59 protein-coding genes and 1 tRNA gene (2 of these 60 only partly in view) are annotated in these 56,009 nt (G+C 61.6%); 37 read left to right on the top strand and 23 right to left on the bottom strand.

Features of this window, described 5'->3' with window-relative positions:
- On the bottom strand, positions 1–90 hold the start of the coding sequence (locus tag PAF12_RS01430; protein ID WP_271108244.1) for a uroporphyrinogen-III synthase. 549 nt of this gene lie to the left of the window's left edge; 90 of the gene's 639 nt are visible here — the first part of the coding sequence; it begins with the start codon at positions 88–90; its stop codon lies off the left edge, out of view.
- 85 nt (positions 91–175) lie between these two features.
- Here PAF12_RS01430 and tsaD point away from each other — a divergent pair, with 85 nt between their 5' ends.
- The 6 genes from tsaD to PAF12_RS01400 are packed head-to-tail and all read left to right on the top strand — an operon-like array spanning position 176 to position 3,588.
- A complete protein-coding gene (gene tsaD, locus PAF12_RS01425) occupies positions 176–1,240 on the top strand; it encodes a tRNA (adenosine(37)-N6)-threonylcarbamoyltransferase complex transferase subunit TsaD (protein ID WP_271108243.1) in 1,065 nt (354 codons plus the stop codon).
- Positions 1,237–1,542, top strand: a complete 306-nt coding sequence (locus tag PAF12_RS01420) for a hypothetical protein (RefSeq protein ID WP_271108242.1) — start codon at positions 1,237–1,239, stop codon at positions 1,540–1,542. Before tsaD ends, PAF12_RS01420 begins: the two co-directional genes overlap by 4 nt.
- Complete coding sequence (locus PAF12_RS01415) at positions 1,539–2,471, top strand: NAD(P)H-dependent glycerol-3-phosphate dehydrogenase (protein WP_271108241.1); 933 nt, start codon at positions 1,539–1,541, stop codon at positions 2,469–2,471. The genes PAF12_RS01420 and PAF12_RS01415 overlap by 4 nt, the downstream gene beginning before the upstream one ends.
- On the top strand, positions 2,468–2,743 hold the full coding sequence (locus tag PAF12_RS01410; RefSeq protein WP_271108240.1) for a YciI family protein: 276 nt from the start codon (positions 2,468–2,470) through the stop codon (positions 2,741–2,743). Before PAF12_RS01415 ends, PAF12_RS01410 begins: the two co-directional genes overlap by 4 nt.
- Complete coding sequence (locus PAF12_RS01405) at positions 2,743–3,159, top strand: EVE domain-containing protein (RefSeq protein WP_271108239.1); 417 nt, start codon at positions 2,743–2,745, stop codon at positions 3,157–3,159. The genes PAF12_RS01410 and PAF12_RS01405 overlap by 1 nt, the downstream gene beginning before the upstream one ends.
- Before the next feature lie 36 nt (positions 3,160–3,195).
- Positions 3,196–3,588: a DUF1761 domain-containing protein gene (locus PAF12_RS01400; RefSeq protein WP_271108238.1), complete on the top strand. Its 393-nt coding sequence runs from the start codon at positions 3,196–3,198 to the stop codon at positions 3,586–3,588.
- Positions 3,589–3,590: 2 nt separating this feature from the next.
- On the opposite strand, the gene PAF12_RS01395 is transcribed toward PAF12_RS01400, so the two are convergent.
- Positions 3,591–4,262 carry an HAD-IA family hydrolase gene (locus PAF12_RS01395; protein ID WP_271108237.1) on the bottom strand — a complete coding sequence of 224 codons (672 nt, stop codon included), beginning with the start codon at positions 4,260–4,262 and terminating at the stop codon, positions 3,591–3,593.
- A 108-nt stretch (positions 4,263–4,370) separates the two neighbouring features.
- Here PAF12_RS01395 and glmU point away from each other — a divergent pair, with 108 nt between their 5' ends.
- The 3 genes from glmU (at position 4,371) to PAF12_RS01380 (ending at position 8,824) form a co-directional block, all read left to right on the top strand.
- Complete coding sequence (gene glmU, locus PAF12_RS01390; protein WP_271108236.1) at positions 4,371–5,735, top strand: bifunctional UDP-N-acetylglucosamine diphosphorylase/glucosamine-1-phosphate N-acetyltransferase GlmU; 1,365 nt, start codon at positions 4,371–4,373, stop codon at positions 5,733–5,735.
- Complete coding sequence (gene glmS / locus PAF12_RS01385) at positions 5,735–7,552, top strand: glutamine--fructose-6-phosphate transaminase (isomerizing) (protein ID WP_271108235.1); 1,818 nt, start codon at positions 5,735–5,737, stop codon at positions 7,550–7,552. Before glmU ends, glmS begins: the two co-directional genes overlap by 1 nt.
- A 105-nt stretch (positions 7,553–7,657) precedes the next feature.
- Complete coding sequence (locus PAF12_RS01380; protein ID WP_271108234.1) at positions 7,658–8,824, top strand: M20 aminoacylase family protein; 1,167 nt, start codon at positions 7,658–7,660, stop codon at positions 8,822–8,824.
- Between the two features lie 15 nt (positions 8,825–8,839).
- Here PAF12_RS01380 and moaA read toward each other — a convergent pair whose 3' ends face one another.
- Positions 8,840–9,844 carry a GTP 3',8-cyclase MoaA gene (gene moaA / locus PAF12_RS01375; RefSeq protein WP_271108233.1) on the bottom strand — a complete coding sequence of 335 codons (1,005 nt, stop codon included), beginning with the start codon at positions 9,842–9,844 and terminating at the stop codon, positions 8,840–8,842.
- Between the two features lie 99 nt (positions 9,845–9,943).
- Here moaA and PAF12_RS01370 point away from each other — a divergent pair, with 99 nt between their 5' ends.
- The 18 genes from PAF12_RS01370 (at position 9,944) to PAF12_RS01285 (ending at position 25,842) form a co-directional block, all read left to right on the top strand.
- On the top strand, positions 9,944–10,495 hold the full coding sequence (locus tag PAF12_RS01370) for a hypothetical protein (RefSeq protein ID WP_271108232.1): 552 nt from the start codon (positions 9,944–9,946) through the stop codon (positions 10,493–10,495).
- 352 nt (positions 10,496–10,847) lie between these two features.
- Positions 10,848–11,426 carry a hypothetical protein gene (locus PAF12_RS01365; RefSeq protein ID WP_271108231.1) on the top strand — a complete coding sequence of 193 codons (579 nt, stop codon included), beginning with the start codon at positions 10,848–10,850 and terminating at the stop codon, positions 11,424–11,426.
- Between the two features lie 37 nt (positions 11,427–11,463).
- The gene (locus PAF12_RS01360) at positions 11,464–12,441 is read left to right on the top strand and encodes a hypothetical protein (RefSeq protein ID WP_271108230.1); all 978 of its coding nucleotides are present in this window, start codon (positions 11,464–11,466) and stop codon (positions 12,439–12,441) included.
- A complete protein-coding gene (locus PAF12_RS01355) occupies positions 12,438–13,553 on the top strand; it encodes a carboxylesterase (RefSeq protein ID WP_271108229.1) in 1,116 nt (371 codons plus the stop codon). The genes PAF12_RS01360 and PAF12_RS01355 overlap by 4 nt, the downstream gene beginning before the upstream one ends.
- Before the next feature lie 244 nt (positions 13,554–13,797).
- Positions 13,798–15,894 (top strand): calcium-binding protein, encoded by a 2,097-nt coding sequence (locus PAF12_RS01350; protein WP_271108228.1) that lies wholly within the window; start codon positions 13,798–13,800, stop codon positions 15,892–15,894.
- A gap of 400 nt (positions 15,895–16,294) precedes the next feature.
- Positions 16,295–17,527 (top strand): site-specific integrase, encoded by a 1,233-nt coding sequence (locus PAF12_RS01345; protein ID WP_271108227.1) that lies wholly within the window; start codon positions 16,295–16,297, stop codon positions 17,525–17,527.
- Positions 17,527–17,952: a hypothetical protein gene (locus PAF12_RS01340; RefSeq protein ID WP_271108226.1), complete on the top strand. Its 426-nt coding sequence runs from the start codon at positions 17,527–17,529 to the stop codon at positions 17,950–17,952. The genes PAF12_RS01345 and PAF12_RS01340 overlap by 1 nt, the downstream gene beginning before the upstream one ends.
- A 91-nt stretch (positions 17,953–18,043) precedes the next feature.
- On the top strand, positions 18,044–18,235 hold the full coding sequence (locus PAF12_RS01335; RefSeq protein ID WP_271108225.1) for an AlpA family transcriptional regulator: 192 nt from the start codon (positions 18,044–18,046) through the stop codon (positions 18,233–18,235).
- Complete coding sequence (locus PAF12_RS01330) at positions 18,232–18,630, top strand: hypothetical protein (protein WP_271108224.1); 399 nt, start codon at positions 18,232–18,234, stop codon at positions 18,628–18,630. The genes PAF12_RS01335 and PAF12_RS01330 overlap by 4 nt, the downstream gene beginning before the upstream one ends.
- Positions 18,627–18,830, top strand: a complete 204-nt coding sequence (locus PAF12_RS01325) for a hypothetical protein (RefSeq protein ID WP_271108223.1) — start codon at positions 18,627–18,629, stop codon at positions 18,828–18,830. Before PAF12_RS01330 ends, PAF12_RS01325 begins: the two co-directional genes overlap by 4 nt.
- A complete protein-coding gene (locus tag PAF12_RS01320; protein ID WP_271108222.1) occupies positions 18,827–19,969 on the top strand; it encodes an AAA family ATPase in 1,143 nt (380 codons plus the stop codon). Before PAF12_RS01325 ends, PAF12_RS01320 begins: the two co-directional genes overlap by 4 nt.
- A 250-nt stretch (positions 19,970–20,219) precedes the next feature.
- Entirely contained in the window at positions 20,220–21,752 is a 1,533-nt protein-coding gene (locus PAF12_RS01315; protein WP_271108221.1) for a terminase large subunit, read from the top strand.
- Entirely contained in the window at positions 21,743–22,063 is a 321-nt protein-coding gene (locus PAF12_RS01310; RefSeq protein ID WP_271108220.1) for an HNH endonuclease, read from the top strand. Before PAF12_RS01315 ends, PAF12_RS01310 begins: the two co-directional genes overlap by 10 nt.
- An 8-nt stretch (positions 22,064–22,071) precedes the next feature.
- The gene (locus PAF12_RS01305; RefSeq protein WP_271108219.1) at positions 22,072–23,307 is read left to right on the top strand and encodes a phage major capsid protein; all 1,236 of its coding nucleotides are present in this window, start codon (positions 22,072–22,074) and stop codon (positions 23,305–23,307) included.
- Positions 23,307–23,933, top strand: coding sequence for an HK97 family phage prohead protease (locus PAF12_RS01300; protein ID WP_271108218.1), 627 nt, complete (start codon positions 23,307–23,309; stop codon positions 23,931–23,933). The genes PAF12_RS01305 and PAF12_RS01300 overlap by 1 nt, the downstream gene beginning before the upstream one ends.
- Positions 23,933–24,514, top strand: coding sequence for a hypothetical protein (locus PAF12_RS01295; RefSeq protein WP_271108217.1), 582 nt, complete (start codon positions 23,933–23,935; stop codon positions 24,512–24,514). Before PAF12_RS01300 ends, PAF12_RS01295 begins: the two co-directional genes overlap by 1 nt.
- Before the next feature lie 8 nt (positions 24,515–24,522).
- Complete coding sequence (locus tag PAF12_RS01290) at positions 24,523–25,590, top strand: hypothetical protein (RefSeq protein WP_368045154.1); 1,068 nt, start codon at positions 24,523–24,525, stop codon at positions 25,588–25,590.
- Positions 25,591–25,635: 45 nt separating this feature from the next.
- Positions 25,636–25,842, top strand: coding sequence for a YodC family protein (locus PAF12_RS01285; RefSeq protein WP_271108215.1), 207 nt, complete (start codon positions 25,636–25,638; stop codon positions 25,840–25,842).
- Positions 25,843–26,059: 217 nt separating this feature from the next.
- Here PAF12_RS01285 and PAF12_RS01280 read toward each other — a convergent pair whose 3' ends face one another.
- Both PAF12_RS01280 and PAF12_RS01275 read right to left on the bottom strand, forming a co-directional pair.
- Positions 26,060–26,494, bottom strand: a complete 435-nt coding sequence (locus PAF12_RS01280; RefSeq protein ID WP_271108214.1) for a hypothetical protein — start codon at positions 26,492–26,494, stop codon at positions 26,060–26,062.
- A 428-nt stretch (positions 26,495–26,922) separates the two neighbouring features.
- Positions 26,923–26,998 (bottom strand) — tRNA-Thr (locus PAF12_RS01275).
- Between the two features lie 124 nt (positions 26,999–27,122).
- Here PAF12_RS01275 and PAF12_RS01270 point away from each other — a divergent pair.
- Positions 27,123–27,992, top strand: coding sequence for a hypothetical protein (locus PAF12_RS01270; RefSeq protein ID WP_271108213.1), 870 nt, complete (start codon positions 27,123–27,125; stop codon positions 27,990–27,992).
- A 23-nt stretch (positions 27,993–28,015) separates the two neighbouring features.
- Here PAF12_RS01270 and PAF12_RS01265 read toward each other — a convergent pair whose 3' ends face one another.
- The gene (locus tag PAF12_RS01265) at positions 28,016–28,267 is read right to left on the bottom strand and encodes a DUF2312 domain-containing protein (RefSeq protein WP_271108212.1); all 252 of its coding nucleotides are present in this window, start codon (positions 28,265–28,267) and stop codon (positions 28,016–28,018) included.
- 86 nt (positions 28,268–28,353) lie between these two features.
- Between PAF12_RS01265 and PAF12_RS01260 the strand changes: the two genes are divergently transcribed.
- Entirely contained in the window at positions 28,354–28,581 is a 228-nt protein-coding gene (locus PAF12_RS01260) for a hypothetical protein (protein ID WP_271108211.1), read from the top strand.
- 9 nt (positions 28,582–28,590) lie between these two features.
- On the opposite strand, the gene mnmH is transcribed toward PAF12_RS01260, so the two are convergent.
- Entirely contained in the window at positions 28,591–29,643 is a 1,053-nt protein-coding gene (gene mnmH / locus PAF12_RS01255) for a tRNA 2-selenouridine(34) synthase MnmH (protein ID WP_271108210.1), read from the bottom strand.
- A 15-nt stretch (positions 29,644–29,658) separates the two neighbouring features.
- Positions 29,659–30,207, bottom strand: coding sequence for a L,D-transpeptidase (locus PAF12_RS01250; protein ID WP_271108209.1), 549 nt, complete (start codon positions 30,205–30,207; stop codon positions 29,659–29,661).
- A gap of 413 nt (positions 30,208–30,620) precedes the next feature.
- Here PAF12_RS01250 and PAF12_RS01245 point away from each other — a divergent pair, with 413 nt between their 5' ends.
- Both PAF12_RS01245 and PAF12_RS01240 read left to right on the top strand, forming a co-directional pair.
- Entirely contained in the window at positions 30,621–33,062 is a 2,442-nt protein-coding gene (locus PAF12_RS01245; protein ID WP_271108208.1) for a heavy metal translocating P-type ATPase, read from the top strand.
- Positions 33,063–33,066: 4 nt separating this feature from the next.
- On the top strand, positions 33,067–34,359 hold the full coding sequence (locus tag PAF12_RS01240) for a capsule biosynthesis protein (protein ID WP_271108207.1): 1,293 nt from the start codon (positions 33,067–33,069) through the stop codon (positions 34,357–34,359).
- 49 nt (positions 34,360–34,408) lie between these two features.
- On the opposite strand, the gene PAF12_RS01235 is transcribed toward PAF12_RS01240, so the two are convergent.
- Genes PAF12_RS01235 through PAF12_RS01220 form a run of 4 tightly spaced genes read right to left on the bottom strand, consistent with a single transcriptional unit; the run spans position 34,409 to position 37,819 of the window.
- Complete coding sequence (locus PAF12_RS01235; RefSeq protein ID WP_271108206.1) at positions 34,409–35,083, bottom strand: ABC transporter ATP-binding protein; 675 nt, start codon at positions 35,081–35,083, stop codon at positions 34,409–34,411.
- Positions 35,080–36,252 carry a hypothetical protein gene (locus tag PAF12_RS01230; RefSeq protein WP_271108205.1) on the bottom strand — a complete coding sequence of 391 codons (1,173 nt, stop codon included), beginning with the start codon at positions 36,250–36,252 and terminating at the stop codon, positions 35,080–35,082. Before PAF12_RS01230 ends, PAF12_RS01235 begins: the two co-directional genes overlap by 4 nt.
- A 5-nt stretch (positions 36,253–36,257) precedes the next feature.
- Complete coding sequence (locus PAF12_RS01225; RefSeq protein WP_271108204.1) at positions 36,258–37,082, bottom strand: ABC transporter permease; 825 nt, start codon at positions 37,080–37,082, stop codon at positions 36,258–36,260.
- Positions 37,082–37,819: a glycosyltransferase gene (locus PAF12_RS01220; protein WP_271108203.1), complete on the bottom strand. Its 738-nt coding sequence runs from the start codon at positions 37,817–37,819 to the stop codon at positions 37,082–37,084. Before PAF12_RS01220 ends, PAF12_RS01225 begins: the two co-directional genes overlap by 1 nt.
- Positions 37,820–38,247: 428 nt before the next feature.
- Here PAF12_RS01220 and PAF12_RS01215 point away from each other — a divergent pair, with 428 nt between their 5' ends.
- Both PAF12_RS01215 and PAF12_RS01210 read left to right on the top strand, forming a co-directional pair.
- Positions 38,248–41,523: a glycosyltransferase gene (locus tag PAF12_RS01215; protein ID WP_271108202.1), complete on the top strand. Its 3,276-nt coding sequence runs from the start codon at positions 38,248–38,250 to the stop codon at positions 41,521–41,523.
- Positions 41,520–42,299 (top strand): sulfotransferase family 2 domain-containing protein, encoded by a 780-nt coding sequence (locus PAF12_RS01210; protein WP_271108201.1) that lies wholly within the window; start codon positions 41,520–41,522, stop codon positions 42,297–42,299. The genes PAF12_RS01215 and PAF12_RS01210 overlap by 4 nt, the downstream gene beginning before the upstream one ends.
- Before the next feature lie 158 nt (positions 42,300–42,457).
- Here PAF12_RS01210 and PAF12_RS01205 read toward each other — a convergent pair whose 3' ends face one another.
- The 7 genes from PAF12_RS01205 to PAF12_RS01175 all read right to left on the bottom strand — a co-directional run bounded on the left by PAF12_RS01205 (position 42,458) and on the right by PAF12_RS01175 (position 48,864).
- Positions 42,458–43,708, bottom strand: coding sequence for an IS256 family transposase (locus tag PAF12_RS01205; protein ID WP_017469024.1), 1,251 nt, complete (start codon positions 43,706–43,708; stop codon positions 42,458–42,460).
- Positions 43,709–43,780: 72 nt separating this feature from the next.
- The gene (locus PAF12_RS01200) at positions 43,781–44,875 is read right to left on the bottom strand and encodes a DUF1501 domain-containing protein (protein WP_271108200.1); all 1,095 of its coding nucleotides are present in this window, start codon (positions 44,873–44,875) and stop codon (positions 43,781–43,783) included.
- Positions 44,876–44,879: 4 nt separating this feature from the next.
- A complete protein-coding gene (locus PAF12_RS01195) occupies positions 44,880–46,250 on the bottom strand; it encodes a DUF1800 family protein (RefSeq protein ID WP_271108199.1) in 1,371 nt (456 codons plus the stop codon).
- Between the two features lie 103 nt (positions 46,251–46,353).
- Positions 46,354–46,869, bottom strand: a complete 516-nt coding sequence (locus PAF12_RS01190) for a copper chaperone PCu(A)C (RefSeq protein WP_271108198.1) — start codon at positions 46,867–46,869, stop codon at positions 46,354–46,356.
- 43 nt (positions 46,870–46,912) lie between these two features.
- Positions 46,913–47,251: a hypothetical protein gene (locus PAF12_RS01185; RefSeq protein ID WP_271108197.1), complete on the bottom strand. Its 339-nt coding sequence runs from the start codon at positions 47,249–47,251 to the stop codon at positions 46,913–46,915.
- 117 nt (positions 47,252–47,368) lie between these two features.
- Positions 47,369–47,671 (bottom strand): 50S ribosomal protein L28, encoded by a 303-nt coding sequence (rpmB, locus tag PAF12_RS01180; protein ID WP_271108196.1) that lies wholly within the window; start codon positions 47,669–47,671, stop codon positions 47,369–47,371.
- A gap of 125 nt (positions 47,672–47,796) precedes the next feature.
- The gene (locus PAF12_RS01175) at positions 47,797–48,864 is read right to left on the bottom strand and encodes a bifunctional transcriptional activator/DNA repair enzyme AdaA (protein WP_271108195.1); all 1,068 of its coding nucleotides are present in this window, start codon (positions 48,862–48,864) and stop codon (positions 47,797–47,799) included.
- A gap of 198 nt (positions 48,865–49,062) precedes the next feature.
- Between PAF12_RS01175 and PAF12_RS01170 the strand changes: the two genes are divergently transcribed.
- The 3 genes from PAF12_RS01170 (at position 49,063) to PAF12_RS01160 (ending at position 51,575) form a co-directional block, all read left to right on the top strand.
- Positions 49,063–49,416 carry a thioredoxin family protein gene (locus PAF12_RS01170; RefSeq protein WP_271108194.1) on the top strand — a complete coding sequence of 118 codons (354 nt, stop codon included), beginning with the start codon at positions 49,063–49,065 and terminating at the stop codon, positions 49,414–49,416.
- A gap of 71 nt (positions 49,417–49,487) precedes the next feature.
- Positions 49,488–50,780 carry a serine--tRNA ligase gene (serS, locus tag PAF12_RS01165; protein WP_271108193.1) on the top strand — a complete coding sequence of 431 codons (1,293 nt, stop codon included), beginning with the start codon at positions 49,488–49,490 and terminating at the stop codon, positions 50,778–50,780.
- Between the two features lie 63 nt (positions 50,781–50,843).
- Positions 50,844–51,575 carry a hypothetical protein gene (locus PAF12_RS01160; protein ID WP_271108192.1) on the top strand — a complete coding sequence of 244 codons (732 nt, stop codon included), beginning with the start codon at positions 50,844–50,846 and terminating at the stop codon, positions 51,573–51,575.
- Here PAF12_RS01160 and der read toward each other — a convergent pair whose 3' ends face one another.
- The 3 genes from der to PAF12_RS01145 are packed head-to-tail and all read right to left on the bottom strand — an operon-like array spanning position 51,576 to position 55,112.
- The gene (gene der / locus PAF12_RS01155; protein WP_271108191.1) at positions 51,576–53,057 is read right to left on the bottom strand and encodes a ribosome biogenesis GTPase Der; all 1,482 of its coding nucleotides are present in this window, start codon (positions 53,055–53,057) and stop codon (positions 51,576–51,578) included.
- Positions 53,054–54,385 (bottom strand): PQQ-binding-like beta-propeller repeat protein, encoded by a 1,332-nt coding sequence (locus PAF12_RS01150; RefSeq protein WP_271108190.1) that lies wholly within the window; start codon positions 54,383–54,385, stop codon positions 53,054–53,056. Before PAF12_RS01150 ends, der begins: the two co-directional genes overlap by 4 nt.
- 13 nt (positions 54,386–54,398) lie before the next feature.
- Positions 54,399–55,112, bottom strand: a complete 714-nt coding sequence (locus PAF12_RS01145; RefSeq protein ID WP_271108189.1) for a tetratricopeptide repeat protein — start codon at positions 55,110–55,112, stop codon at positions 54,399–54,401.
- Between the two features lie 132 nt (positions 55,113–55,244).
- Here PAF12_RS01145 and PAF12_RS01140 point away from each other — a divergent pair, with 132 nt between their 5' ends.
- Entirely contained in the window at positions 55,245–55,856 is a 612-nt protein-coding gene (locus PAF12_RS01140; protein WP_368045153.1) for a hypothetical protein, read from the top strand.
- A gap of 6 nt (positions 55,857–55,862) precedes the next feature.
- On the opposite strand, the gene PAF12_RS01135 is transcribed toward PAF12_RS01140, so the two are convergent.
- Positions 55,863–56,009, bottom strand: partial view of a MarR family winged helix-turn-helix transcriptional regulator gene (locus PAF12_RS01135; protein ID WP_271108188.1) — the 3' portion only. 321 nt of this gene lie beyond the right edge of the window; only the last 147 of its 468 coding nucleotides appear in the window; its start codon lies off the right edge, out of view — the gene reads right to left on this strand; its stop codon occupies positions 55,863–55,865.

Raw genomic sequence — 56,009 nt, 5'->3', positions numbered from 1 at the left:
GGAGATCACGCATTCGGTCCCCGGCAGCAGATCCGCGATCTCGCGCGACTGCGGTTCGGGGCGGGTGAGAAGACAAATTGGGGCGCTCATTGCGGCTCCGCGATCCGGGGGCTATCTGGATAGCTAAATGGATAAAGGGCCGGATGACCAGTTCCGCGCGGCAAAGGACCACAGAATGACGCTCACCTTCCTCGGCATCGAAAGCAGCTGCGACGATACGGCGGCGGCAGTCGTGTGCGGGGACCGGCGCATTCTGTCATCCGTCGTTGCGGGCCAGACGGCACTTCATGCGGATTACGGCGGCGTGGTGCCGGAGATCGCGGCGCGCGCACATGCCGAAAAGCTGGATCTCTGCGTGGAGGCCGCGCTTGGCGAATCCGGGCTGACGCTGCGCGATATTGACGGGATTGCCGTCACAGCCGGTCCGGGGCTGATCGGCGGGGTGATGTCGGGTGTCATGCTGGCCAAGGGACTCGCTGCCGGCGCGGGCCTGCCGCTGGTCGGCGTCAACCATCTGGCGGGCCACGCGCTGACGCCGCGCCTGACCGACGGGATCGGGTATCCCTATCTGATGCTGCTCGTCTCTGGCGGGCATTGTCAATTTTTGCGGGTGGACGGGCCGGACGGGTTCACACGGCTCGGCGGCACCATCGACGACGCACCGGGAGAGGCCTTCGACAAGGTCGCCAAGCTTCTGGGACTGCCCCAGCCCGGCGGCCCTGCGGTCGAGGCGGAGGCGCGGGATGGTGATCCCAAGCGCTTTACCCTCCCCCGCCCGCTGCTGGACCGCGCCGGTTGCGATATGTCGTTTTCCGGGCTGAAAACGGCGGTCCTTCGTGCGCGCGACGATCTGGTCGCTACGCAGGGGGGGCTGACGCATCAGGATCGCGCCGATCTTTGCGCCGGGTTTCAGGCCGCTGTCGCTGACGTGCTGGCAGAAAAGACTCGCCGCGCTCTGTCGGCTCAGCCGGTTCCGGTTCTGGCGGTTGCGGGCGGGGTGGCGGCGAATGGCGCGATCCGGGCGGCTCTGGAGGCCGTGGCGGCGGAGGCGGGCGCGCGTTTTCTGGCGCCACCGTTAAAGCTGTGTACCGACAACGCCGCGATGATCGCGTGGGCGGGGATCGAGGCGTTCCGGCTGGGCCAACGCGACGGCATGGATCTGGCCGCCCGCCCCCGCTGGCCGCTGGATCAGAAGGCCACGCCAATGCTGGGCGCAGGAAAACGGGGTGCCAAGGCATGACGCCGGAAGCAAAAATCCTCGTCATCAATGCGACCATCGTGCTGATCGCATATCTGGGTATCTACCCGTCTATGCCGCAAAAGACCGGCAAGGCCATGGCCCGCAGCGATGCGGTTCTGACCGCGTTGTCGCTTCTGACCGCAGGCACGTTATTCGCGGGCAAGGGCGTGAGTTTCAGCCTGATCCTGTTCAATACCAACTGGTTCGTGTTCAGCTCCGTTACGTTTCTGCTGATCGAAACGCCTTTCCTGATCCGGTTCTGCCGCCGCCACGATATTGACCTGTTTGGAGGTGACGAATGACATCCATCATCGGCGCAGGCGCGTTCGGCTCTGCTCTCGCCGTGGCACTGTCATCGGCTGAGACGGTCACGCTCTGGGCGCGGCGGCTGCCTGAGGGGCGGGAGATGCCGCGCCTTCCGGGGGTGATCCTGCCCGACAGCATCATCCTGACCGATGATCTGGACGCGGCGTTGAGCGATACGGTGATCCTCGCCCTGCCCGCGCAGGCGCTTGGCGGGTTTCTGGATCAGCATGGCGCGGCGCTGGACGGTCGCACGCTGATAAACACGGCGAAGGGGATTGATCTGTCGAGCGGCAAATCGCCCACGACGCTGATCGCGGCCCATTGCCCGAATGCGCGTATCGCCACCCTGACCGGCCCCAGCTTCGCCGCCGATATTGCGCGCGGTCTGCCGACGGCGCTGACGCTGGCCTGCGCGGACAGCGATGTCGAGGCGCTGCAACATGCGCTCTCCAGACCGGCATTGCGGCTCTACCGGACCGATGATCTGCGTGGGGCGGAGCTGGGCGGAGCATTGAAAAATGTCGTCGCCATCGCAGCGGGCGTGGCAATTGGCGCAGGTTTCGGCGATAGCGCGCGTGCCGCCCTGATCACACGGGGTTTCGCCGAGATGACACGGCTCGCCGTCGATCTTGGCGCGCGGGCGGAAACGCTGGCCGGGCTTTCGGGATTGGGCGATCTGGTCCTGACCGCCACCTCCGAGCAGTCGCGGAATTTCCGTTATGGCAAGGCGCTCGGCGCGGCGCAGGAATTCGACGGCTCGATCACGGTGGAGGGGGCCAAGACCGCGCAAGCCGTCAGCCGGATTGCCGCCGAACGCCATATCCCGATGCCGATTGCCGATGCTGTCGCCGCGCTTGCCCAAGGGCGGGCCAGCGTGGCAGAAACCGTTCTGGAACTGTTGCGCCGCCCGCTGAAGGAGGAATGATGCCGCTTTACGCCGTGATCTGCAAAGACAAGGAGGGCGCGCTGCCCGTCCGGCAGGAAAACCGCCCCGCCCATCTCGACTATATCAACGAAACCGGCATCGTCTTCATGGCCGGCCCGCTGCTGGAGGACGGTCAGATGGCCGGATCGCTGGTCATTCTGGACGCCCCCGATCTGGCCGCAGCCAAGGCATGGGCCGCAGCCGACCCCTACGCCAAGGCCGGGCTGTTCGAGAGCGTCAGCATCACCGAGTGGAAAAAGGTGATCGGCTGATGGCGTATTGGCTGTTCAAATCCGAACCGAACGTGTTCGGCTGGGACGACCTCGTCGCCAAGGGCGAGACGGGCGAGGAATGGGACGGGGTGCGCAATTATCAGGCGCGCAACAATATGCGCGAGATGAAGAAGGGCGATCTCGGCGTTCTGTATCACTCCAATATCGGCAAGGAATGCGTCGGTATTGTCGAGGTGGTGGCAGAGGCACATCCCGATTCGACCACAGACGACGCCCGCTGGGAATGCGTCGACATCAAGGCGGTGAAACCGCTGGCCAAGTTTGTTACACTGGACCAAGCCAAGGAAGAGCCTCGGCTGAAGGATATGGTGCTGGTCAATAACTCCCGCCTCTCGGTCCAGCCGGTCAGCGATGCGGAATGGGCCGTGCTGATGGAACTGGGGGGCATGGCGTAGTCAGCGACCACTGTGATCGTCAAAGGTAACGTGTAAATGGATTTGTTCATTATTATTGCTGCCGCTGTGGTTGCGTGGGTTGCGGGTGCGCTTTGGTATATGATGCTGTCCGGGCCCTGGGTCCGGGTCTCGGGCATTCAGGTGGATAATACCGGCAAACCGGTGAACAAATCGCCGCTGCCTTATCTGGTGTCCGGCATCGCGATGGTGGTTGTCGCCGCAGCAATGAACTGGCTGTTCGGGCTGGCTGATGTGGATACGCTGCTTGGCGGGGCGGGCACTGGTTTCGTCATCGGCGCGCTGATCGTGACGCCCTGGGTTCTGATCGACAATTCCTATGTCAGCCGCCCGCTGATGCTGACCGTGATCGACGGCGGATATGCGACGCTTGCCTGTACGCTGATCGGGACAATCCTCGGCGCGACCTGAGATCAGCCCAGCCAGTCGCGGGCCAGCGCCGGCAGATCGTCGAAATGGGCCAGCATGGCATCCGGCTTCAGCCGTGAGATGCCCTGCCCCTCCGGCCCGAAAGCGACCAGAGCGACCCTGACCCCGGCAGCGGCGGCGGTTTTCACGTCAGTCACCGTATCGCCCAGCAGAAAAGACCGCGCCACATCGCCGCCTGCCCGGTGAACCGCCTCACGATAAGGCGAAGGGTCGGGCTTCCGCACCGGCAGCGTATCCGCACCGATCAGGGCAGAAAACGCATCGCGAATACCAAGCTCGCGCAGCAGCTTCTCTGCCAGCCCCTCCGGCTTGTTGGTGCAGACGGTCAGGATATGGCCGTGATCTGCCAGCGCGGTCAGGGCATCCTCGACACCCGGATAAAGCCTTGTATGCACGGCGATTGCATTTTCATATGCGTCAAGCAGCAGCGGGAAATCCTCGTCCTCGGCACCCGGCGGGATCAGCATCGCCGCACTCGCCCGCGCATACCCTGTACGCAGCATCGCCCGACCGCCCGCAAACGCCACCGGCGCATCCGCGACAGGATCCAGACCGTTCAGGCCGCGCCGCGACAGAACCGCATTTGCCGAGGCGATCAGGTCACCAGCCGTATCTGCCAGTGTTCCGTCGAGGTCGAATACAACAGTACCGCGCATTATGTCCCTTTCGTAAAATTTAGTGATGCCACGAAAGCTTGCGGCACGGGTTTGGTAAGGGGTAAACCGCCAGCAAAGAAACAGCAAATAATCGGGCGGGACGCGACATTGCCAGACCAGCCAAATCATGACGTTGCCGTAATCATCCTTGCGGCCGGACAGGGCAGCCGGATGAAATCCGATCTGCCAAAGGTGCTGCACAAGGTCGGCGCGGTGCCGATGGTCGGCCACGCGCTCGCCGCCGCGCGAAGCCTCGACCCGGCCCGGACCATTGTCGTAGCCGGCCATGGCGCGGAGCTGGTGATGCAGGCGGTCGGCAAACTGGACCCGGACGTACAGATTGCCCATCAGGCAGAGCAGCTTGGCACCGGCCACGCCGTCGCACAGGCGCTGCCCATGCTCAGCGATTTCAACGGCAAGGTGATCGTGCTCTACGGCGATACACCGTTCATCAGCGAAGACACGCTGGCGCAGATGATCGCGCATACCGCCGATGTCGTGGTGCTGGGCTTCGAGGCTGCCGATCCCGGTCGATACGGCCGTCTGGTCACGGACGAAAATGGCGATCTGGCGCGGATCGTGGAATTCAAGGATGCCGATGAGGCAACCCGCGCCATCCGCCTGTGCAACTCCGGCGTCATGGCAGCCAGCGCCGGGCTGCTGCGTGAGTTTATCGGTGCGCTCGGCAATGATAACGCATCGGGGGAATATTACCTGACCGACATTCCCGGCCTCGCCCGCGCTGCGGGTCATCGGGCGGCGGTTGTGACCTGCGACGAGGCCGAAACGCTTGGCGTGAACAGCCGCGTGGAACTCGCGCAGGCGGAGGCGATCTTTCAGGCGCGCCGACGGGCGGAGATGCTGGCGGACGGGATCACGCTGACCGCGCCCGACACCGTCTGGTTCGCATTGGACACCCATGTAGGCCGCGACGCCGTCATCGGCCCGAACGTCATCTTCGGACCCGGAGTGACCATCGAAAGCGGTGCCGAAGTGCTCGGCTTCTGTCATCTGGAAGGCTGCCACATCTCAAGCGGCGCGACGGTCGGGCCGTTCGCCCGCCTGCGTCCGGGCGCAGAGCTTGGCGGCAACGTCCATGTCGGCAACTTCGTGGAGGTCAAGAACAGCGTCCTCGACGAGGGGGTGAAGGTCGGTCATCTGACCTATCTTGGCGACGCGCATATCGGTGAGCACAGCAATATCGGCGCGGGCACGATCACCTGCAACTATGACGGCGTGATGAAGCATCGCACGGAGATCGGGGCAAATGCCTTTATCGGCTCCGACACGATGCTGGTCGCGCCGGTGAGTGTCGGGGATGGCGCAATGACCGGCTCCGGCTCCGTCATCACGATGGATGTGCCCGCCGATGCGCTCGGCCTCGGACGGGCGCGGCAGGCGAACAAGCCGGGACTGGCGAAGCGGATCATGCAGGCGCTTCGTGAGCAGAAAAAGAGCAGGGGAAAACACTGATGTGCGGCATTATCGGAATTCTCGGCAACCATCAGGTCGCGCCGCAACTGGTCGAGGCCCTGAAGCGGCTGGAATATCGCGGCTATGACAGTGCCGGGGTGGCGACGATTGACGCGGACGGCACGCTGGACCGGCGCCGCGCGGTCGGCAAGCTCATCAACCTGTCCGACCGGCTGGTGAATGAACCGCTGTCGGGGCAATCCGGGATCGGCCATACCCGCTGGGCCACCCACGGCGCCGCGACGGAGGGCAATGCACACCCGCACCGGCACGGCAAGGTCGCGGTCGTCCATAACGGCATTATCGAGAATTTCCGGGAATTGCGCGAAGAGCTGAGCGCCTGCGGTTTCGCGCCCGAGACGGAGACCGATACCGAAACCGTCGCCCTGCTGACCGCGCGCCATCTGGCGGAAGGCATGTCCCCGGTGGAGGCGGCGCGCGCGACGCTCGCCCGGCTGCACGGAGCATTTGCGCTCGCGTTTCTGTTCGACGGCGAAGGCGATCTGATGATTGCCGCGCGCAAGGGCAGCCCGCTGGCCATCGGTCATGGCGAGGGGGAGATGTTTGTCGGCTCCGACGCAATCGCGCTCGCCCCGTTTACCGACAGGATCACCTATCTTGAAGATGGCGATCACGCCGTCCTGACCCGGCAATCGGTCGAGATCTACGACGCGTCAGGCAATCTCGCCAACCGCGATGCGGCAAAGATCGATGTCGGCGCAACGGCCATCGACAAGGGCGGCTACCGGCATTTCATGGCCAAGGAAATCGCCCAACAGCCTTCGGTTCTGGGCGATGTGCTGAACCACTACATAAAGGATGGCCGCATCGTTCTGCCCGATGAGGTCAATTTCGCGGGTGTCGACCGGCTGACACTGGTCGGTTGCGGCACGGCCTATCTGGCCGGTTTCGTTGCGAAATACTGGTTCGAGAAGCTGGCGGGCCTTCCCTGCGATCTCGATGTCGCCTCCGAGTTCCGGTATCGCGAGCCGCCGCTTTCGGCGAAAAGCTGGGGCGTGTTCATCAGCCAGTCCGGCGAAACCGCCGACACGCTAGCGGCGCTGCATTATTCGCGCGAGAAGGTCGCCAAGACCATCGGCGTGGTCAATGTCGGCACCTCCGCCATCGCCCGCGACACCGACATCGCCCTGCCGACGCTGGCCGGGATCGAGGTTTGCGTGGCGTCGTCGAAAGCCTTCACCTGCCAGCTTGCGGTTCTGGCCGTGCTGGCGCTGAAGGCGGCGAAGGACCGTGGCGTCATCGACGATGCGGGGCTGGCCGCGCATCTGGGCGATCTGCGCTCCATCCCGGCGCTGGTGAATCAGGCGCTTGGCACGGCGGATGAATGCGAGCGGTTGGCGGGCTGGTTGTCGGAAACCGATGATGTGCTGTTCCTGGGGCGCGGTCCGCTCTATCCCGTCGCCCTCGAAGGTGCGCTCAAATTGAAAGAGCTGAGCTATATTCATGCGGAAGGCTATGCCTCGGGCGAGTTGAAACACGGACCGATTGCACTCATCGACCAGCATATGCCCGTGGTCGTCGTCGCTCCGCGCGATGCTCTGTTCGAAAAGACCATCTCCAATATGCAGGAGGTCATGGCCCGGCACGGTCAGGTGCTTCTGGTCTCCGACGCCGCAGGGATCGAGGAAAGCGGCGACGGGATCCGTGCGGGTCTGACCATGCCCAGCGGGGGCGGCATCTTCCAGCCCATCGTATATGCGGTGCCGATGCAGTATCTGGCCTACTACACGGCGGTCGCCAAAGGCACGGATGTCGATCAGCCGCGCAACCTCGCCAAATCGGTGACGGTGGAATAGCGCCCCCGTCCCGGCGGCGCATCGTCCGAATTCACGCCGGACAACCGTCACAGCGGTTGCTTTGTCCTCCCGACCGCGCCAATGCTGTCGGGAAAGGAGAACCCCATGCCGATCAAGAACCGCTTTGCCGAGATGCTGCCGGAGATCACAGCGTGGCGGCATGATTTCCACGCCCATCCCGAACTGGATTATGACGTTCACCGGACTGCGGGCCGGGTGGTGGAATTGCTGAAGGAATTCGGCGTGGATGAGATCACCGAGGGCGTCGGCAAAACCGGGGTCGTCGCGGTCATTCGGGGCCGCAAGACCGGCAGCGGCAGGGTCATCGGGCTGCGCGCCGACATGGACGCGCTGCCGATTGAGGAGAGAACCGGCGTCGACTACGCCTCGAAAACGCCGGGGAAGATGCATGCCTGCGGCCATGACGGTCATACCTCCATGCTGCTCGGGGCGGCGAAATATCTGGCGGAGACGCGGAATTTCGACGGCACTGCCGTGCTGATCTTTCAACCTGCCGAGGAAGGCGGCGGCGGCGGTCGCGCAATGATCGAGGACGGGCTGGCGGATCGGTGGAATATTCAGGAATTCTACGGCATGCATAATATGCCCGGCATCCCGGTCGGCCAATTCGCGATCCGCGAGGGCAGCATCATGGCGGCGGCGGATGAATTCCAGATCATCGTCACCGGCAAGGGCGGGCATGCCGCGAAGCCGAATGACTGCATCGACAGCCTGCTGGTCGCCTCGCAGATCATCGTCGCGATGCAATCCATCGTCGCGCGCAATGTCGATCCGCTGAAAAGCGGCGTCGTCTCCTGCTGCGTGGTGGAGACGGACTCGACCGCCCATAACGTCATCCCGCAGGTGGTGAAGATCCGTGGCACGGCGCGCAGTCTGGACCCGGCAGTCCGCAACATGCAGGCGGAAGCCATTCAGCGGATCGCTGAAAATACGGCGGCCGCTTTCGGCGCGCGCGCAGAGGTTGATTATCGCTTTGGCTATCCGGTCACGGTCAACAATGCCGATGCGACACAGCATGCGATTGAAGTCGCGCAACGTGTTGCAGGGAAGGTCGATACCGATTGCCCGCCGATGATGGCCGGGGAGGATTTCAGCTATATGCTGAACACCCGCCCCGGTGCTTATATCTTCCTTGGCAATGGCGACACGGCGATGCTGCACCACCCGGAGTTCAATTTCAGCGACGAGGCGATCCCCTTCGGCGCGAGCTGGCTTGCGGAGATGATCGAGACACGGATGCCCGCCGGATAGGCTGGCGGGCGGCGTTCAGCCGCCCGTGTGGCTCATATGCCGGGTCATTTGTCCGGCAATGCTCTGTCGGGAATAGTCGAAATCATGGCCTTTCGGCTTGCGGGCGATCGCGGCCCGGATCGCATCCGTCAGCAGCGCATCATCCGGCGAAGCGCGCAGCGGCGCGCGCAGATCAGCCCGATCCTCCTGTCCGAGGCACATGAACAACTCGCCGGTGCAGGTAACGCGGACCCGGTTGCAGCTTTCACAGAAATTATGCGTGAGCGGGGTGATGAAGCCGATCTTCTGATCGCTCTGTGCAACCCGGACATAGCGCGCCGGCCCGCCCGTCCGTTCGGCCAGATCGATCAGCGTGTAGCGTTCCGCCAGCCGCGCGCGCAGATCCGATAGCGGCCAGTATTGATCCAGCCGATCCTCGCCGCCGATATCGCCCATAGGCATGACCTCGATAAAGGTCAGGTCATGCCCCTCTGCCGCGCACCAATCAGTGAGCGTGAAAAGCTCATCTTCGTTGAACCCCTTCAGGGCGACGGCATTGATCTTGACCCGCAGCCCTGCAGCCTTCGCAGCCGCAATCCCCTCCATCACCTGCGGCAATCGGCCCCAGCGTGTGATCTCGGCAAATTTGGCCTCGTCGAGCGTATCAAGCGAGACATTCACGCGCCGCACCCCGATCGCCGCCAGATCAGCGGCAAACCGCCCAAGCTGGCTGCCATTGGTGGTCAGTGTCAACTCATCCAGCCCGTCCCCCAGATGGCGCGAAATGGAGCGGAAGAAATGCATGATGTCGCGCCGGACCAGAGGTTCGCCCCCGGTGATCCGCAGCTTACGCACGCCAAGGCCAATGAACGCCGTGCAAAGACGGTCCAACTCCTCCAGCGACAGCAGGTCGCGCTTGGGGAGGAACTGCATATGCTCGGCCATGCAATAGGTGCAGCGAAAATCGCAGCGATCCGTCACCGACACCCGCAAATAGGTGATCGGGCGGGCAAAAGGGTCAATGAGCGGCGCGGTTTGCATATGTTGAAGTTAATGAGAGGCGGGCATTCCTTCAAGCGCAAGCATTGCACGTCCCGTTGACCCCGGCTAGCTTGCCCGAGATCGGAATTGGAGCCGCATATGAACAGAAACATAGCCGCCATGCTGTGTCTGTCCGCCTTTGGACTGAGTGCCTGCGGCAAGGGCGCGGACAGCATCGTGTCCCGAAGCGAGGCTGAGGCGCTGCAAAGCGGCGAAGCGGTCACCGTGACCGCAACCACAGCCCCTGCTGGCGCTTACGTTGAACCTGCATCCACACCCGTCACCGTGACCACACAGACCCAGTCCGCCGGGGCGATGCTAACCGGCGGCGGACAAAGTGTCGCAGCACTCGACACGACTTCCGCTGAGGAGAAAGCCGCCGCGACCGCACCGGCGACCGGCGGGGGACGGCTGGGCACGACGGTCGCCTCGCTCGGCGATGCGACGGAGGGCGGTTTCTGGATCAAGACCCCGCTTGTCAGCGCCCCCGCCAAGGGCCGCGTCGTCAATCCGGCGAACGGCAAGTCGGTCAATCTCGACCTGCAACCGCTGAGCGGCGGCGGTGCAGGCAGCCAGATATCACTCGCGGCAATGCAAACGCTGGGTGTTTCCATTACGGACCTGCCGGAGGTCGAAGTCTGGCAGAACTGACATTCGGTCGGTTATCGATTTAGCGGAGTTTGCCGCGCCTTGCGCGAGACCGCCGCACAGACAAAGGCCGCGCGACCGGGCGGACAATCCAGTCCCGGCACACGGCGTCGCGGTCGCAACGTAATACCGTCGGAAAGCGACCGACAACCGGATCGATGGCCACAAATCTCCGGTGCCGTCTCGCGATAGTTTGCGGCTGAGCGAGGATCGTGGCGGCGCGTTGTGCCGCGCCTTGATCGCGTCATGCAAGTGTTTCGCATATCGCCTAGTCTTTCCGAATGTCTGCTATGAAAATAGCATATGTTGATAGGTGGATTTTGGTAAAGCAGCGATTATGGGCGATTTCTTTTTAATGATTGCAGAGGCATTCAGCCTCGGGCTGTCGGCGGCTTCTTTCGACGTCGATACGTTCCGCGCCGCAGGCTCGACGCCCGAGCTACGCCGGTTGACGCTCATAATGGTGTTCTTTGCCGGGGTGTCTCGCGCGCTCGGCTCCGCCGCCATTCTTGCCCTGAACCGCGTGCCCGGACGGCGACAATTGCCGGTTTACCTGTCCGAGGGACTGGTATTCGTCGGCACAGCGCTGGTGCTGGCCGCCTGCGCCGTGGTGGCCGACCGTATCTTCCTCAATGACAGGATTTCGGATGAACGGTTGTTCTGGATCGTGGCCCTCGCCCACGCACCTTTCCTGTTCGGCATCCTCGTTCTGATGCCCTATTTCGGTGAGGGCATTGAGAGAATGCTGCGGCTCTGGTCAACGATCCTGATCTTCTATGCCCTGCATAAAGGGCTGGCGATGCCGGTCCATGCCGCCCTGATCGTGGCATTCGCCGGTTGGTTTACTCATTTCCTGTTTGCAGCAACGCTCGGGCGACCGCTGGCCGGTCTGGTCAATGCGATCCGGCGCTTTGCGGCGGGAAGACCGATATGAGCGCAAATGACGGCAAAGCGCTGCGCGCGGTAACCCTATGATCCCGCTTATCGCCGGTGCGCTTTCGATCATTTTGGTCGCGATTGCGGTGACATTCCTGCTGTCGCCGCTGGAGACGCTGCAATTTGCGCGATATGGCGAACTCCCCGATATCGCACCGAACCCGGATGGCGACACCACGGCGGAACAGGGCGTCGATGTCTTTATCGTCTTTGTTTCCGGCATCGGCTCAATCTCGGGGGAGGCGCTTTTGGAGGCGGAGTCGCGCTTCCTCGACCGTCTTGCTGCCAGATTGCCGAATGCGCGGATCGTGCGGGATGTCTTTCCCTACGCGCCGTCCGGACGACCGCTGCTGACCGGGCAAAGGTTCTTTTCATGGTTCTGGCGCGTGGTCGGCAAACGAAGGGCTGCCGGCGGCTCGATGCTCGCAGCGACGCTGAATATCCGCAACCTGTATCAGGTGCTGGTCTCGGCGGATCATCGCTATGGTCCCCTTTATAGCCACAGCATTGCCCATATCGCCTCTGACCGGCTCGGGGCTGCGGGTTATCCGTTTGGAAGCGGCATGCCAGTCATCCTTCTCGGGTCCAGCGGGGGCGGTCAGATCGCCGTCGGCGCGGTGCCATATCTTCGGGAAATCACCCGGGGACCAGTGTCTGTCCTCGCCTTCGGCGGCGTGATGTCGGCTGATCCCGGCATTGCCGATGCGGAAGAGCTGATTTCGATCTACGGCGACAAGGATTCCGTCTACCGCCTGGGCCGGTTCGTCTTTCCCGGACGCTGGGCGTCTTCCATCGGATCAAGCTGGAATCAGGCAATCACCGGTAACCGCCTTCGGGAGGTCAGCCTGCCGGATATCGTTCATTCCGGCGCAGGCGGCTATCTCGACCCGTCGGAATGGCAACACAGCATGTCGCGGCTGGATGAGACCGTCAGTGAAATTGCCAACGCCGTCGAGGAAATGCTGTCTTCGGACAAAGCCGCAGCACATTCGCAAAAGGAAATATCTTCATGAGCGTCACGCAGAAAGTCCTCGTCGGATTTGCATTGCTTCTTGCGGTTTTCGGCGTCGCTCTGGTGTTGTTGGCCTGGGCGACCTCCTGGCCGGTTGCACTCGCCCTATGTACCGGCGCAATCGCTGTGCTGCTGGCAGGCGCGCTGCTGATGCCGATCCGGACCAAATCGCTCGTATCCGCGCCGGCCCCCTGTCGCGATTTCAACGAGAGTATGTCGCGCATCGAAAACGAGCTTGCACAAACCGCAGATCGTTTGAACCCGCTCTGCCACCCCTATGTGCTGCATCACGGCAAAAGCACGGACATGTCGTTCGTCCTGATACACGGCATATCTAGCTGCCCTCAGGCCTTCGTGGATTTTGCCCCGCTTCTGCACGCACGGGGGCATAATGTGCTGGTGGCGCGAATGCCCCGCAACGGCCACAAGGACAGGGCCACCGACGCGCTTGACGATCTGACAGCCGGGCAACTGGCGCGGTTCGGCGACCAGACCGTCGATATCGCAGCCGGACTTGGCGCGCGTGTGATCGTTTGCGGGATATCAGCGGGCGGCACCGTCTCCGCCTGGGTTTCCCAGAACCGGGGTGATGTCGACCGCGCTGTCATGCTCGCGCCGTTCCTTGGACTGCCGGGGATCGGTATGCGCCTCAATATGCTCGCCATGAAGATCATGCTGATCCTGCCACCCATTTCCGTCTGGAAAGACCCGCTGCTGCGCGAGAAATTCGAGGGCATGCCACACGCCTATAAGCGGCAATCGACACGCGGCACCGCAGAAGTCCTCCGCCTCGGCTTCGCGGCACGCAAGATCGCCGAAAAGGGAAGCTGCGTCGTGCAAAACGTAACGCTGGTCACAAACGACAACGACAAGGCGATCAACAATAGCATGGCCGAGAGCTTCGCTGATCTGAGCGCTGGCTCCGGTGCCAACGTCGCCCGCTACCGCATTCCGGAGAAGCTTGGCTTGGGACATGAGATCGTTGATCCGCTTGAGCCGGGATCGAACCCTGATGCCGTCTATCCGATCCTTCTGGACCTGCTGGAGGGCGGCAATCCTGCGGGTTCGAGCGATTCTGTGGGCCCTCAGGCGATCCAGAACGCAACTATCTGAGAGACCGCTTATCGGGCGATCAGATGACTTTCGCTTTGCCCTTCGCCGTCTTCGAGACGCGATCTATCTCGAGATGTGAAATCGAAGACCCCGAAACTAATTAAAAATTCTGGAAGCTAATAAAAATTATTTTGGCGGAACCCTAAGCACATAAGTTACCTAAATAACCACATTTAAAATCTTGCAGGCATATTTTACATATCCCCGAGGGTAGTGCGCGCATAACGAGTAGGTTTATATAAGAATGGCATTCAACGTAATCACCAATAGCAGCCATCTTGGGGAGCGCCTTGAGGGCGGCCAGTATTCGGCTGACTGGATCGACGGTCTGGGTGGGAACGACACCATTGTCGGTCACGACGGGGCTGACTTTCTGATCGGCAATACCGGCGACGACCAGATCTTCGCGGGCGAGAATGACAGCGATCTCGACATCGTATCTGGCGGCGACGGCAATGATACCGCTTATGGCGGCGGCGGCGGCGATCTGATGGATGGCGGCGCGGGCAGCGACTATATGGGCGGCGGCACCGGCAACGACCTGATGTTCGGTGAAAGCGGCGTGCGCAGCTTCGATCCCTATGCCGAGAAGATCAGCCAATATACCGGCAATACCGGCACTCAGGGGCCACTGGCGAGCTGGCTGGGCCTGCTCGATCATGTCGGCATCGATGACAACTACCTGAACTCTTTCCGTCAGGAAGAATCGGGCAATGACACGATGTGGGGCAATAGCGGCCGGGACATGATTTTCGGCGGCTGGGGCGACGACCTTATCGGCGGCGGTTATGGCAGCGACCTGCTGGTCGGCAACCGCGACAATGACACGATTTATGGTTACCAGGGCAAGGATGTCGTTCTGGGCGGCGACGAAGACGACCTGCTCTTCGGTGGTGCCGGCAACGATGTCATCGACGGCGACGAGACCCCGCGCAAGGGCAAGCTTTACAACATCGACGATAAGAATGTCGCGCCGGGCAACACCGAAGCCCCGCATCTGCTGGTTGATTATCTGGATGGTCTCCAGTGGGTGTCGAATGATGACAACCATAACGGCGATGACGAAATCTACGGCGGCGACGGCGATGACTGGATCCACGGCCGCGCTGGCGCCGACACCATCTGGGGTGGCACCGGCAACGATACGCTGCGTCCGGGCGATGACAATGAGACCGACACGCTTGGCTTCATCAAGGGCCACGGCAACGACACCATCATCGGCTTCGACGCTGGCGAATGGTCCGAAGGCGGCAATCGCGACTGGGAGAGCCGCGAAGACCTGATCGACCTCAGCACGGCGAATTACGGCGGCGAGTTCCAGGACGCTGTCGACGAGGGGGCGATCAAATTTGTCTATAACGTCCCGGGCTATGCCGCTGCCGGTGGTTATGTTGTCATCGACACCGAAAAGCTGGGTCTGGAAAAAGACGACGACAAGTCCGGCGCGAATGACGAGTTCATCACCGTCTTTTTCGAATCCAACCAGGACTTCGCCGCATTCAACGCCGACAATATCGCGCTGAACGGCGAGCAATGGGTCAACATCACCTCCAATTGGCAGTGGCTGGAAGGGGGCGGCAAGGGAACAGGACCAGAGCCCGAACCGGCAGACGTGGTTTTGAATGACGACAGCTTCGTAATGTTGGACGAGGGTGGCGCTGAAGAAGAAATTGTATCGGTCACCTATAATGTTCTCGCAAACGACAGCAGCGACAATGGCATTCTTGAACTGAGCTCAATCAGTGTTCGTGTTGGTAATGACAACGTAAAACTGGACTTAGGCACCGTACAGACAGTTACGACAGCCGATGGACGTGATGTTCAGGTTCTTGCCCAAGCAAATGGCGACATCACCGTCAGTACGGAACAGTCTAACATCAACGAGCTTCAGACGGACCAGGATGACTATTTCAACTTCAGTTATCAGGTAACGGCTGGCGGCGCAGCGGTAACAGATACCGCAGAAGGAACCTTCACAATCAAAGGTCAGAGTTTTCAGACTACCCGTATGGACGGCACCAATATTACCGTGGGAACAGTTGACGACTCGTTCCGCGGTGAAGTTCAAGATATGGTGTTTGCTGGCCTCCGCATTGAAGATCGTGACGGCCTTGATACGATCAGGATTACTTCGGTGGAACCCGATCCGCTGTCCGCACCACATGAGTTTTCTTTGAATCCTGTCACTGGCGCATTCTACTTTGACGCCGCCGCCACATACACGGGAGTAGAGATATACGCCGGCTTTACTATCGAAATCTCGGATTATGACGATAGCGAACTGACACCAATTGGCGGTCTAGATATTGCTATCCTCGTAGATCCGGAATTGATAATTTAACTGATACCCGGAAGATGCGCGCATTCATCTGATCATATCCGCCGAACAGAGCGTTGTTGATCTTCATAAGGTCACGGAGAAGCCGCCAGAGATGGCGGCTTTTCGGTCATAGAGTACGTTTTGATCGACGCCCCAGATGGCGTTTTCAGCTATTGTTAGAAAAATCTAGCTCAGATGCCCATCTTCATGGTGCCGGCAGAGGGAATCGAACCCCCGACCTTCTGATTACAAATCGGATTTTGCGGACAATCAACGCAAAACAATGAAAAACGATCTGCACGCGAAATCACCTTTAATTTCAGCATTTATTGACAATATGGACCCTCACAGTCTAACACTGGGGAACGGGGGCTAAACGCTATTCTGTTCCCCAGACTGTTCCCCAGAGGGCCATCTGACTATGAAATTGAATGCAGCAATCGTTGACAAGATGCAGCCGGGCGACAGGCGGCAGGAAGTGCCTGACAGCCTCTGCACCGGGCTTTACCTCGTGGTGCAGCCGACCGGAAAAAAGGGTTGGCAGGTCCGATACCGACACGGCGGCACCCATCGCCGCATGACCCTAGGCGCATATCCGGTCATCTCACTGGCTGACGCGCGTCAACGGGCAAGGAACGCGCTTGCGGCGGCATCCGAAGGGCGCGACCCAGCCGAGGAAGTCAGGGCAGCGAAAGCACCCAAACCCGAGGTTGACCGCGATAAGATTAAGAACCTGATCGGCCAGTTTGACCAGCGGCACCTTTCTAAGCTGCGGACAGGCAAGGCGGTGCGGCAGGCGCTTGATAATCATGTCCTGCCGATCTGGGGCGACCGCAATGTTCAGAGCATCGGACGCCGCGACGTGCTCGACCTGCTGGACGCAATCATTGATCGGGGCCACGCAACGACCGCCGTGCGCATCCGGGCCTATCTGTCGAAGTTTTTCGGCTGGTGTGTTGAGCGCGAGATTATCGAGATTGCACCTACCGCAGGCGTGAAGCCGCCGGTAAAGCCATCCAGCCGGGACAGAGTGCTTTCAGACGACGAAATCCGCTGGTTCTGGACCGCCTGCGATGCCGAGGGCTTTCCTTGGGGGCCGCTTGGCAAGGCTCTGCTGTTGACCGGCCAGCGGTTGAACGAGGCGGCGCAAATCACCGATGGCGAGATCAGGGGCGATCTGTGGCACCTGTCTGCGGATCGGACAAAGAACGGGCGGGCGCATGACGTGCCGCTGTCCGGGGCGGTATGCAGCGTTCTGGCGGGCGTCGATCGCATTGCAGGCAAGCAGGGCTATATTTTCACCACGACCGGCTCTTCGCCTGTGAGCGGCTTCTACAAGGCGAGGGCGAAACTGGCAGAGGCGATGGAAATGGCGGCGGCAGAGGATCGGGGCGAGCCTGTCGAAATTCCCCGCTGGACCTTTCATGACCTGCGCCGCACCTGCGCAACAGGCATGGCCCGGCTTGGCATCCCGGTGCGCGTGACCGAAGCCGTTCTGAACCACATCAGCGGGACGGGCGGCGGTATCGTCGCTGTTTATCAGCGCCACGACTATGCCGACGAAAAGCGGGCCGCTCTGGACGCATGGGCGCGGTTTGTGATGCAGCTTGTCGAGGGCGGGGCTAATAACGTGGTGCGGATCGGGGGGCGGTGATGGATTTTGAAAATCTTGGTTTCGACGCTGGACCTTCACCCGCTGCCGCTGCTGCCAGGCATGGAGATTTTTCGGAATTGGCGGATCGCGTAGAGCGGGGGCGATGGCTTTCAGGCGAAGAGCGGGAGGTGATCGCAAAAATTCTTCGCGGTGAAATTACACGGGCGAAAGGTCGCCCGAAATCAAAAGACAAATCTCGATTAGATAGCGCAATGAACTTTGTTTTGTTGCAGTCGGTTCTAAATGGATTCGACCCTTCGGGAACTGATGCGTTGGCGAGCATGTTAGAGGAAAAATTTGATGTAAGCCGCACAACGGCGGTAAATCAGATTGTGAAATGGCGCGGCAGTGTCAGCTTTAAGATCGCAGAAATTGCACTGCTATCAGGGGCGCTTGGCGACACCGACGACAGCGAGGTCAGCTAAATACCCTATTTAGCTGACCGGGATTCTTTTGCGCGGCAACGGATTATGTGAATATTGGGAGGCCTAACGCTCATTAGCGAAAGGCACCCTGATGGAACGGAAACTGATTCCCGCCGCAACTGTCCGCGAACTGTGCGGCGGCATTTCGGATATGTCGCTGTGGCGCTGGCTGCATGACCCGGAACTGAACTTCCCGAAGCCGATCTATATCGCCCGTCGCCGTTACTGGCGCGAGGCCGATATGTCCGCTTGGCTGGACGCTCAGGCGGAGGTGGCGGCGTGACCCACAAGTCGTTCTCCAAGCTGATGGAGCGCAATCACCTGAGCGTTGTCCGCGCGATGGGATGTGTTCTGACGCTGGCAACGCCTGATGCGTGGCAGCGGCTTGTTCCGATCCTGTCCGCCAGCCTGACCGAAGACGAACGCGCCCTGATGGCGCTGGCGGCGTTAAAATCGCTGCCTGACGAAACCGTCGCGGCGGTTGTGGATGCGATGCAGGAACAGCCTGCCGGTCAGCCTATCCCGCCCCTGATGGGCTATATGGACGAGGCCAGCTTCTGGGCCGATCTGGCGTGTCGTGAGGAACTGAAAGCCTACGCGCTGGCCTGCTACACGCGACTGACACCTGCGGATCAACGCGCCTTCCTTGAGTTTGTGCAGGGGAGGGCAGCGGCATGAGCGCGAACGCAGTGCATAATCTCTGGATCAGCCGCCAAGTCGGCCCCTTCGTCGTAGACTTCTATCCCGATCAAGAAGGCGAAGGCGTGACGCTCTACATCTGGAAGAACGAGTATCGCAATACCGGGTATTCGGTCGAGTGCAAGAACGCGGATCAGGTCCGCGCCGTGGTTGCCGAGGTGGAGGCGGTCGCAGCATGAATGTCTTCAACGCATATGGACAACACGACGCCGCGCATATGGCCGATCTGGGCTATCAGCGCGACATGGGCGGGCCGTCCGAGGAAGGGCGGAAATCCCAATTCTACAGCGCCGCCGATCTGGAAGGCCGTCCGGTTCCGTCCCGTCAGTGGTTGGTTCACAACATGATCCCGATGAAGACCGTTACGCTTTTTAGCGGCGATGGCGGCACCGGCAAGTCGCTGCTGGCCTTGCAGCTGGCGGTCAGCGCCGCGACCGGGAAATCATGGCTGAACGAGGGTGTGGAAAAGAAACGCGCTCTGTTCCTGTCTGCCGAGGATGACGACGACGAACTTCACATCCGGCTGGCGTCGATCTGCCGGACAATGGGTCTGCGCTTTGCCGATCTGGATCGGCTGACGATCCGGTCACTGGCGGGCGAGGACGCGCTTCTGGCTGTCGAGTCGAAGATCAAGCTGACACAATCGGCGCTGTTCAATGAGATCGAGGCACGGGCCAAGGATGAACAGCCGTCGCTGATCGTGCTGGACACATTGGCTGATATGTTCCCGGCCAATGAGAATGACCGGGCAGCAGTGCGCCAGTTCATCGGCATTCTGCGCGGCCTTGCTCAGCGCCAGAAATGCGCGGTTGTGTTGCTGTCGCATCCGTCGCTTACGGGCCTTTCCAGCGGCACAGGCACGAGCGGCAGCACGGCTTGGAATAACTCTGTCCGATCCCGCCTGTATCTCGAACGGATCATACAGGACGGATACGAGGCCGATCCCGACAAGCGCATCCTGCATACCAAAAAGAACAACTATGGCCGCATCGGTGGCGAGATCAGCCTGACATGGCGCGAGGGCGTCTTCACCCGCGACAGCGAGCCGCAAGGGCTGGACCGACTGGCAGCGAATGCCAAGGCCGAACGTGTCTTCCTGCATCTGCTGCGCGAGGTCACGTTGCAGGGCCGCAAGGTCAACGCAGCGGGTGGCCTGAACTACGCGCCGAAGGTCTTCGCAGAACACCCCGACAGTGAGGGCTGCACCAAGAAGGCGCTGCGTTCTGCGATGGAGAAACTGCTGACCGACAGCAAGGTCAAAGTGGCACATGGCGGCTCACCCTCACGGCCCGTCACATGGTTGGAGGCAGCCGAATGACGCACCTTCACCCCCCTTTCATCCCCCCCTTCACCCCCCCTTCATCCCCCCATCTGTCACACACCCCTTATACCCCTACGTGTGTGACGCACATATGCGCGTCCACACGCGAAGAAGAAGTGCGATCAATCGTCACCCGCATCCGCAGCATGTGGGCTGATCTGGTCCCAATGCTCGGCGATCTCTTGGGGGGGCCTTTCGCGGGGCGGGGTGTTCCTTTCTCTCTTCCGAAAAAAATCCGGGGGGTGATATGAGCCGCCCTTCAAAACTTGCTGCATCTGCGCTGGATTTCGTGGCTGGGCTGACGATCCCGGAAGGCAAACTGGCCGGTCAGCCGATGAAACTGGCGAAGTATCAGCGCAAATTCGTCTGCGGATCGCTGGCACCGGGCGTCATGGTCGGGGTGCTGTCGATCGGTCGCGGCAACGCCAAGACGGCGCTGTCTGCCGGTCTGTCGCTGGGTCATCTGGTCGGGGCGTGGGACGATCAGCCGAAACGCGAGATCATCTTCGCCGCCCGAAATCGAGATCAGGCAAAGACGGCATTTCAGTTTCTGGTCGGCTTCATTGAAGGGCTTTCAGAGGAAGAACAGGAACTGTTCACGATCCGGCGCGGGTCGAAACTGGAAGTCGAATATGAGGGCAATGGCGGTGGGCTGGCGCGGGTCATCGCAGCCGATGGCAAATCCATCCTTGGCGGCGCTCCGACGCTGGCGGTGATGGATGAACGGGCCGCATGGGAACGCGAGAAAGGCGATAATTTAGAAAACGCAATCCTATCCGGCCTGGGCAAGCGCGATGGCCGCGCCCTGATTATCTCGACTTCGGCACCGGACGACAGCAACACGTTCAGCCGTTGGCTGGATGAACCGCCGCCCGGCACCTATGTGCAGGAACATCGCCCCGCTTTCGGTCTGCCTGCCGACGATCTGGATTCGCTGCTGCAAGCGAACCCCGGCGCGAAGGAAGGCATCGGGTCATCGCCCGAATGGCTGGTGGCACAGGCGCGGCGGGCGATTGCACGGGGCGGTTCGGCCCTGTCCAGCTTCCGCAATCTCAATCGCAATGAACGGGTTTCGACCGAAGACCGCAGCGTTTTGGTCACAGTCGATGAATGGTTGTCGAGCGAAGCTGATCCCGATGACCTGCCGCCCCGCGAAGGTCCTGTTGTGCTGGGCGTTGATCTGGGCGGGTCGCGGTCCATGTCGGCAGCCGCGTTCTACTGGCCGCACACCGGACGGTTGGAAGCGGTCGGCACCTTCCCCGGCAATCCGTCGCTGGCAAACCGGGGTGCCGCTGATGGGGTCAGCGGGCGCTATGTCGAGATGCAGGAACGCGGGGAACTGTTCACGCTGGGCGATGCGACGGTGCCGCCGGGGCCTTGGCTGGCTGAGATCGTCAAGCGGCTGGACGGCATCACGCCTGCCTGTATCTGCGGCGACCGTTTCAGACATGCGGAATTTGCCGAGGCGATGGACAAGGCCGGGCTGAGCCGCGTCCCGTTCATCTGGCGCGGTTTCGGCTGGAAAGACGGCAGCGAAGACATCGAGCGGTTCCGCAGGGCGCTGTTTGACGGCGAGGTCAAAGGGGTGCCGTCGCTGCTGCTGAGATCGGCCATGTCGGACGCCATCACGCTGATAGACCCGGCAGGCAATGCCAAGCTGGCGAAGTCGCGCTCTCTGGGCCGGATAGACGCGACAGCGGCAACGGTGCTGGCGGTCGCACAGGGCCAGCGGATGATTGCCCGACCCGAAGGAAAGCGGAGGGCGGCACAATGGCTTTAGGCAGATATGACCGTCACTCTGCGGCTGTGATCCGGTCGGCCCGCTGGAAGGGTGTGAGGCAACAGGCCAAGCGCCGGGACGGCTGGAAATGCGTCCAGTGCGGGGCGCAGGGCCGTCTTGAAGTCGATCACATCATTCCTGTCAGGACCGCGCCCGAACGGGCCTTCGATCTGACCAATCTGCAAACGCTCTGCCCGTCCTGCCATTCGCGGAAAACGCGGATCGAGGTCGGCATGGGCAAAGAAGATCCCGCCCGCGAGGCGTGGAAACAGGCTGTCAGGGAACTGACGGCGAAACCATCGAGCACATGAGGTATACCATGCTTGACTCTACGAAAATCCAGCGCCGTCAATCCGAGATACGGCAATCGCTGGCTGAACTGGTCGGAAAGGACAAGCCGACCGACGACGAAACCCGGTCCATGAATGATCTGGACGCGGAATATCGCAGCAATGAAACCCGATACCGCGCGGCGCTCATTGCCGAGGATACCGAACGCCGGGAAGCTGGCGAAGAACTCGAAACCCGGTCGGATCGGGAATGGTCGGACCTGATGGGCCGCTTCGAGATGCGTCAGGTTGCCTTCGCGCTTGATGAAGGCCGGATGCTGGATGGTGCCACGAAAGAGATCGTGGACGAAATGCGCTCCAAGGGCGGCTATCAGGGCATCCCGGTTCCGTTCGAGGCGCTGGAAACCCGCGCGGGCGAAACCGTGTCCGGGTCGGACCTGCCGAACCCGAAGGCGATCCGTCCGACCATTGATCGAATTTTTCCGAACAGTGTCGCGGAAAAGATCGGGGTGCAGCGCATCCAGATTGCGCAGGGCGAACTGGCCTTCCCGGTCGCGACCAGCGGGGCCGTGTTCGGATGGCAGACTGACGAACTGTCGAATGTCGGGGCCGCAAACCCCTACCAGACGACCGAACGCAGCCTGACCCCGGATCATACCGGCGGGGCGCAGATGGTCATCACCCGCAAGGCGCTGAAGCAGGCGGGCGCGGGTCTGGAAGCCGCGATCCGTCGCGACCTGAACGCGGTGATCGGCACCGAACTTGACCGCGTGGTCATCAACGGGTCGGGCGCAGCGGGTGAGCCTCTGGGCATTATCCCCGGCGCGGCAGCCTATGGCATCACTGAAACGCCGGTCGGGGCTGCGGCGACTTGGGCCGCATTCCGCGCCGAGGTGGTGGCGTTCATGGAGGCGAACGCGATCACTTCCGCGTCGCAGGTCAATCTGGCCTTCACGCCCGCGATCTGGGCCGATCTGGATGACGCTCTGATTGCTGGCACGGCGGTGTCGGAATGGGACCGCCTTGTGAAGCATGTCGGCACCCCGGCCACGTCCAACGTTATCCCGGACGATACCGCACTGATGACCGCCAATGTGCAGGGCATCGCGCCGGGTTATCTGGGGCTTTACGGCGGGGTGGACCTGATCCGCGACCCTTACACCAAGGCGGCTTCCGGTTCGCTGGTGCTGACGGGGCTGGTCACGGCTGACTTCACCGTGCCGCGCGGCCTGCAAACCCGCATCCTGACCGGGCTGGCTGTGTAATGCTCTGGGGTGGTCACGACAGCGGGGCGCTTGAGCTTCGCAAGCGGGCATCCGGTGCTTTGGCGCTGCGTGGCCGCTTTCCATATGGCAAGGCTGCCGTCCTTTCGGACGGTGGCCGCTCTGGCAGACCGCGCAAGGAAGTCATGGCGTCCCGCGCGTTCTCTTACCGCATCGACAAACCGGAAGAAGATATTCATCTGCTGATCGGTCACAGCTATGACCGCCCGCTGGCGTCCAGATCGGCGGGAACGCTGGATATTCGCGATGCTGATGACGCTGTGACCTTCGAGGCGTCCATTGCGCCGGAAATGCAGCAGGTCAGCTATGTGAGCGATTTCCTTGCCGCCTTCGCCGCCGGGTTGATTGTCGGGCTGTCTCCGGGCTTTCGCATCCCGCCCGAACGGGCCGTAGCAGATGCCGAGAAAGTCGAGGAAGAAGACCCGTCGCTGGGCATGGCGCTGATACGGACGATCTTCGCGGCGCTGCTTTACGAAATGTCCTTCGTCACCCGTCCGGCCTATCCCGACACGCAGGTCGAGGCGCGGAACTGGTCTCCGACCGATGGCGGGTTGCTGCTGCCCGAAAACCCGCCTGTCAGGCAGGTTTTGAACAGGTGGAGGGCATAATGGAACTGATGCGTGAAATCGAGGATCAGCCTGAAAGCTGGCCGGAATTGCAGGGGCTTTATGAAAAGCTGACGCCGGAAGCCATGTCGCGACTCGATAGCGGCACAGACTGGTGCTGGCAGCGGGTTGAGGCCTATTGCTGCGACCGCTGGACGCCGCGCAACGTGATCTGGCTGGTGCAGGGGTCCGGCGAATGGCAAATGCCCCTGCGCCCCGCTGTTGTCGAGTCTGTCGAGACATGGGCGGGCGACTGGCAGGTATCACCGATCACGGCAACGCCTTGGGGCGGGGTCTATCTTCCCGGCGATGCGAACCGGATCACGGCAACGGTCGGCACCGATAATCCCGCGCCGCCCGCTGTCATCAAGGCGGTGGAGCGGCTGGCGAACTATCTGTTGCAGGCTGTCGATACCACGGACCCGGACCTATGGGCGACCAAGCGGCGCAAGGTCATCACGCCCGATAAAGACAGCGACCAGAAGACCGAAGAGAGCTTCGAGCGCGCTGCGGATCATATCGCCAGGGCGATGCAATATTCAGGTGCTGCCGATCTGCTGCGCCCATATCGGAGGGTGAAATAATGGGCTTCATGAATCTGTTCAGACGGTCTACGCGCGTAGACGAACCCGAAACCCGCGCCGTGGCGATGGGTTACACGTCCGATCTTATCGCCGCTCGTGCCGAATGGCTGGCAGGCGGTTCCGGCGTCGGTGAACTGACCGCCACGGTTCAGGGCTGTGTAAGCCTCTGGGAAGGGGCCTTCGCTCTGGCTGATGTGGACGGCACCACGCTGTTGACCCGGCGCAACATGGCGCTGTTCGCGCGGATGCTGGCCTTGCGTGGTGAAGCTGTCTTCGTGATCCGGGGTGACCGGCTCTTGCCCGTGACCGATTGGGATATCAAGACGCGGCAGGGCATTCCGTCCGCCTATCGGGTGTCTATCTCCGAAGTCGGGGGCGGGCTGACAGAAACCGTCCTGGCTGCCGAGGTTATTCATGTCTGCATCGGATCATCGGCGGCGGCACCGTGGGCCGGAACTTCGCCACTGCACCGGGCCAGCCTGACGGCGGAACTGTTGCAGGAAGTCGAAACTGCGCTTCGTGATGTTTACCGCGACTCGCCCATCGGGTCGCAGATCGTGCCTTATCCCGAAAGCCAAGAAGACGATCTGACGACGCTGGCGCGGGGATTTCGTGGACGCCGGGGCCGGATCATGATGCGCGAATCAGTGAATGTCGCAGCGGCTGGCGGTCCCGCCCCGGTGCAGGACTGGCGGGCATCGGGTGTCACCCCGGATATCCAAGGCGTGATGCCCCGCGAGACGCTGCAAGCCGCCCGTGGCGCGGTCATGGCGTCCTATGGGGTTCTGCCTGCCCTCTTTGCCGAGAACGCGCAGGGTCCGCTTGTGCGCGAGGCCCAGAGGCATCTGGCGCAGATCGTCCTGCAACCCATCGCCTTGCTGCTTGCCGAGGAAGCCTCGCAGAAAATCGGGCCAGCCGTAAAAATTGATCTGGTCCGTCCGATGCAGGCCTTCGACGCGGGCGGCAAGGCGCGGGCGATGGCGACCATGATTTCGGCGATGGCCGAGGCCAAGGCGGCAGGACTGGACGCGGCCACGCTCAAGGATGCCGAAAGCTTCATTGATTGGGCTGATTGAGGTGCAAGCCATGGCTTGCACCGCTGAACAACGAAAGGAAAGCAAATGCAGAACGAACTGAAACCGGGTGATCTGGTGCGGCTGAACAGTGGCGGGCCGCTGATGACGGTCGGGCAAGCAGGCGGGCAGCCGTCTGAATGGCGCTGTTACTGGTTCGACAAGACAGACCGAAAGCAGGCCGACTTCCCAGAGGTCGCGCTGGAACGGGCTGAAAAGGCAATCGGCAACCGAGCTGTGTCAGTGAAATACTGATCGGGCAAGGATGCGCCCGGCGGCTAACAGTCCCGCGAAGCATCTGAGATCAGACGGAGAGTGCCCGCTTTCATCGGAGCGAAAACCCCGTCAAGGCGCGGTCGGAGTCCTTCGTTCTCTGGCGTGGCGCAGGCTGTCACGGTTCTCAACCGGGGGCAGCCCGCCGGACCCCGCGTCAGGGGACCAAGGGGTCGGGGCAGCGGGATGTTGCTCCGGCTCAGCCTTCCCTGTCGCTATCGTCATCGCTTTTTTTTCTGAGAAATCTTGCAAACCAAGATGTGTCGGACCATTCGCCCGTAAGGACAACCCTCAAGACGTGGCTGACGCCCAGCATCGCCAAGACAAACACTATTGTCTGCCACCAGCCGATGTTCACGATGATATAAGCTGCGCCTGCTAGGACGACTGCCGCGAGAATCGCCGTGACGATCAGGCCTAAGCGATAGCTGCCGTCGATCATCCGATTTTCGTCAGCAGCGTTGTCTACGATTTTATGGGCCAGCACAGGATCAGCTTCGGCTATCCGGCGCAGTTCCGACATATCAGTCGCGTGGTAGTGTAAATTTTCGATAAAAAGGGCGCGAGCATCTCGGTCTCGCGCCCTAACTCTTTCGGGATCATCCGGAAGATTATCGGGGTTTTCGTCCGACAATTTCCACCTTCTTGTTATCTGTTGGTGCTGTCTCCGTGTGCCGCTCGACAGAAGCCTTAACTACCCTAACGAGCGGCTTAAGGTGCAGCACATCACGCACGCCCTTGTTGAAGGCGCGCTCGTCAAGCTTGAGAACGTGGTTCATGCGCCCCTTTCTACGTCTTAGTAACGTCTTGCATACCGTTACACCTCCAATATGGCAACAACACGCAAGATGCACCAGAGTTTCTTTCTACATTGTGAAGACACCTCGCGGTCGTTGCATGTGTGTCGCCGCAAAATACCTAGGATGACAGCTTCCGTTCTTCTAGCACCCGCCTAATCATTTCCGGGCGCGACGGTTCCGGGTCCAGCTTCGCCCGCCGTTCCCCCAGCGTTCCCCAGAAAGAAAGCGGGGACTGGTCGATTTTTCTAACCCCTTGTTTTCATGGTGCCGGCAGCAGGAATCGAACCCGCGACCTTCTGATTACAAATCAGCTGCTCTACCAGCTGAGCTATGCCGGCGATAGGCTGGTTTCGATCCGATAACGCCTGCCTCGCTGCCTTGCAAGCCCATATCTGCTAAGTGGTTTTCCTGCTGCCAGAGTGAAGCTACTGTATTGAAAAGGCAAAGGCAGGCAGCTTGCATATGGAAATTGTTTATCATCTTGGCGCTCATGGAACAAATCAGACGCGCATCGTGCGGACGCTGCTCAACAACCGGGATGCGCTCTGGCAGCGTGGGATCAAGATCCCTGCTCCCGGCAGCTATCGCGGCGTGTTCGGGGACGCGATCGCCGCGCTGAAGGGGCATGAAGCGACGGAAGAGATGCAGGACATGCTGCTCGATTCGCTGCTCGACAGCGAGGAGGCGAACCGCATTATCCTGAGCCAGCCGACATTCCTTGGCATGCCGCGCCGGGCATTGAGCATCGAGGGGCTGTACCCCCGTGCACCCGCCCGCATGTCCGGTCTGTCCAACCTGTTTCCCGACAGCGTTGTCGAGTTCTTCCTTGCCGTGCCCCACCCCGCCCGGCTGATCTCCGACATTATCGAGGCGAGCGACGATAATTATCACGACATCATGGGCAGCCTTGACCCGACCACGTTACGATGGGCCCCTGCGATCCAGAATATGCTGAAGGCTATCGGTGATCGTGAACTGGTGATCTGGGCGCAGGAGGATCTGCCGTTCATCTGGCCCGACGTGCTGCGCCGCATCGCGAATGTCCCCGCCGATTTTGCCCTGAACGGTGATTTCGACATTCTGTCCGATCTGCTGCCCGCGCCGGTTGTCGACGATCTGGCGTCAAGATTTGCCGAGCTTCCGCCCGACAGCGCCGATCAGCGTCATGAGCTGATCGAGCAAGCCCTGGCCCATGCAGAACCCGACAAGATGGAGGCGGCGATCAGCCTGCCCGGATGGACGCAGGATCTGATCGACAGGATCACGGAGGATTACCATGACGATCTTGACGAAATCGCGGCGCTTCCCGGGGTGGAGTTCATCTCGGCCTGACGGCCCGGCAAGGCCGATAGGACTCAGGCCATCCCCAAAGCGGCCTTGTACATATCCATGATTGCCTCTTCTTCGGCCACGTCGTCACGGTCACGTTTGCGCAGCGCGATGACCTTTTTCATCACCTTGGTGTCATAGCCACGCGCCTTTGCCTCGGCCATCACTTCCTTCTGACGCTCGGTCACGTCTTTTTTCTCAGCTTCAAGCTGCTCATATTGCTCAATGAACTGACGCAACTCGTCGGCGGCAACGTTATAAACCTGATCGTCGGACATCACTTTCCCCGTTTTTCCGCGCCGAGACATAGGCCGTCTTGCCGGGTTCTGCAATCGAGGCTAAGCCCGGCGCGAAAGGACAAGCCATGAGCGTATTTGAAATTCTGATCTGGGCCGGCGCAGTTCTGACCCTCGCCGGGCTCGCAGGGATCCTGTGGTGCATCATCAATGTCGCCAAGGCCCGCCGTGCCAAGCTGGAGGAAGCGGCATTTCGCGCCCGGATGCAGCGCGTCGTGGCGGTCAATATGGCCGCACTTGCGGCATCGGTTCTGGGCCTGATGGCGGTTGTCATCGGGATCATGTTGGGCGGCTGACGGAACCGTTCAAATCCTTGCCAAGGCGTCCTCGACCAGCCGGGCGGCCTTGTCCAGGTCGGACAGATCGGCGATCTCGACCGAACTCGGCTTGCGAACGCCGTAGCGGGCACGGTGCTTCGCGTAGCGCGGATCATAGTGATCGCGCATCAGCCCTTCCGCCAGATCGCGCCAGGCGGCCTGATCGGCCAGCTTCCGCCAGTCTTCGATCCGCTCCGCCGGATGCAGCGTCGACAGCTTGCCGATGATCTTCACGATCCGGTCGGGATCGGCCAGCACGTCGGCATAGTCGCGCACCGAATAATCCGCCCTCGCACCGACCGGCACGCGCAGTTCCAGCCGCGGGGCAGTGCAGATTGCTGACCAGACCGCCTTGGGAAGCGTGACACTGCCGATGCGCGAGCTTTCCGCCTCGACCAGAACCGGCCGCGCGGGATCAAGCGCCTCCAGCGCCGACGCAAGCCGCCCCTCGAACATCTTCTGGCTGGGCTGATCGCCAAGCGAGCCGAACAGGCTGCCGCGATGATTGGCCAGCCCTTCCAGATCGATCACCTGATGTCCCCGCAGCGCCAGTTGCTTCAGGATTGCGGTTTTCGCGCTTCCGGTATTGCCGTCAAGGACAACGACCGGAGACGGAAATCCCTGCTCCTGCACGCGCCGGACAACGAACCTGCGCCATGATTTATACCCGCCTTCGATCAGCGACACGCGCCAGCCGACCTGCGCCAGGATCGTCGCCAACGCGCCGGAGCGTTGCCCGCCCCGCCAGCAGTAAACCAGCGGGCGCCAGGCCCCGTCACGATCCGAAAGCGGCCCCGCAATATGGCGCGCGGCATTTTCGGCAACCAGCGCCGCACCCAGCTTGCGCGCATCGAACGGCGACACCTGCTTGTAGATCGTCCCGACCTCCGCCCGCTGCGCATCGTCCAGCACCGGCAGGCTGATCGCGCCGGGCAGATGATCCTCGGCAAATTCGGACGGAGAGCGGACGTCGATAATGTCATCGAAACGGCCCGAGGCGATTGTTACCGCGTCGAGCCGAAAGGTCTCAGGATTCGGCAAATCGGCTTGCCCGGATCAGTAGACGTAGACCGGCGTGCCGATCGGCACCTCCTCGAACAGCGCCATCACCGCCTCGTTCCGCATCCGGATACAACCGTTGGAGACCGCGCGCCCGATGGAACCGGGCTGCGTCGTTCCATGAATGCGGATCGCGGTATCGTTGCCGCGCTGGTCATACAGATAGAGCGCGCGCGCGCCCAGCGGGTTCTCCGGACCGCCCGGCATGCCGTTCGCATATTGGGCATATTGCTCGGGGCTGCGTTCGATCATCGCCTGTGTGGGGGTCCAGCTTGGCCATTCGACCTTGCGGCCGATGCGCGCCTTGCCCTTCCAGACAAGCTCCGCCTGCCCGACCGCCACACCATAGCGGATGGCACGGTTGGGCGCTTTCACATGGTACAGGAAGAATTCATCGGAGACGACGACGATAGACCCGACCTCGAACCCTTCGCGGATCGCGACCTCCGTCGGCTGATAGGGATCGGTCTGAGCATCCTGCGACAGAACCAGCGACGGCGCAGCTATCAAGGGCAGTGCAAGCCCGATCATTTGGCGGCGGTTCATTTTTCTCAATCCTGACTATGTTTGTTCTTGGTTTAGTTATAGGGAGACTGCCGATTCAACTCAATCCCAAGGCTGGACAATGCCCCTTGACGGCGCGGTTTTGCGCCCACATTTTGCAGCCGTGAAATCTTGTGCGCATCATAAATCCGGGGCAGCGCCCCGCAAGCCGTCTGCGCGGCCTGCATTTCTGTGCCGGGGCCGTGGTGGCAGAGGGTGCCGGTGTCATGTCGCATCGGGCCGTGACCGCTTCCGCAGGCTGGCGGGGCCGGTCAATCGGATCGATCTGCCGAAACATCATGCAAATGACCTGTGGCCGATTGTCACTGCAATTTCGCAAGCGCCGAACCGACCGCAGGCACCGCCTGTCCTGAACTCTGAAATCGACTATGACAGTTTCAGAACAGGACAGGACAATGTCATCAATCACTGAAAACACACCCGGTTGGGATATCGAACTGACCATCACCGGACTGAATTGCGCCTCATGCGTCGGACGTGCCGAGCGCGCGCTTGAGGCCGTGCCGGGCGTGACGGAACCGCAGATCAATCTCGCCACCGGACGCGCAAGGCTTCACATCGCCTCGCCCGATACGCTGCGAGACGCCACCGACGCGCTGCAAGAAGCGGGCTATCCGGCGGCGCTGACCACGACGGTTCTGAAGGTCGAGGATATGAGCTGCGCATCCTGCGCCGGACGGGTGGAACGGAGCCTTACGGCATTACCCGGCGTCAGGACCGCCGAAGTCAACCTCGCCACCGGAACCGCGAGCGTAAGCCATATCGGTCTCGATCCATCCGATCTCGCCAACACTGTCAGCGCAGCGGGCTACAAGGCCGTCCCGCATGGCGAAAACAGCACTGCGGAGGCGTCCGAGAAGGACGAAGCGACCGAACTGCGCCGCGCTTTCCTGACCGCCGCATGTCTGACCTTGCCGATATTTGTCGTCGAAATGGGCGGGCATGTGGTTCCGGGCTTCCACGAATGGCTGACCTCGATTATCCCGATGCGGGTCATCTGGATCGTCGAGTTCATTCTGACCGCGATCATCCTCGCCGGACCCGGCAGGATTTTCTTCCGCCACGGCGTCCCCGCCCTGCTGCGCGGCGCGCCGGAAATGAACAGTCTGGTGGTGCTGGGCACGTCAGCGGCGTTCCTTTATTCGACAGTCACCACCTTCGCGCCATTCCTGCTTCCTGAAAATGCACGACATGTGTATTTCGAAAGCGCTGCCGTAATCGTGACCCTGATCTTGCTGGGACGCTGGCTCGAGGCCCGCGCAAAGGGTCAGGCCGGTCAGGCGATCCGGCGTCTGCTGGACCTCGCCCCGTCGACCGCCCGCGTCGAACGGAACGCGAAGCTGACCGAATTGCCGGTGCAGGAGATTATACAAGGCGATATCGTCCATCTGAGGCCGGGCGAGCGTGTGGCCGTCGATGGCGAACTGATCGACGGGACCGGCGCGGTTGACGAATCCATGCTGACCGGGGAGCCGATCCCGGTCGAGAAGGAACCGGGCGACACGCTGATCGGCGGCACCGTGAACGGCAACGCCGCGCTGCGCTACCGGGTTACAGCGACCGGCGCCGATACAAGGCTGGCCGGGATCGTTCGGCTGGTCGAACAGGCGCAGGCAGGCAAGCTGCCGGTGCAGGCTCTGGTCGACCGGGTGACGCGGGTGTTTGTCCCGGTCGTCATGGGGCTTGCCGTGCTGGCCTTCGCATTATGGATGATCCTCGCCCCTGCCCCGGCATTGCCACAGGCGCTGGTTGCCGCGATCTCGGTGCTGATTATCGCCTGCCCCTGTGCAATGGGTCTGGCGGTTCCCGTCTCCATCCTTGTTGGGACGGGTCGCGGCGCGGAGCTGGGTATCCTGTTCCGGCGCGGCGATGCGCTGCAGCGGCTGGCGGACGCCAGGATCGTCGCATTCGACAAGACCGGGACGCTGACCGAAGGCAAACCCGCCGTGACCGGCATCGAGACCGCAGGCATTGACCGCCACGACGCATTGCGCCTTGCCGCTGCGGTCGAGGCAGGATCGGAGCACCCCCTTGCCCGCGCCATTCTGGACGCTGCAGGGTCGGAAAGCGTCGAAGCGGCGGAAGCCCGAGGGGTCAAGGCCGATACAGGCCGCGGCATCAGCGGCGAAGTCGACGGCCAGCGTGTTCTGATCGGCAATCTGTCAGCGCTGGAAGCGGGTCATATCGAGACGGTCGCGGCTCTGGCCGACGCCTCGGATCGTGCGGCGACAGAAGGCCGCACCCCGGTGCATCTCGCCCTGAACGGCAAACATGTCGCCAGCTTCTCTATCGCAGACGCGGCAAGGCCGGAATCGGTGACTGCGATCCGCGAACTGCATGAGATCGGGCTTCAGACCGCGCTGTTCTCCGGCGACGTCCCGGCTGCGGCCAATGCGGTCGGCAGTTCGCTCGGCATTGATCGCGTGCAGGGCGGTATGACCCCGGAGGCGAAGCTGGAGGCCGTGCGCCAGATGGGCGAAAGCACGGTCTTTGTCGGCGACGGCATCAACGACGCGCCGGTGCTGGCCGGAGCCGATACCGGGATCGCAATGGGCAGCGGCACGGATATCGCCATCGAGGCGGCAGAGGTCGTTCTGCTGAGACCCGACCCGACCGCCGTGCCAACGGCGATCCGGCTGAGCCGCGCCGTGATGCGCAATATCCGGCAGAACCTGTTCTGGGCCTTCACCTATAACGCATTGCTGATCCCGGTCGCTATGGGTGTGCTTGTGCCGTTCGGCGGGCCGCAGCTATCGCCTATGCTGGCCGCCGGCGCGATGGCGCTGTCATCGGTCTTCGTCGTGTCCAACGCATTGCGACTGCGCCGGTTTTCGTGATTTCATGAACAGGGTCCATGACCGGCTTGCGCTGGTCATGGACCACGCAAGCGGTTATATCGGCGGACGCTACACGCGGCGTTCGCCGGTGATACAGGAAAGCAGCATGGTCGAGACGCAGATGACGACGAACCCGCCCCAGATCGCCCCGGCACCCCGGCGGCGAAAGCAGAAGCGGGCCGGCGCCGGGAACAATCTGGTGAAGTTCGTCATGATCACCTCTTTCCTGCTGATGGTGATCGCACCCTCTGCCGTCTGGGGCTGGTATCTTTGGAACCGGGCGCAGGATCAGTATATCTCGACCGTCGGTTTTTCCGTGCGCAAGGAAGAGGCCGACCCGACGCTGGACATCCTTGGCGGGCTGACCCAGCTGACCGGATCGACCACGGCTTCCGACCCCGATATTCTTTATGATTTCCTGCGCAGTCAGGACATAGTCGCGACCATCGACGAAAAGCTGGATCTGGTCGGAATATTCTCCAAGCGGCATGATATCGACCCGGTTTTTGCCTTCGACCCGTCCGGCTCGCTGGAGGATTTGACCAGCTACTGGCGCAAGCAGGTCAAGGTCAACTACGCCTCCTCAAGCCAGCTTATCACGCTTGAGGTCATGGCCTTCACCCCGGAAGATGCGAAAGCCATTGCCGAGGCCACCTTCGACGAAAGCAGCCAGACCATCAACGAATTGTCCGACATTGCCCGCGAAGACGCCACCCGCTTCGCCCGAAACGAGCTGGAAAAAGCGCAGGACCGCCTGACCGCGGCCCGGCAGGCGCTGACCCGCTTCCGCATGCGAACCCAGATCGTCGACCCGGAGGCCGATCTGGAAGGGCAGATGAGCGTTCTGACCGCACTTCAGTCGCAGCTTGTGGAAGCAATGGTCGGGCAGGACACGCTGCGCGAAACCGCGCGCGACAACGACCCCCGTGTTGTACAGAACCAGCGCAGGATCGATGCGATTCAGGCCCAGATCGACGCGGAGCGCGCCAAATTCGGGGAAGTCGGGGAAGGCCAGAACGGCGAAAGCTACGCCGAACTCGTGTCCGAATATGAAGAGCTGGCGGCCAATCTTGAATTTGCCGAGACCACCTATCGCTCAGCGCAGGCGTCCTACGAAACCGCTTTGGCGGAAGGCCAGCGTCAATCCCGGTATCTGGCGGCGCATATCGAGCCGCGTCTGGCGGAGTCGCCCCAGCTTCCCAACCGAACCATGCTATTGCTGCGTGCCTTTATCGGGCTGCTTCTGGGCTGGTCCATCCTGCTGCTAAGCTATTACAGCATGCGCGACCGCCGCTAACAGGCAGGGACAAAGCGGAAATCAGCGGCGAGATATTGCCGCTGACGACTTACTTCGCGCCGCCCGGCCCCGCCATCGTGTTTTTCTGGTGACGGTCAATCGCCTCTTCCAGATCGTCGAAATAGGTAATCTTGCCGTTTTCCAGAACCGCACCCGCCGTACACATGCGCCGGACCAGCGGCATGGAGTGGCTGATGAAGATCGCGCCCGCGTTCTCCATCCGCTCCTTGAACAGATATTCGCTTTTTTCCTTGAAATTCATGTCCCCGACCGCCGAGACCTCGTCGATCAGGTAGGTATCGAATTTCAGCCCCATATTGATGCCAAACATCAGCCGCGCCTTCATCCCGGATGAATAGGTGCGGACGGGCAGGTAGAATTTCTCGCCAAGCTCGGCAAAATCCTCGACGAAATGTTTCAGCGAATCTGTATCCGCGCCATAGATGCGGGCGATGAATTTCGTGTTCTGTGACCCGCTCATATGCGGGTGCATGGAGTTGGCGAGACCGATGGGAAAGGAGATATTCCCGTCGCTGAGAACCCGGCCCGAGTTCGGGATGAGCGAGCCGGACATGACACGCAGAAGTGTCGACTTTCCCGCCCCGTTCCGCCCCAGAAGCGCAATGGAGGTGCGTCCGGGGAAGACCATGTTCAGGTCCTGAAACACGACGTTTTTGACATGCCGCGAGTAAAAAATCTTGGTGATGTTTTCGAGAACGATCATTTTCGGTCCCGGATTGCATAGACAATAATCAAAAGGATGGCCCAGATCACCAGACTTCCGGCGATCACGATCAGCAATGTCGGCAGGAATTGCGGGAACACCTCGATCGCGGCCATCGAACCGCCGGTAACGCTGGAAAGGAATACCTTGTTCGACTCCAGATCCTGGGTGAACCGCATCTGCGACAACTCCGCCATGCGCAGCGAGGTATGGGAGATTTCGGCATCCATCAGCAGCGGCTGATATTCGGCCATCAGTGCGGTTATTTCATCGGCTGTGATGACCTGACCCGGCGCCGTGTCGATATTGGACAGATATTCCGAGATCGCGGCGACCCGGCTTTCAGACACACGGGTCAGTTCGCCGCCTTGCGCGATAGATGCGGTCGTCGCGGCGATATTGATCTCCTCATCGGCCAGCATCTTACGCAGGAAATCCGAAAATGCGATGTTCAGGCTGACCATGATCTCCGGGTCAATCGTGTTGTTCTGCACCCGGAAGTTAAGAAGCTTGCTGCTGTCTTCCGCATATTGGACGCGCAGCTCCTCGACACGCTGCTCCGCCTCCTCCAACGCGATGCGCAGCGTCGCGGCACGGGCCGTGTTCAGACGCCGCTCGGCCTCGACCCGGATCGCGTTGAGAACCTGTTGGGCCGTGTCCTGATCGAAGGCTATGACCGAGATACGGATGATCTGGTCGCGTGAACCGATATGCACATTGACCATGTTCTTCCAGAAGCTGTGGCCTGTTTCGGCCGGCCCCTCCGGGTCGTAATAGGGCGGCCAATACGGCACCGGCCGATCCGGCGGCCATATCGCGCTCAGGTCCATCTGCCCGGCGACGGTCCGGTAGAAATCCTCGCTGTGAACCAGTTCCCGGACAATCGCCGTTTCCTCGCTGCCGCCACCCTTGAAAGCAGATTGCAACGAAATTCCCGACCCCGGCGACGCAAAGGACCCCAGCGAATGCTCCTGCACCGTGACCGACGCCGTCACCTGCCGAAGCGTGCCCGAAAAGCTCCAGGACAACCATCCGGCCAGCAGGACCGGGGCAATAACGACCAGCACGAAGCTGAAGATAAGCATGTAATGCCGAAACCGCAGAAACGCGGGCCGCACTTCGGGGATTTCATAGGTGAAACCGGGATTGCTATCCTGCGTTGCTGTCATGGGCGTCACTGATCCAACAATTCGCGGCTGAACAGGCGCATGCCTGCGAGACCGATGAAAATCAGGACAATCGCAAGCTGCATCGGATACCAGAGATTGGCGTAGCCCCCGATGTAATCGACATAAAACGCCTCACGCATGCGGCCCGTGATATGGACAAGCGGATTCCACAACAGCCATTCGCTGTAAGGGCGCGGCAGCGACTCCACCAGAATAATCACGCCAGAGACCAGCAGAAGCGGCCGCGACAGGAACGACCAGACAAAATCCCAAAGCGGAAATTTGGCTTTGATCGCACAGTTGGTCAGACCGATACCACAGCCAAGCGCGGCGGCGGCACCGAATGACTTCAGCACTTCGATGGAATCGAAGGTGGTGTCGGTGTCGTAGAAATAGAGAATAAACCCGAAGACCAGCACCGACACGGCAGCCTGTGTCATCAACGACATGATCAGCTTGGAGACCAGCACGTCAAACAGCGTCACGCGGGGATAGTTCAGCAGGCTCCGCGAACTGCGGATCGCGTTGTCCAGCCGCGAACAGACTTGCGTGAACATCGTGTAGGGCAGAACCCCGGTCGCGTAGAAGATGGCAAAATTGTCCCCAAGGGGCGGCACCCGGAACCCGGCGGAAAAGATGATCACCAGCCCCATGATCGACACCACGGGCGACAGGACCGACCACATATATCCGCCCGCGACATCACCGTTAGAGGTCGTCACTTCACGCAGGCACAGCGCCGTGATCGTGCGCAGTGTCGAAAAACGCGGCAGCATTTTATTGCTGACCGTCGCCTGAACCGGCTGAAGATCAGGTGCCGGGGCCTGCATCAGACACCGGCCTCCGGGCCATTCATGGCAGGCACGAAGATCGAGGGCGCGCCGGCATCCTTGTCCTTGGGCCGCCAGTCATCTTCGCCATTCTTGTAGTCCATCTGCCAGACGAATTTCAGATGCTGCTTGAACTTGAAAATCGAAACCAGATTGAAATCCTCAAACAGCTCATCGCCGTTCTCTTTCTTCTTCAACTGGTTCAGCACGCCCGGCCCGGTCACGACCCAGACATTCTGCGAGATTTCGTTGCGGATATTCTCGCAAGAGCGTTCGACCAGAGCCCCGAAAAGCGGCAGTTTCTTGCGATGCGCGATCAGGACATCATTGGTCAGCCGATGGTGAACGATGCCGTCCTTCTTGGTCACGCGAAACATCAGCACGCCCTTGCTGCCGTTCAGACCGATGGGCAGGAACCGCCGGAAGCCGGTCTTGCCCCCGATTGCATCGCTGATGAAATCGAATGCCGTGCCGGAATTCCCGATATCCGCATCGATATAAACGCCACCCCCGGCATAGAGGCTGCAATACCGGAACAGATCGGCCTTCATCGCGGGCGGGCGACATCTGTCGAAAGCCGCGACGACATCGCCACCGAAATGCTGCCGGATATAGTCGCGCGCGCGGTCCAGGTCGAAGCGATCATAGCTGAAACGCTTCTCCGCCTCCCAGGTGGACATAAGCGTCTGCACCTCTTGCGGCGGGGTGGGCTTGTCCCAGAACTGCGTCAGACGCATCGTTGCCTCATTTGATCTGTTGCCGCATCTTTCGCCGGCTGTCGGGTTCGCAGAACTTATTCCTTCCACTGCCCCGCGTCGAGGGGCGGAAGGGCGGTTCCCTGCCAGAACCCCTGTACTGCACTGAATACACTCAGTTCCAGAGCCAATCACAGAAGTCACGCCCACACAGTACGAAACGCAAGATAACATTTCATCAAATGTATCAAAACCGTGTCAGATCCTGCGAAGACGACCACACGGCGTCCCGCGTCGTTGACGCCACGCCTGCCCGCTTCACGGGTTCGGTGGCCCGCGAATATCTGCCCAATTCTTCCAAATCAAAATATATACAAAGGATAAGCCTGTGCTTGCTTGACAGTTGCAGGTCGGCTGGGCATCACCCCTGAAACCGAAAAGGCCATATGCAAAGCGCCGAAGAGAGCAGAATGACCCCTCGCGATAAAATTCTGATTATTCTCGGGATGCACCGCAACGGCACGTCGTTTCTCGCACATTGCACCGAAGTTCTGGGCTTTTCGCTGCCACTCGACCGGGGCGGACCGGCGGAGGATAACAGGCAGGGTCATTTCGAACCGCAGGCAATCGTCGATCTCAACAATCTCGCAATGGCGCGCGCAGGTGCCTGGTGGGCACGGATCGGGCCGCTTGCCGAAGGCCCGACACGGCCTGAAATTGAAGACGCCCTTGACGAGAGCTTCGGGGATGCCCGGAAAATCGTGCTGAAAGATCCGCGCCTCAGCCTTCTGATGGACCAATGGCGTCCCGCGCTTGAAGAGGCGGGACCGACCTCTGCGCTTATCGCGATCCGGCATCCCGGCGAAACCGCGACGTCGCTGGCACGACGGGACGCCATCGGCACCGATCTTTCCTTCCTCTCATGGATGGCACACACATTCGCATCGCTGGATGCAAGCATCGACATGCCGCGCAGCCTTGTCCTGTTTCCCGACTGGATCGGAGACGTGAAGACCACGCTGACCCGAATTGCGAGCGTCGCCGGGGTCGATCTCCCCAACGGAGCCGTCGGAAAAGTAGAAGCACGTTTTGACGCCGACGCAGTTCATGGCGGCCAGCAGCTTTCTGCCGATACGCCTGAGATCGATCTGCTGGCACGCGACCTGTTCGAGTTGTTGGCGCGCCATGCCCGCAGCGGGACCATGCCTGACACGGAAGAGCTGGCTCCGTTTCAGAAACGCTTCCGCGAACTTGCGATGACGGCAATTCAGGTCGAGGCCGCAAACCAGCCGGTTCAGGCGCAGCTGCACGAAACGATCGACGTCTACACCAACCGCGTCGCACAGCTGGAGGGGGACGTGGACGGTTTGGTTGCCGGCTCCGTTTCGCTTCAGCAACAGGTCGAAGAGGTCAGAGCCGAGCGCGAAGCCGTGGTTGCGGAACTGCAAAAGCATATTGCGGCGACCGAGGCGCAGCGGGATAACGCGCTTGAACAGCTGAACGATTTCCTGGCCACAGCCGAAGCCCAGCTTGCAGAGCAGAATTTGCAGGAAAACTCCAATCAGGAGTTGATCACCCTTCTTTGCACCCAGAACGAAGTCGTGGCGGACCTGACCAGCAAGCTGGAAGCCGAGCGGATGAGTGTCATCAAACCGATCTATCGCCGCATACATCGCTCCGCCGGACGCATCTTGCGCCCGCTCCTGCCGGGCTGGGCGTTCGACCGGCTGAAACGCTCCGTCCCCTTTCCCGATGGCATTCCGACGCATCTCGCTTATGCGCCGCCGCAACCGCGATCGGGCGAGCTTCGCGGTTTCGACGGCATCGCCCCGGCCAGCCCGGACAAGTCCGATATTTTCGTGATGTCGATCATCAACTGGGATTTTCGCACTCAGCGCCCACAGCACCTCGCGACCGAGATGGCGCGTGCCGGGCACCGGGTTTTCTTTGTCGAGATGGAGACGGAGGCAGGCGGCGGTTCGGCCCGCGAAGTTGCACCGAATGTCTATGTGCTGCGCCTGCCGGCCAGCGGGATGCGGACTGTAAACCCGTATGACGGCAAGATCCCGCTCACGGCGCAGCAAGCCTGGATCGGCCATTTTTACCGGATCGTCGACCAGCTTCGGACAACGCCCCGCACGCATATTGTGGTTGAGCATCCGTACTGGTGGAATTTCGTGCGCCATTTGCCGCCGCAATTCCAGATCACGTTCGACTGCATGGACGAGATCGCAGGTTTTGCGAATACCGAACAGGCGATTCTGGACGCGGAAGAGAACATGATCGCCAAGGCCGACCGGATGATCGTTTCTTCGCAGTATCTCTACGACAAATATGCCCGGCAACGACCCGTAGCACTGGTGCGGAACGGCACCGATGTCAGCCACTTCGTCAACGATGACGCCGACGCGCGCATCCCGGACTTCCTTGCCGGGAAGCTCGGTAACGGCGCGATCAAGGTTGGCTATGTCGGTGCAATCGCCGAATGGTTCGATACCGACCTGCTGGAACAGGTTGCCCGTGAGAACCCTGACTTTGAACTGCATCTCTGCGGCTCCGTCACAGCGGCGGAACCAGCCCGTCTGGACAGGCTCAGCAATGTGACGCTGCACGGCGAAATCCCCTATGCGGATGTGCCTGCCTTCCTGCGCGCGATGGATGTGCTGATCATTCCGTTCCGCTTGCTGCCGATCATCAAGGCGTGCGATCCGGTCAAGTTCTATGAATATTCCGCGGTCAGGAGGCCAACCGTCGCAACTGCCCTGCCCGAATTGGCACGCGCTGGCGATCTGGTCACAACCGCCAGCGACGCCGCCGGTTTCGCCGCGGGAATCCGGCAGGCTGCGACAGCCCCTGACGCGACCTCAAGGGGCGATGCTCTGCGCAGCTACGCATTGGACAACGCATGGTCCTACCGTGCTGCGGATATCCTGGCGGAGATGGACCGGGCGCCGTCTGTTTCCGTTGTCGTGCTGGCTTACGGCAAGGCCGATCTGACGCTGGCCTGCCTTGAATCGCTCGTCGGTCAGGGCGATATCTATCCGGATTTCGAGGTGCTGGTCGTCGATAACGGATCAGACGAAACAGAACTGGCGCGACTGCGGGATGCCGCCCGCCCCTATGACAATGTGCGCCTGATCGAGAACGGCGAAAATCTTGGTTTTGCAAAGGGCAATAATGTCGGTATCGAGGCCGCGCGTGGCGATTATGTCCTCTTGCTGAACAATGACACCTATGTCCCCCCCGGTGCGTTGCAGGCTATGGTCGGTCATCTGGAGCATAATCCGGAACTGGGCATTGTCGGCCCGCTGACGAATAACATCGGCAATGAAGCAAAGCTTGATCTGTCCTACGCCGATATGACCGAAATGCAGCGCATCGCCCGCGACCTGACGACAGGCTATCGCGGTCGCTGGACGGCGATCCCTGTCGCCGCCTATTTCTGCGCCATGTTCCGCAAGGCCGATCTCGACCGCGTCGGTCACCTGCCCACGGTCTATGGTCGCGGGATGTTCGAAGATGACGATCACTGCGCGAGTTTCCGCGCCGCCGGTTTCGAGATCGCACTCGCCGAAGACGCTTTCGTACACCACCATCTGTCGGCGACATTCGACCAGATACCGTCTGCCGAAAAGACCGCCCTTTTTGAAACGAACAAGAAGATATTTGAAGCCCGCTGGGGTGAATGGGTGCCGCATCGCTATCGCGCATCCCGTCCCCCGGCCAGCCTGACAGAACGCTCATGAGAAACGTAATCGTCCATTATCACATCTATAAGAACTCCGGCACGTCCTTCGAGCGGGTTCTCGATGCCAGCTTCGGCGAACGGCACGAGCGGTTCGACGGCCCATATCCTTTCTTCACCATCGATCAGGATCAACTCGACCGGGTCATCAAACGCCGCGCGAACGCGCAGGCTTTCTCGTCGCACCAGATCCAGCTTCCGCATCCGACCTCGCTGGAATACCGCGTCATCGCCGCAATTTTCCTGCGCCACCCCATCCTGCGGGTCGGTTCGATCTATCGTTTCAAGCGGCAGGAAAATGACGGCACCGATACCGCGGCACTGGCGAAGCAATATGATTTCGGCGACTTCGTGGAAGCCTGCTTCTTGACCAAGGGCCAGCTTCCGCATATTTCAAACGGCCAGACCCGGCATCTGGCGAATGTCTATTGCCGCAACCCGGTGGTAAAGCGGCAGGCCGAGATGATGATCTACGACATCGCTAACGCCAGACGTAACCTCGCTTTGGTGGAGCTGCTGGGCCGCACGGAATTTTTCGAGGAAGATGTCCGACGCTTCATCCCGATTGCCGCGTCGTTCGGGCTGACATTGAAGATGCCGGAAGTGACGCGCCACAATATGACCGAAGAACATGACGCCTCGGTCGAGGAGCGGGTTGACCGCCTGTTGTCGCAGCTTTCCCCGAAAACACGTCAGAAACTGATCGCCGCGAATGAGCTGGATCAGGAGCTTTACGACTATGCCTGCGAGATCATTGCGACGCAGAAAGCCTGCTGACGCAAGCTAACGCAATATGCGCGGCGGCGCGGCCATATCGAGACCCGGAAAGATACTGCGCTCGATCTCCGACAAGGGGACGCCGAACAGACCAGAAAGCGCGGCACCGGCATAGCTGCGTATATCCGGAGATATGCTCGAAAGTTGGTGACGCTTGATCAGGCGGCAGCTTGAATGTGGCGGACGCCGTCGCGGAACTCAACCCCGCTGATGACCTCTGGCAGGCGGTTCCGGCCGTCGAGCCTCCGCCATTTCTTCTGCGCCGACATCATCAGCCGGAAGGCCATGGCGAGCCCGGTCTTTCGGCTCAGGCAGCCCTTGGTTCGCCGGGTGCGGTGCCGGACGGTGGCGAAGGTGCTCTCGATCGGATTTGACGTCCGGATATGTTTCCAGTGCTCGGCCGGATAGTCGTAGAGGGTCAGCAGCGCGTCCCGGTCCTTGACCAGCTTGGCCACCGCCTTGTCCCATTTCACGCCGTAGGTTTCGACGAAGAAGTTGAAGGCGACGTTGGCTTCGGCCTTTGTCCCGGCCTGCCAGATGTCGTGCAGGTGTCCTTTGGCCCTGGCCTGCGCCGATTTCGGCAGCGCGTTCAGCACGTTCATGGTCTTGTGCAGCCAGCACCGCTGCTCCTGCGTCGTGGGGAAGACTTCGCGCAGGGCCGTCCAGAAGCCGAGGGCACCGTCGCCGATCGCGAGCTTGGGATCCTGCGTGAGGCCGCGCCGCTTGAGATCGAGCAGCACCTCGCGCCAGCTCTGGGTGCTCTCGCGGAAGCCGTCGGTCATGGCCAGCAGTTCCTTCCGGCCGTATTCATCCGCCCCGACGATGACCAGAACGCATTGCTTTTCCTCGGCCATGCGCGGCTTGAAGTAGACACCGTCGGCCCAGATGTAGAGGAACCGCCGGGTTCCGAGGTCGCGCTTCTCCCAAGCCTCGTATTCGGACCACCAGTTGGCTTTCAGGCGGGTGACGGTCTTGGCCGACAGGCCCTTGGCGTCCGGCCCCAGAAGGGCGGCCAGCGCCTCGCCGAAATCGCCGGTGGAGACCCCCTTGAGGTAGAGCCAGGGCAGCAGTTCCTCGACCGATTTGGCCTTGCGCAGGTAGCGCGGCAGGATGCTGGGCGTGAAGGAGATCCTCTCCGCTCCCGGCTTGCGATCCCGCACCCGCGGCACCTTCACGGCGACCGGACCGATCCCGGTCAGGATTTCGCGCTCCGGCAAATGTCCGTGCCGCACCAGCCTGGCCCGACCGTCATCGAGCCTTTCCTCAGCGAACGCGGCGAGGAGCGTTGCCAGCTCGGCCTCAACCGCTTGTTCGATCAGCTTGCGCGCACCCTCCCGGATGAGGTCCGTCAGCGGATCCGGCGAAAACCCCGATGGATCGGGCAGCGTGCTGATGGTAGTCTCCGACATGTGGCATATCCCTTTCTCGGCTGAGAATTGACGGCGTCTGAACACCGCCATGATATGCCGCCCCTCAGGGCATCACCAACTTTCGCGCGTTACTCGTATATCCGCCGTGGGCATCAGGTCGCGACCTGCATATAGATCGCTCTCGTCCAGCCCGGGCCATTCGCCGTAGACCCTGCCCCCTTTTAGTGCACCGCCCGCCATAACCAGCAAACCGCCGGTTCCGTGATCGGTGCCGTTGGTGCCGTTCTGGCGAACCGTCCGGCCAAATTCCGTCATCGCCAGCACGACCGTATTCCCCCAGTTCGCCCCCAGATCGCGTTTCAGCACCGTCAGCGCCTCGGCAAGCTGTGCAAGCGGACGCGCGATGACCCGGTGCTGATTGCGATGCGTGTCCCAGCCGGTCAGGGAAAACGCGGCGATGCGGGTTTCCTCGTTCAATCGCGCCGCCGTAAAGCCGGCGAGTTTCGCCGCCGCACTTTGCCGCCCCGCACCGCCCATCTCGGACGCCGCCTCCGCACGCGCGCTGATCTCAATCGCGGCTTCGGCTGCGCTGTGGAAAATCGGATCCGTTTCGTAAAGCGACTGGAGCAATATCTGCGCCTGCGGGGACAGCGACAGCCTGGTGTTGGGCGTCCAGCTTGAATAGCGGCTCGGACCCCGCAGAATTGCAAGCTCATCGGTTCCAACCGCATAGGCGGTCTCCATCTGCGCGCCCGGCAGCATCGGCAGCAGACGGTTCAGCCAGCCGCCCGCCGGGTCAGCCGCATCCGGGCCGTATCCGGTCCCGGCCTCCAGAATATCCTGCCCGTCGAAATGGCTGCGCTTGTCACGATAGGGGGTCGAAACGGCATGCGCAAAGCCAAGTTCGCCCGCCCGCCACATCGGCAGAAGCGGCTGCAAGGCCGGGTGCAGCGCATAGAACCCATCCAGATCGAGCGCGCCCGCCTCCGGCCCCAGCGAAAGCTCCTGACGCAGCTTGCGCAGGAACGGATCGCCATAGGGCTGGACCACATCCAGCCCGTCCATTGCCCCACGCAGCACAATCGCGACAAGGCGCTTGTCGCCCGAAGCGGAGGCGAAACTCATCGGAGTGACCGCAGGCAGAGCCGCCGCTGAACAGGCAGCAGCGATGGCGGCTTTCAGAAAATCGCGGCGATCCATGCGCATCGCTTCACCTCCGGTTAAACTGCGGCGACGCGAGGACGATGCCGACACCGTCAGACAGCGATTCAGCGCGCGCGGCAGCTGACGCAACCGCATCATCGGCGGTCGTTCCGAAGGCGGCCGCGACAAATTCGCGCGGATCCGGCAGGTTCTCCCGCAGCCTGCCGGGTTGCCGCATGGCCCAACCGATCCGCATGGCAAGAAGCTGCGGCGTCAGCCAGAAATCGCCCTCCTCCGGCCAGCCTTCCGGCTGTGGCGCGCCCTGCCAGTGCTGGCCCATACGGATCAGCGGCTGAAGAACCATCTCGTGCAGCCTGTTTCGCGGCCAGCCCATCACCTCATCACCGGACACACCAAGCGCCCGCAGCCAGGCTGTGATCAGATCCTGCGGCTGACGGATCTTCTGACCGAAGCTGCTGCGCGCCTCACGATGCCGGACCAGCACGTCGTAAAGCACCATCAGATCGCCGTCAGTTTCCCGGAAACGCTGCGTCAGATCAGCAACAAGCTGTGTCGGTGGATCGTCCGCGCAGAAATGCCGCGCCAGCTTGTAGGAAATATGCGCCGCCGTGTCGGGATGGATGGAAATATCCTCCAGAAACGCCTCGATTTCCGTCAGGCGCGGCGGACGACCGCCGCCATATTCGACGCCCAAAACCGTCTCTGCCCCCGGCTCCACCCTGTTTGTCTGGTACATAAACGCCGCACTTCGGTCGACCATGAGCCCGGTCATCAGTTCCGCCAGCTGACGCACATCGCTTTGCGTATATGCGCCCCCGCTGCCGACCGTGTGCAGCTCCAGCAACTCCCGCGCATGGTTCTCGTTCAGCCCCGGACGTCGCTTCGGGCGCCGCAAGGCAAAGCGCGAACGCGGCCCAACAGAGGAGGTCTGATCGAGATAGATCAGCATCGCCGGGTGCAGCGTGACCGCACGCAGCATATCAGCAAAACGGCCCGTCAGATTTGCCCGGATCGCGTCATCATAATATGCCGATGTCAGAACGCGCCGCTTTGGGCCGGTCATGCGGATGCTGAAATGGCTGGACCAGAACTGCACCAGCCGATCCGCGAAGCCGGTCGGGTCTTCGAGAGCACGGGCGAGACGACTTCGATGCGACCGGTCAACCGCATCATTCAGCGCGTCCCTTGTCCGCTTTTCCAGCGCCTCGCCATCTGGCCGGCGCTCGCGCGCCGCCCGAACGCCCTCTTCATACTCCGCCGCGAGCCTGCTTGCGGCCTCCGTGCCGACCGAAGGGTAGCGCTCCATCACTGCCGTTGCGCGCAAGGAGGCCAGCAAGTCATCAGGCCGCTCCGGCCCGGACATAAACGGGGACAGGCCAGTCCCGAACCGAACCAATGAAAAATCTGCATATTTCATTGCGGACCACCTGTTTCAGCGACAACGCGGCATTTGCCGGGCGGTTCGCCCAAGCGGGTTGGACCGGCCATCACATCTGCGTGGACGACCGGCCCGAACGCCATTACTCTGGCGTATGGCCGCCATGCGCATCGGCACTGGCATCGTGATCCGCCTTTACGTCCTTCGGCATGCGATCATTGTCGACCGGGACAGTGACGGTCGCATCGCCGCAGGCACCGAAATTCAGCGTGATGGAAATCTCGTCGCCATTTTCCAGCGGCTCCGTCAATCCCATGAGCATCAGATGGTCACCGCCGCGCTCAAGCATATGTTCCGAACCGGCAGCCAGTTCGATGCCGCCCTCGATCGGCTTCATCCGCACCACGCCGTCGGGCGTCGTCTCATTCGTGTGCAGTTCGGCACTCCCGGCAGCATCTGTCGCGGCGGCGGTCAGCGTGCAGCTTTCCTCGCCATGATTATAGATCGCCATGAAGGCCGCACCAGCCTTGGGATTCGAGCTGCGTGCATAGGCGTCATGCACCTCCAGCCCATGTTCGGTTGCATCGCCGCCTTCATGCGCCGTGGCCAAGGCGGGAAGAGCAATCGCGGTCACTGCCGCCAGAAAAATCGTTTTCATATTTCATGTCCATTTTGCTGAGTTCTGATTGGAAGTTCATGTCTCAAGCGAATGGAGGAGGATCCCGGGCCCTTGCCGCCGGCGCGGCCCGACCGGGCAGCACCGGCCCGTCAAAATATCTGTCCAGCGTGAACAGCGTCTGCCCCAGCAGCATCGGCGGCGCATCGGACGAGACCGCCGCAAGCACGCTGAAGGCCATATCCGGGCAGAACTGGACCTTTTCGACCGGGTTTCCATCCTGGTCGATGGCAATCGTGGTGATCGCGCCGCCTGCGCAGATGACGATTTCACCCGCCGGGCGTGGCTGAACACGCGCCGTCGCGAGGCTCTGAGAGGTCAGAACCAGCAGCAAAATCAGAAAAAGACGCAAACCGCCGATCATGTACACAGGTCTATCGTGGCGACCCGACGCAGGCCAGTGCCAGCTTCGTGAGGTTTATGCGACGAAAAGCCCCGCCGGAATTGTCCAGCGGGGCCAAGCAAATCAGTTTTGCGCCGATCAGGCTTCGAGATTCGCCGCGGTATCGCCCGACTTCGCAATCTCTTTCTTGATCTTCAGCGCACGGGCCGACAGATCGCCGTCCTTCGCCTTGTCGAGAAACTCATCCAGACCACCACGGTGATCGACAGTGCGCAGCGCAGCAGCCGAAATCCGCAGGGAATAGCTGCGACCGGTCTTTTCAGAGGTCAGGGTCACGTCGTTCAGGTTCGGAAGAAACCGACGACGGGTTTTGTTGTTGGCGTGGCTGACATTGTTCCCGGTCATCGGGCCCTTGCCGGTCAGTTCGCAGACGCGCGACATGGTATTATCCTCGTTTTACGTACGCGGGACGGCGAAGTCCCAATGTGAAAGGGCGCCGCTCCATCCCCTGGTGGCAGCGCCCGGAAAATCTAGTTGGCGGTGAATATACCCGGACACGAGGCGCGTCAAGCCGATTCGGCACCGCGCCGGGCATAGGATTGTTCGACCGCGATCAGTTTTTCTTTTCGCCAAAGCCCGCCCGCATATCCGGTCAGCGTTCCATCCGCCCCGATCACGCGATGGCAGGGGATCACGATGGCAATCCCATTCGTCGCATTGGCACGCGCCACGGCCCGGGTCGCGGTCGGTTGCCCGATGGCATTTGCGACATCGCGATAGCTGCGGGTTTCCCCGGCAGGGATCTGTTGCAGGGCAGACCAGACGCGGCGCTGAAATGCCGTGCCATGCGGCGCGACTGGCAGATCGAAGCGGTCCCGACGACCGGAGAAATAATCCGAAAGCTCCTGCGCCGTTTTTTCCGTAATCGACGAGCGACCAAGGGCAATCCGTCCTTTCACATCCCGCGACACCCGCGCCAGCTGCGGCTTCAGCGCCTTGCGGTCGGTGAACTCAAGCAGATGCAGCGCGTCTTCGTCCGCGACGGCAATCATCCCGCCAAGCGGCGTCTCGATCCACTCTGCGACAAGCCCCTCCCCCTTGCGCATAGCAGCAGGCGGGTGCCCGAAAAGTTTCGAGAATGCCTGCCGAAACCCGCTGGCGGAATCGAAACCGGCATCCAGCTGCGCCTCGATCACAGCGTCGCCGCCTGCGACACGGCGCGCGCCCTCGCGCAGCCGCGCCTCTCGCGCCATTTGCAGAAAGGTCATCCCGAAATGCCGCCGGAAGGCGCGGCGGATGGTTGATGGATCATATCCCATCTCTTCAATATCCGCCTCGGTCCAGCGCCGCCCGGGGTCTGCCTCTATCGCATCGCGCAGTGCCGTGACCGCCACGTCGCCCTCAGCCGTCGCACCAGCCGGATAGCAGCGCTTGCAGGGCCTGAACCCCGCGGCCTGCGCCGCGGCAGGCGTCGCGAACCAGCGGCAATTTTCGGGACGCGGCTTGCGTGAGGGACAGGTCAGACGGCAGAATATCCCCGTCGACGTCACCCCGACATAGGCACGCCCCTCGTAAACAGGATCTCGATTGGTAAGCGCCGTATAAAGCGCGCTTTCATCTGGCAGGTCAAGCATGGTCGGTTCCTTTGTCATCGTCCACCACTTTACCTGCTTTGCGCCCACATCACGCTGCCATTTCGGGCGTTATATTCGGGCGATCAGAAATCCGGCGCAACCCTACTTAAACGACGAATTTTACTAAAAAGCGCCGGGTATAGTGCTTGCCGGCCTCGACCCGCAGACTATGCTGGCAACAGTACCCGAAGGAACATGATGCGTATTCTGATCGCCCTGATCTTTGCAGTTTTCACCATGCCAGCTTTTGCGTCCCAACTGCAATTGCTGGTCACTTACGAAAATGGCTGTGGCGACTTCGCCAGATGGCAGCGCGAGGTCGCACCCGGCTATGCGCGCTCTCAGGCCGGACAAAATGCGCCCCTGCTGGCAGTAAACATGCAGGGACCGTGGCCCGACGGGCTGACGCTGGCCCAAAACCCGAAACAGACACCGACATTCATCCTCCTCCGCAACGGGCAGGAGGTGGGCAGGTTCGCGGGCTATCGCAGCGCCGCCGGTTTCCAATCGCAACTGCTGCAATTGTTAAAACGGGACAGTGCAGGACAGTGATATAGCCGCGTATTTCAATTCTGCCCGGCTTCGGCTAACACCCGAACCGAATACGTTAGACAGGTTCTGCCATGCACGACATCCGCGCCATCCGCGAAAACCCCGAAGCCTTCGACGCCGCGCTGAAACGTCTTGGGGCCGCGCCTGTTTCCGCCGACATCCTGTCGCTTGATGAGACCCGCCGGGCGCGCATTCAGGCCGCCGAGGAAGCACAGGCCGAACAGAACCGCGCCAGCAAGCAGGTCGGCGCGGCAAAAGCCAAGGGTGACGAGGCCGAGTTTGAACGCCTGCGCGCACTGGTTGCGGAGACGAAATCCCGGATCGCCGGAATGCAGGCGGAGGCGGGCGAGCTGGACAAGAAGCTGCGCGATCTGCTGATGTCCATTCCAAACCTGCCGTTGGAAAATGTACCCGTTGGCGCCGACGAAAACGACAATGTCGAGATCAAACGCTGGGGCACACCCCCCAGCTTCGATTTCACGCCGGTCGAGCATTACGAGCTGCCAGGCGTCAAGCCGCTGATGGATTTCGCGACTGCCGCAAAGCTTTCCGGCTCGCGCTTCGTGGTGCTTCAAGGCGCGGTTGCCCGCATTCATCGCGCCCTCGCCCAATACATGATCGATACCCATGTCGACCAACACGGCCTGACGGAAACCTGGACCCCGGTCCTTGTCCTGTCCGAAATGATGGAGGGGACAGGTCAGCTTCCGAAATTCGGCGATGACAGCTACCAGACCCGCGAAGGCTGGTGGCTGATCCCGACATCGGAAGTGCCGCTGACCAACACCGTAAACGGTGAAGTGGTGGACGAAGCCACCCTGCCGCGCCGCATGGTGGCCCATTCGCAATGTTTCCGCTCCGAAGCCGGCAGCGCCGGACGCGATACCGCCGGAATGCTGCGCCAGCACCAGTTCGAGAAGGTTGAAATGGTCTCGATCACGCACCCGGATGCCGGAATGGCAGAACATGCGCGGATGACAGGCTGTGCCGAAGCGATCCTCGAAGGGCTGGGCCTGCCCTATCGCACGGTCGTGCTGTGTACCGGCGATATGGGGTTCGGCGCGCGCATTACGCATGATATCGAGGTCTGGCTGCCGGGGCAGCAAACCTATCGCGAAATCAGCTCCGTCAGCTATTGCGGCGATTTTCAGGCGCGGCGCATGAATGCCCGCTTCCGGCCGGAGGGTGGCGGCAAGCCGGAATTCGTGCATAGTCTGAATGGATCGGGGCTCGCCGTCGGGCGCGCGCTCATCGCGGTGCTGGAAAACGGGCAACAGGCCGACGGTTCGGTCCGGTTGCCAGAGGTGCTGCATCACTATCTGGGGGGAAAATCCCTTCTGCGCGCAGACGGCATTCTGGAATAGGTTTGCAGCCATAGGGTCTCTCCTGCGGCTGCACGACCGGCAAGGGAAAGAGGCTGAGAAAAGATGAAGCGCATTGGATCACTGCTCGTAGGTCTTTCGGTCCTGTTTTTTGTCGCCAGCAGCATGAAAATGGCGTTCTCGCTGGACCAAAACCCGCTGCCCATCTTCATAACCGAAGAAATCGACTTCGCACCCAACCTGCTTGCAGCGGTTTTTCTGATCCCGGAGGATCCGGCGACATGGATCATCCTTGTCGCCGTGTGGACCGCGTCCCTGCTGTTCGCGGCGCAGTTGATCTATCGCTTTCATGGCGACGACGCATTGCGGCCCGCCGATGTCGCACTGCTGGTCGGTGCGTTTGTGCTGGCAGCCATATCGCCCTGGGTCGCGCTGGAGGCCCCGCTGCCGGGGTTTCTCATGTGCGTCCTGATGCTGATGGCCCATATTTCTATCGTCAGCCGCAAATTTTCTGATGAAAGACTGGCGCGCAATCCGTTTGTCGGAATTCTGTTGGGCTGGGCGACAATGCTGACCTTTACCGCCTTTTCCTCTTTCATCAACGACGCGATGGCCATACCGCCAGAGCTTGCATCGATTTCCGGCGCGATACTCGCCTGCATCACGACAATGGCTGTTCAGATGCGCATCCCGCATAATCCGCTCTGCACGATTACGGTGATGTTTGCATTTCTGGCCGTCGCGGCAGCGATGATCGATGCTGCCCCGATCATCGCCGTGAACTCCGTCCTCGCAATTGCGTCGCTGACCTTCCTTCTGGTCCGCGTCACAACCTGATCAGCTACCCTGCGGCTTCTGCCGGTTCTTGTGCTTGGCGAGCGCCCCGGACTGGCTGATCTTTTCTGCCTTGTGACGATACGGGTTCACCTTGCCCTGATCGCGGAAAAAGATGCGAATCGGGGTGCCCGGCATATTGAAATCCGTCCGCAGCCCGTTCACCAGATAACGGTGATAGCTTTCGGGGATCTTGTCCGTATGCGTTGCCTTGACCACGAAGGCCGGGGGCCGCGTCTTCACCTGCGTCATATAGCGCAGCCGAATCCGTCGCCCGCCGGGGGCCGGGGGCGGATGCGCCTCGGTCATCGCTTCAAGCCAGTTGTTCAGCTTCGAGGTGGACACGCGGCGGTTCCACACGGCATAGGCCTGCATGATCGCGTTATGCAGCCGGTCCAGCCCCTTGCCCGTCCGCGCGGACACCGTAACCAGCGGCGCGCCCTTCAACTGCGGAAGCAGCCTTTCAAAGGACTGGCGCAGCTCCTTCAGCTTCTCAGGCTTGTCCTCTTCCAGGTCCCATTTATTCGCCGCGACGACCACGGCCCGCCCCTCGGTCTCGGCCAGATCGGCGATCCGCAGATCCTGCTGCTCGAATGGGATTGCCACATCCAGCAGCACAACCACGACCTCGGCAAAGCGGACCGCGCGCAGCCCGTCAGCCACGGACAGCTTCTCCAGCTTATCCGTAACCCGCCCGCGCTTTCGCATACCGGCCGTGTCGAAGATGCGCATCGGCGTGCCCATCAGCTCGGCCCGGACAGAGATCGCATCGCGAGTGATCCCGGCTTCCGGCCCGGTCAGCAGCCGGTCCTCGCCGAGGATCTTATTGATCAGCGTCGACTTACCCGCATTTGGCCGCCCGATGACGGCAATCTGCAACGGCCGCGCCTCGGTCGGCATCCAGTCGGGGGGCGCATCCTCGTCAAACTCCGCATCTTCGGGCAGATCGACATCGACGGCTGGTTCATGCACGGCGTTCTGCGCGGTCAGCTCGGCAGCAAGGGGTTTCAGCCTGGCATAAATATCCTCCATCCCCTCGCCATGCTCCGCCGAGATCCGCAGTGGTTCGCCCAGCCCGAGCGAATAGGCTTCCAGCGCGCCCGCCTCCCCCGCACGACCCTCGGATTTGTTGGCGGCGAGGATGACGTGTTTGGCCCGCTTGCGCAGGATATCGGCGAAATACTCGTCCGCTGCAGTGATCCCGGTCCGCGCATCGATGACGAAAAGCGCGACATCCGCCTCGTCCACGGCGCGCTCGGTCAGGCGGCGCATCCGGCCCTGCAGGCTGTCATCCTCGGCCATTTCAAGCCCGGCGGAATCCACGACGATAAAGCGCAGATCGCCAAGCCGGCCCTGCCCTTCACGCAGATCGCGCGTCACGCCGGGCTGGTTGTCCACCAGTGCCAGACGTTTGCCAACCAGCCGGTTGAACAGTGTCGACTTGCCGACATTCGGTCGGCCCACAATGGCAAGGGTAAAGCTCATCGGAAGGCGTAGAGATTTCCGTCACGCCCGGTGACGTAAAGCGTCTGACCGGCCACGACGGGCGCGGTCGCAGCGCCGCCCGGAATGGCAGTCTGTGACACAGTGCTGCCGGAGGCCGGATCGAAGGCGCGCAAAACCCCATCTGACGACGCAACGAACAGCCGTCCACCTGCGAGAACCGGGCCATACTGGACGTGGATGCTGTCCTGCTTGCGCACCCGCTCATCCGTATAGAATGGCAGGTCGCGGGCCCAGATCAGCCCGCCGGTCGCGCGATCCAGACGCACAAGCTGGTTCTGGTCGTTGACCGCGAAAACCGCATTCCCGACCGGCAGCACGGGCGAGCCCGCACCCTCCCGCGCCGACCAGAGCTGCGCGCCGGTCTCCCGGTCAAATGCTGCAATCCGTCCCGACGATGTACCCGCATAAATCGTATCGCCCGCGATCACCGGCTCCCCGGTCATGTCACGGATATAGGCCACGGCACGCCCGATACGGTTTCCCGCGACCTGGGCGGACCAGCGTTCAATCCCGGTCTCGCGATCAACGGCCAGCACCTGCCCGGAGGCGAAGGGGAACACCGCCATATCGCCCGAAACCGCGGGTGCGGCCACACCCATCACCGCGGTCGGCTGCGGAATGCCCGCGACCTGCCACAGGAGCTTGCCATCAGATGCCCGCACCGCGAAGCCCGTGGAAGAGCGGTTGGTGATATAGACAACGCCATTTTCAACTGTCGGGGCACCGCCAATCGGGGCGCCGACATCCTGCCGCCACAGGATCGACCCGCTGACAGCATCAAGCGCGACAAGCTGGCCATGACCGGTCGTCGCAAAGATCTTCCCGCCCTCATAGGCAAGACCGCCGCCGGACACGCTCTCGCGGCTCTCCCCGGCGGGTGTCAGATCGGTCGACCACGCCCGGCCGCCGCTTTGCGAGGTCGCTGTGACCAGCGCGACACTGTCCAGCGTGAAAACACGGCCAGCAGCCACGATGGGATCGGCCGTTATGCGATGCCGTTTGCCAGCCGCCTGACCGATCGGCGCCGCAAATACCTGCTGCGTTCCTGCGCCGAGTGCGACATGACCACTGTTATGGGCTGCGTTGCCGCCACGATGCGTCCATTCGGCGTTCGCGCGCATCGCAGGCAGCGAAAGCGCGGATGTGGTCGCGACCGGCGCTTCGACCACGGGCCCGTCGGGGGAGCCGATGGCACGCGGATCAAGCCGCTCCCCCGGCAAAATGGTTTCCCGCTCGCCACAGGCTGCGACGGCCAGCAAAAGCAGCACGGCAATGCCGGCGGGTAAGGGGGTGAGGTTCCGCGTCATGACAGGGCTCTCCTCATTCAGCGTCGGCGGGGGCTGGGGCAGTGTTATTGTCCGGCGAGGTCGCGTCCGCGCCCATCGGGTCGTCTTCCAGATCCGCGCCGAGCATGATGACCATCTGGGCCAGACGAGTTTGCAGGGCCTGACTGACACCGTCCTCGTTCTGTATCTCACGGATCAGCGTCAGTGCATCGTCGTTCCGGTCTGCGGCGATCAGGGCCACGGCCTTCTGTTCAAGCGCGAGCAGGCGGAACGGCGCGCCGGGTTTTGAAAGATCGGTCAGTGCGGCATCGCGATCCGCCTGATCCAGCGACTCTCCGGCGGCAATCACGGCCTTCAGCCGCGCCAGATCGGTCAGCACGTCATCGCCGCCTTCGGCTGCCGCACGTTCCAGATAGGGCTGCGCAGCGGCCTGACCGTCCGCCTCCATCGCGGCACCAGCGGCCAGCAGGTCGCCCAATGCCGTACGGTTGGCATTGCCGCCACCATCAAGGGCGGCAAGTCCCGCCACCGGATCATCCGAATTCTGCGCCGCCAGAACCGCATCGCCCCAGGCTTCCGCCGCCGTGCGCCGCTGATTATTGGCGTATTCGCGCCACGCGGCGCCACCCACGATGATGGCAATCACCAGCAGCCCGATCCAGCCATAGCGCCGGAACAGCCGATAAAGCCGGTCTCGGCGCACCTCTTCGGTGACTTCGTCGATGAAACTGTCGCTCTCGTGGCTCATGTCGTCCTGCCTTAGTCGTGCGGCCCCTTATATCTCAGACACGGCAGGGAACAAGCGCCGTACCGCCTCACATCCGTGACATGCCAAGGCTTTTCCGCCGGGGCCACCCTTGACCCTGCAGGCACAAGCGGGTTGGAAGGCCGCACTGCCGCAGCCGGAGACGCCGCCACGATGGAACTGACACTGGATGAAATCACCGCCCTGTTCACCTCCGACGGACAATACCGATGCGCAAGATGGGGCCGCCCGGTCGCCCCGGTGATCTTCGGTCTGGCGGATGAGAGCCTCGATATCTTCCGCGCCGCGATCCGGGCCGCCTTCGCCCATGCCGGACACCCGATCACCGACACCGACCCGGAGATGGGTGCGAATCTGATGATGTTCTTCTGTCGGGAATGGCAGGAGCTGGACGGCATCCCGGATCTGGATCGCCTGACCGGGCAGCCAGACCTTCCGGCGCGGTTGAAAGCGACCAATGCGGATCACTACCAGATCCAGCGCTTTGACGCGGACGGATCGATCCGCGCCAGCCTGTCATTCACCCGAATGGGCGGTGCGCTCGCCGACGCCCACCCCGCCATGCTGGCGGAGACGCTCGCGATGCGTTCCATGCTGAGTTTCGCGCAGGAGATTTCCGCTTCGGACCCCCTGGCCCGCCTGATCCGCGCGGCCTATGATCCGGTCATGCCACAGGTGGCAACCGATCCCAGCCATGCCATGCGACTTGCCGCGCGGCTCGGCTGAACCCGTTCAGTCGCCCTCTTCCAGCCGGTCCCGCAAGGCCCGCAGCACCGGCAGCGCCGCCCGTGCCCGCTCTGGCCCGACATCGCGGACAACATCCGACATGGCGGGCAAAATCGCCGCAAGGGCCGCATCCCGCGCAGCCCGCCCCGCCGG

This window comes from Paracoccus sp. SCSIO 75233, assembly GCF_027912675.1.
Taxonomy (GTDB): Bacteria; Pseudomonadota; Alphaproteobacteria; order Rhodobacterales; family Rhodobacteraceae; genus Paracoccus.
The sequence above is the reverse complement of the archived record's forward strand: the minus strand, read 5'-3'. Positions and strand labels throughout refer to the sequence as shown.

Coding starts and splice junctions, on each gene's coding strand:
- tsaD (WP_271108243.1), top strand. CDS start 176: ATGACGCTCACCTTCCTCGGCATCGAAAGCAGCTGCGACGATACGGCG.
- PAF12_RS01420 (WP_271108242.1), top strand. CDS start 1,237: ATGACGCCGGAAGCAAAAATCCTCGTCATCAATGCGACCATCGTGCTG.
- PAF12_RS01415 (WP_271108241.1), top strand. CDS start 1,539: ATGACATCCATCATCGGCGCAGGCGCGTTCGGCTCTGCTCTCGCCGTG.
- PAF12_RS01410 (WP_271108240.1), top strand. CDS start 2,468: ATGATGCCGCTTTACGCCGTGATCTGCAAAGACAAGGAGGGCGCGCTG.
- PAF12_RS01405 (WP_271108239.1), top strand. CDS start 2,743: ATGGCGTATTGGCTGTTCAAATCCGAACCGAACGTGTTCGGCTGGGAC.
- PAF12_RS01400 (WP_271108238.1), top strand. CDS start 3,196: ATGGATTTGTTCATTATTATTGCTGCCGCTGTGGTTGCGTGGGTTGCG.
- PAF12_RS01395 (WP_271108237.1), bottom strand. CDS start 4,262: ATGCGCGGTACTGTTGTATTCGACCTCGACGGAACACTGGCAGATACG.
- glmS (WP_271108235.1), top strand. CDS start 5,735: ATGTGCGGCATTATCGGAATTCTCGGCAACCATCAGGTCGCGCCGCAA.
- PAF12_RS01380 (WP_271108234.1), top strand. CDS start 7,658: ATGCCGATCAAGAACCGCTTTGCCGAGATGCTGCCGGAGATCACAGCG.
- moaA (WP_271108233.1), bottom strand. CDS start 9,844: ATGCAAACCGCGCCGCTCATTGACCCTTTTGCCCGCCCGATCACCTAT.
- PAF12_RS01370 (WP_271108232.1), top strand. CDS start 9,944: ATGAACAGAAACATAGCCGCCATGCTGTGTCTGTCCGCCTTTGGACTG.
- PAF12_RS01365 (WP_271108231.1), top strand. CDS start 10,848: ATGATTGCAGAGGCATTCAGCCTCGGGCTGTCGGCGGCTTCTTTCGAC.
- PAF12_RS01360 (WP_271108230.1), top strand. CDS start 11,464: ATGATCCCGCTTATCGCCGGTGCGCTTTCGATCATTTTGGTCGCGATT.
- PAF12_RS01355 (WP_271108229.1), top strand. CDS start 12,438: ATGAGCGTCACGCAGAAAGTCCTCGTCGGATTTGCATTGCTTCTTGCG.
- PAF12_RS01350 (WP_271108228.1), top strand. CDS start 13,798: ATGGCATTCAACGTAATCACCAATAGCAGCCATCTTGGGGAGCGCCTT.
- PAF12_RS01345 (WP_271108227.1), top strand. CDS start 16,295: ATGAAATTGAATGCAGCAATCGTTGACAAGATGCAGCCGGGCGACAGG.
- PAF12_RS01340 (WP_271108226.1), top strand. CDS start 17,527: ATGGATTTTGAAAATCTTGGTTTCGACGCTGGACCTTCACCCGCTGCC.
- PAF12_RS01335 (WP_271108225.1), top strand. CDS start 18,044: ATGGAACGGAAACTGATTCCCGCCGCAACTGTCCGCGAACTGTGCGGC.
- PAF12_RS01325 (WP_271108223.1), top strand. CDS start 18,627: ATGAGCGCGAACGCAGTGCATAATCTCTGGATCAGCCGCCAAGTCGGC.
- PAF12_RS01320 (WP_271108222.1), top strand. CDS start 18,827: ATGAATGTCTTCAACGCATATGGACAACACGACGCCGCGCATATGGCC.
- PAF12_RS01315 (WP_271108221.1), top strand. CDS start 20,220: ATGAGCCGCCCTTCAAAACTTGCTGCATCTGCGCTGGATTTCGTGGCT.
- PAF12_RS01310 (WP_271108220.1), top strand. CDS start 21,743: ATGGCTTTAGGCAGATATGACCGTCACTCTGCGGCTGTGATCCGGTCG.
- PAF12_RS01305 (WP_271108219.1), top strand. CDS start 22,072: ATGCTTGACTCTACGAAAATCCAGCGCCGTCAATCCGAGATACGGCAA.
- PAF12_RS01300 (WP_271108218.1), top strand. CDS start 23,307: ATGCTCTGGGGTGGTCACGACAGCGGGGCGCTTGAGCTTCGCAAGCGG.
- PAF12_RS01295 (WP_271108217.1), top strand. CDS start 23,933: ATGGAACTGATGCGTGAAATCGAGGATCAGCCTGAAAGCTGGCCGGAA.
- PAF12_RS01290 (WP_368045154.1), top strand. CDS start 24,523: ATGAATCTGTTCAGACGGTCTACGCGCGTAGACGAACCCGAAACCCGC.
- PAF12_RS01285 (WP_271108215.1), top strand. CDS start 25,636: ATGCAGAACGAACTGAAACCGGGTGATCTGGTGCGGCTGAACAGTGGC.
- PAF12_RS01270 (WP_271108213.1), top strand. CDS start 27,123: ATGGAAATTGTTTATCATCTTGGCGCTCATGGAACAAATCAGACGCGC.
- PAF12_RS01265 (WP_271108212.1), bottom strand. CDS start 28,267: ATGTCCGACGATCAGGTTTATAACGTTGCCGCCGACGAGTTGCGTCAG.
- PAF12_RS01260 (WP_271108211.1), top strand. CDS start 28,354: ATGAGCGTATTTGAAATTCTGATCTGGGCCGGCGCAGTTCTGACCCTC.
- PAF12_RS01250 (WP_271108209.1), bottom strand. CDS start 30,207: ATGAACCGCCGCCAAATGATCGGGCTTGCACTGCCCTTGATAGCTGCG.
- PAF12_RS01245 (WP_271108208.1), top strand. CDS start 30,621: ATGTCATCAATCACTGAAAACACACCCGGTTGGGATATCGAACTGACC.
- PAF12_RS01240 (WP_271108207.1), top strand. CDS start 33,067: ATGAACAGGGTCCATGACCGGCTTGCGCTGGTCATGGACCACGCAAGC.
- PAF12_RS01235 (WP_271108206.1), bottom strand. CDS start 35,083: ATGATCGTTCTCGAAAACATCACCAAGATTTTTTACTCGCGGCATGTC.
- PAF12_RS01230 (WP_271108205.1), bottom strand. CDS start 36,252: ATGACAGCAACGCAGGATAGCAATCCCGGTTTCACCTATGAAATCCCC.
- PAF12_RS01225 (WP_271108204.1), bottom strand. CDS start 37,082: ATGCAGGCCCCGGCACCTGATCTTCAGCCGGTTCAGGCGACGGTCAGC.
- PAF12_RS01220 (WP_271108203.1), bottom strand. CDS start 37,819: ATGCGTCTGACGCAGTTCTGGGACAAGCCCACCCCGCCGCAAGAGGTG.
- PAF12_RS01215 (WP_271108202.1), top strand. CDS start 38,248: ATGACCCCTCGCGATAAAATTCTGATTATTCTCGGGATGCACCGCAAC.
- PAF12_RS01210 (WP_271108201.1), top strand. CDS start 41,520: ATGAGAAACGTAATCGTCCATTATCACATCTATAAGAACTCCGGCACG.
- PAF12_RS01205 (WP_017469024.1), bottom strand. CDS start 43,708: ATGTCGGAGACTACCATCAGCACGCTGCCCGATCCATCGGGGTTTTCG.
- PAF12_RS01200 (WP_271108200.1), bottom strand. CDS start 44,875: ATGCGCATGGATCGCCGCGATTTTCTGAAAGCCGCCATCGCTGCTGCC.
- PAF12_RS01195 (WP_271108199.1), bottom strand. CDS start 46,250: ATGAAATATGCAGATTTTTCATTGGTTCGGTTCGGGACTGGCCTGTCC.
- PAF12_RS01190 (WP_271108198.1), bottom strand. CDS start 46,869: ATGAAAACGATTTTTCTGGCGGCAGTGACCGCGATTGCTCTTCCCGCC.
- PAF12_RS01185 (WP_271108197.1), bottom strand. CDS start 47,251: ATGATCGGCGGTTTGCGTCTTTTTCTGATTTTGCTGCTGGTTCTGACC.
- rpmB (WP_271108196.1), bottom strand. CDS start 47,671: ATGTCGCGCGTCTGCGAACTGACCGGCAAGGGCCCGATGACCGGGAAC.
- PAF12_RS01175 (WP_271108195.1), bottom strand. CDS start 48,864: ATGCTTGACCTGCCAGATGAAAGCGCGCTTTATACGGCGCTTACCAAT.
- PAF12_RS01170 (WP_271108194.1), top strand. CDS start 49,063: ATGCGTATTCTGATCGCCCTGATCTTTGCAGTTTTCACCATGCCAGCT.
- serS (WP_271108193.1), top strand. CDS start 49,488: ATGCACGACATCCGCGCCATCCGCGAAAACCCCGAAGCCTTCGACGCC.
- PAF12_RS01160 (WP_271108192.1), top strand. CDS start 50,844: ATGAAGCGCATTGGATCACTGCTCGTAGGTCTTTCGGTCCTGTTTTTT.
- der (WP_271108191.1), bottom strand. CDS start 53,057: ATGAGCTTTACCCTTGCCATTGTGGGCCGACCGAATGTCGGCAAGTCG.
- PAF12_RS01150 (WP_271108190.1), bottom strand. CDS start 54,385: ATGACGCGGAACCTCACCCCCTTACCCGCCGGCATTGCCGTGCTGCTT.
- PAF12_RS01145 (WP_271108189.1), bottom strand. CDS start 55,112: ATGAGCCACGAGAGCGACAGTTTCATCGACGAAGTCACCGAAGAGGTG.